The organism is Streptomyces hilarionis, assembly GCF_024539675.1.
In the GTDB taxonomy this organism is placed as follows: Bacteria; Actinomycetota; Actinomycetes; order Streptomycetales; family Streptomycetaceae; genus Streptomyces; species Streptomyces hilarionis.
The window spans coordinates 1-46,409 of the sequence record NZ_JAHHIT010000081.1; the positions used below are offsets into that span (position 1 = coordinate 1).

The 46,409-nt window shown below is 73.0% G+C and carries 42 protein-coding genes, 1 pseudogene and 1 riboswitch; of the genes and pseudogenes, 29 read left to right on the plus strand and 14 right to left on the minus strand.

All coding sequences use genetic code 11. The annotated features are described in order from the left end of the window. Window positions 1-170 precede the first annotated feature (170 nt). The gene (locus tag KMS84_RS20705; protein WP_256917839.1) at window positions 171-1,598 is read left to right on the plus strand and encodes an RsmB/NOP family class I SAM-dependent RNA methyltransferase; all 1,428 of its coding nucleotides are present in this window, start codon (window positions 171-173) and stop codon (window positions 1,596-1,598) included. A 147-nt stretch (window positions 1,599-1,745) separates the two neighbouring features. Here the strand turns inward: KMS84_RS20705 and argG are convergent, their stop codons facing one another. Both argG and KMS84_RS20715 read right to left on the minus strand, forming a co-directional pair. Further along, window positions 1,746-3,200, minus strand: coding sequence for an argininosuccinate synthase (gene argG / locus KMS84_RS20710; RefSeq protein WP_256917840.1), 1,455 nt, complete (start codon window positions 3,198-3,200; stop codon window positions 1,746-1,748). 27 nt (window positions 3,201-3,227) lie between these two features. Further along, the gene (locus KMS84_RS20715) at window positions 3,228-5,387 is read right to left on the minus strand and encodes an MMPL family transporter (protein WP_256917841.1); all 2,160 of its coding nucleotides are present in this window, start codon (window positions 5,385-5,387) and stop codon (window positions 3,228-3,230) included. 161 nt (window positions 5,388-5,548) lie between these two features. Between KMS84_RS20715 and rpe the strand changes: the two genes are divergently transcribed. The 6 genes from rpe to KMS84_RS20745 all read left to right on the plus strand — a co-directional run bounded on the left by rpe (window position 5,549) and on the right by KMS84_RS20745 (window position 11,816). After that, the gene (gene rpe / locus KMS84_RS20720; RefSeq protein ID WP_256917842.1) at window positions 5,549-6,235 is read left to right on the plus strand and encodes a ribulose-phosphate 3-epimerase; all 687 of its coding nucleotides are present in this window, start codon (window positions 5,549-5,551) and stop codon (window positions 6,233-6,235) included. Window positions 6,236-6,325: 90 nt separating this feature from the next. Then, entirely contained in the window at window positions 6,326-7,369 is a 1,044-nt protein-coding gene (locus KMS84_RS20725; protein ID WP_256917843.1) for a sugar-binding transcriptional regulator, read from the plus strand. 139 nt (window positions 7,370-7,508) lie between these two features. Next, a complete protein-coding gene (locus tag KMS84_RS20730; RefSeq protein WP_256917844.1) occupies window positions 7,509-7,814 on the plus strand; it encodes a barstar family protein in 306 nt (101 codons plus the stop codon). A gap of 131 nt (window positions 7,815-7,945) precedes the next feature. Continuing rightward, the gene (locus KMS84_RS20735; RefSeq protein ID WP_256917876.1) at window positions 7,946-9,388 is read left to right on the plus strand and encodes a GuaB1 family IMP dehydrogenase-related protein; all 1,443 of its coding nucleotides are present in this window, start codon (window positions 7,946-7,948) and stop codon (window positions 9,386-9,388) included. Between the two features lie 489 nt (window positions 9,389-9,877). After that, window positions 9,878-11,353 carry an amino acid permease gene (locus KMS84_RS20740; RefSeq protein WP_256917845.1) on the plus strand — a complete coding sequence of 492 codons (1,476 nt, stop codon included), beginning with the start codon at window positions 9,878-9,880 and terminating at the stop codon, window positions 11,351-11,353. Window positions 11,354-11,363: 10 nt separating this feature from the next. Continuing rightward, window positions 11,364-11,816 (plus strand): Lrp/AsnC family transcriptional regulator, encoded by a 453-nt coding sequence (locus KMS84_RS20745; protein ID WP_256917846.1) that lies wholly within the window; start codon window positions 11,364-11,366, stop codon window positions 11,814-11,816. On the opposite strand, the gene KMS84_RS20750 is transcribed toward KMS84_RS20745, so the two are convergent. Next, window positions 11,805-12,272, minus strand: coding sequence for a hypothetical protein (locus tag KMS84_RS20750; protein ID WP_256917847.1), 468 nt, complete (start codon window positions 12,270-12,272; stop codon window positions 11,805-11,807). The two genes, KMS84_RS20745 and KMS84_RS20750, sit on opposite strands and share 12 nt — an antisense overlap. Before the next feature lie 217 nt (window positions 12,273-12,489). On the opposite strand from KMS84_RS20750, the gene KMS84_RS20755 reads away from it, so the two are divergent. The 3 genes from KMS84_RS20755 to KMS84_RS20765 all read left to right on the plus strand — a co-directional run bounded on the left by KMS84_RS20755 (window position 12,490) and on the right by KMS84_RS20765 (window position 16,338). Continuing rightward, window positions 12,490-13,599 carry an MFS transporter gene (locus KMS84_RS20755; protein WP_256917848.1) on the plus strand — a complete coding sequence of 370 codons (1,110 nt, stop codon included), beginning with the start codon at window positions 12,490-12,492 and terminating at the stop codon, window positions 13,597-13,599. A 199-nt stretch (window positions 13,600-13,798) separates the two neighbouring features. Then, window positions 13,799-14,587, plus strand: a complete 789-nt coding sequence (locus KMS84_RS20760; RefSeq protein ID WP_256917849.1) for a carbon-nitrogen hydrolase family protein — start codon at window positions 13,799-13,801, stop codon at window positions 14,585-14,587. A 53-nt stretch (window positions 14,588-14,640) separates the two neighbouring features. Continuing rightward, window positions 14,641-16,338, plus strand: coding sequence for a flavin monoamine oxidase family protein (locus KMS84_RS20765; RefSeq protein ID WP_256917850.1), 1,698 nt, complete (start codon window positions 14,641-14,643; stop codon window positions 16,336-16,338). 17 nt (window positions 16,339-16,355) lie between these two features. Here KMS84_RS20765 and KMS84_RS20770 read toward each other — a convergent pair whose 3' ends face one another. After that, window positions 16,356-17,078, minus strand: coding sequence for a DUF5995 family protein (locus KMS84_RS20770; RefSeq protein ID WP_256917851.1), 723 nt, complete (start codon window positions 17,076-17,078; stop codon window positions 16,356-16,358). Between the two features lie 108 nt (window positions 17,079-17,186). Beyond that, entirely contained in the window at window positions 17,187-18,566 is a 1,380-nt protein-coding gene (locus KMS84_RS20775) for a uracil-xanthine permease family protein (RefSeq protein ID WP_256917852.1), read from the minus strand. A 128-nt stretch (window positions 18,567-18,694) separates the two neighbouring features. Between KMS84_RS20775 and KMS84_RS20780 the strand changes: the two genes are divergently transcribed. Continuing rightward, window positions 18,695-19,153, plus strand: a complete 459-nt coding sequence (locus tag KMS84_RS20780) for an acyl-CoA thioesterase (protein ID WP_256917853.1) — start codon at window positions 18,695-18,697, stop codon at window positions 19,151-19,153. On the opposite strand, the gene KMS84_RS20785 is transcribed toward KMS84_RS20780, so the two are convergent. Beyond that, window positions 19,113-20,333, minus strand: a complete 1,221-nt coding sequence (locus KMS84_RS20785; protein ID WP_256917854.1) for an MFS transporter — start codon at window positions 20,331-20,333, stop codon at window positions 19,113-19,115. The two genes, KMS84_RS20780 and KMS84_RS20785, sit on opposite strands and share 41 nt — an antisense overlap. 133 nt (window positions 20,334-20,466) lie before the next feature. Here KMS84_RS20785 and KMS84_RS20790 point away from each other — a divergent pair, with 133 nt between their 5' ends. From KMS84_RS20790 to KMS84_RS20835, 10 genes are all read left to right on the plus strand, one after another. Further along, complete coding sequence (locus tag KMS84_RS20790) at window positions 20,467-21,729, plus strand: ROK family transcriptional regulator (RefSeq protein WP_256917855.1); 1,263 nt, start codon at window positions 20,467-20,469, stop codon at window positions 21,727-21,729. A gap of 289 nt (window positions 21,730-22,018) precedes the next feature. After that, window positions 22,019-22,149: riboswitch (FMN riboswitch) on the plus strand. Window positions 22,150-22,294: 145 nt separating this feature from the next. Continuing rightward, window positions 22,295-22,918 (plus strand): riboflavin synthase, encoded by a 624-nt coding sequence (locus tag KMS84_RS20795; RefSeq protein ID WP_256917856.1) that lies wholly within the window; start codon window positions 22,295-22,297, stop codon window positions 22,916-22,918. Beyond that, window positions 22,915-23,556 carry a nicotinamide riboside transporter PnuC gene (gene pnuC, locus KMS84_RS20800; RefSeq protein ID WP_256917857.1) on the plus strand — a complete coding sequence of 214 codons (642 nt, stop codon included), beginning with the start codon at window positions 22,915-22,917 and terminating at the stop codon, window positions 23,554-23,556. The genes KMS84_RS20795 and pnuC overlap by 4 nt, the downstream gene beginning before the upstream one ends. Beyond that, a complete protein-coding gene (locus KMS84_RS20805) occupies window positions 23,553-24,842 on the plus strand; it encodes a bifunctional 3,4-dihydroxy-2-butanone-4-phosphate synthase/GTP cyclohydrolase II (protein WP_256917858.1) in 1,290 nt (429 codons plus the stop codon). Before pnuC ends, KMS84_RS20805 begins: the two co-directional genes overlap by 4 nt. Before the next feature lie 62 nt (window positions 24,843-24,904). Continuing rightward, a complete protein-coding gene (ribH, locus tag KMS84_RS20810) occupies window positions 24,905-25,390 on the plus strand; it encodes a 6,7-dimethyl-8-ribityllumazine synthase (protein WP_020138141.1) in 486 nt (161 codons plus the stop codon). Between the two features lie 33 nt (window positions 25,391-25,423). After that, entirely contained in the window at window positions 25,424-25,696 is a 273-nt protein-coding gene (locus KMS84_RS20815) for a phosphoribosyl-ATP diphosphatase (RefSeq protein ID WP_200300558.1), read from the plus strand. A gap of 64 nt (window positions 25,697-25,760) precedes the next feature. Beyond that, window positions 25,761-26,609, plus strand: coding sequence for an ATP phosphoribosyltransferase (gene hisG / locus KMS84_RS20820; protein ID WP_256917859.1), 849 nt, complete (start codon window positions 25,761-25,763; stop codon window positions 26,607-26,609). A gap of 14 nt (window positions 26,610-26,623) precedes the next feature. Beyond that, entirely contained in the window at window positions 26,624-27,106 is a 483-nt protein-coding gene (locus KMS84_RS20825) for a PH domain-containing protein (protein WP_256917860.1), read from the plus strand. 206 nt (window positions 27,107-27,312) lie between these two features. After that, complete coding sequence (locus KMS84_RS20830; RefSeq protein ID WP_256917861.1) at window positions 27,313-28,638, plus strand: hemolysin family protein; 1,326 nt, start codon at window positions 27,313-27,315, stop codon at window positions 28,636-28,638. After that, window positions 28,635-29,720, plus strand: coding sequence for a hemolysin family protein (locus tag KMS84_RS20835; RefSeq protein WP_256917862.1), 1,086 nt, complete (start codon window positions 28,635-28,637; stop codon window positions 29,718-29,720). Before KMS84_RS20830 ends, KMS84_RS20835 begins: the two co-directional genes overlap by 4 nt. Window positions 29,721-29,738: 18 nt before the next feature. Here the strand turns inward: KMS84_RS20835 and KMS84_RS20840 are convergent, their stop codons facing one another. Continuing rightward, complete coding sequence (locus KMS84_RS20840; protein ID WP_256917863.1) at window positions 29,739-31,616, minus strand: AAA family ATPase; 1,878 nt, start codon at window positions 31,614-31,616, stop codon at window positions 29,739-29,741. A gap of 441 nt (window positions 31,617-32,057) precedes the next feature. After that, a complete protein-coding gene (locus tag KMS84_RS20845; RefSeq protein WP_256917877.1) occupies window positions 32,058-32,678 on the minus strand; it encodes a uridine kinase family protein in 621 nt (206 codons plus the stop codon). Between the two features lie 270 nt (window positions 32,679-32,948). Here KMS84_RS20845 and KMS84_RS20850 point away from each other — a divergent pair, with 270 nt between their 5' ends. The 3 genes from KMS84_RS20850 to KMS84_RS20860 all read left to right on the plus strand — a co-directional run bounded on the left by KMS84_RS20850 (window position 32,949) and on the right by KMS84_RS20860 (window position 35,332). After that, window positions 32,949-34,367 (plus strand): C39 family peptidase, encoded by a 1,419-nt coding sequence (locus KMS84_RS20850; RefSeq protein ID WP_256917864.1) that lies wholly within the window; start codon window positions 32,949-32,951, stop codon window positions 34,365-34,367. Window positions 34,368-34,457: 90 nt separating this feature from the next. Continuing rightward, window positions 34,458-34,598: an SCO1431 family membrane protein gene (locus KMS84_RS20855; RefSeq protein WP_256917865.1), complete on the plus strand. Its 141-nt coding sequence runs from the start codon at window positions 34,458-34,460 to the stop codon at window positions 34,596-34,598. 74 nt (window positions 34,599-34,672) lie between these two features. Next, the gene (locus KMS84_RS20860; RefSeq protein ID WP_256917866.1) at window positions 34,673-35,332 is read left to right on the plus strand and encodes a TetR/AcrR family transcriptional regulator; all 660 of its coding nucleotides are present in this window, start codon (window positions 34,673-34,675) and stop codon (window positions 35,330-35,332) included. A gap of 112 nt (window positions 35,333-35,444) precedes the next feature. Here the strand turns inward: KMS84_RS20860 and KMS84_RS20865 are convergent, their stop codons facing one another. Beyond that, window positions 35,445-35,711, minus strand: a complete 267-nt coding sequence (locus KMS84_RS20865) for a hypothetical protein (RefSeq protein ID WP_256917867.1) — start codon at window positions 35,709-35,711, stop codon at window positions 35,445-35,447. 271 nt (window positions 35,712-35,982) lie between these two features. Beyond that, window positions 35,983-36,438 (minus strand): hypothetical protein, encoded by a 456-nt coding sequence (locus KMS84_RS20870; RefSeq protein ID WP_256917868.1) that lies wholly within the window; start codon window positions 36,436-36,438, stop codon window positions 35,983-35,985. Between the two features lie 241 nt (window positions 36,439-36,679). Here KMS84_RS20870 and KMS84_RS20875 point away from each other — a divergent pair, with 241 nt between their 5' ends. The 4 genes and pseudogenes from KMS84_RS20875 (at window position 36,680) to fxsA (ending at window position 41,066) form a co-directional block, all read left to right on the plus strand. Then, on the plus strand, window positions 36,680-37,120 hold the full coding sequence (locus tag KMS84_RS20875; protein WP_256917869.1) for an Lrp/AsnC family transcriptional regulator: 441 nt from the start codon (window positions 36,680-36,682) through the stop codon (window positions 37,118-37,120). Window positions 37,121-37,166: 46 nt separating this feature from the next. Continuing rightward, complete coding sequence (locus KMS84_RS20880; RefSeq protein ID WP_256917870.1) at window positions 37,167-38,783, plus strand: amidohydrolase; 1,617 nt, start codon at window positions 37,167-37,169, stop codon at window positions 38,781-38,783. Window positions 38,784-39,352: 569 nt separating this feature from the next. Beyond that, window positions 39,353-40,156, plus strand: a pseudogene (locus KMS84_RS20885) (polyprenol monophosphomannose synthase); the annotation flags it as partial. 382 nt (window positions 40,157-40,538) lie between these two features. After that, the gene (gene fxsA, locus KMS84_RS20890; RefSeq protein ID WP_256917871.1) at window positions 40,539-41,066 is read left to right on the plus strand and encodes an FxsA family membrane protein; all 528 of its coding nucleotides are present in this window, start codon (window positions 40,539-40,541) and stop codon (window positions 41,064-41,066) included. Between the two features lie 213 nt (window positions 41,067-41,279). Here the strand turns inward: fxsA and KMS84_RS20895 are convergent, their stop codons facing one another. From KMS84_RS20895 to yczE, 4 genes are all read right to left on the minus strand, one after another. Further along, a complete protein-coding gene (locus KMS84_RS20895; protein ID WP_020128921.1) occupies window positions 41,280-41,654 on the minus strand; it encodes an RNA polymerase-binding protein RbpA in 375 nt (124 codons plus the stop codon). Window positions 41,655-41,933: 279 nt separating this feature from the next. Further along, entirely contained in the window at window positions 41,934-43,286 is a 1,353-nt protein-coding gene (locus KMS84_RS20900; protein WP_256917872.1) for an MFS transporter, read from the minus strand. A gap of 48 nt (window positions 43,287-43,334) precedes the next feature. Next, window positions 43,335-44,102 carry a glycerophosphodiester phosphodiesterase family protein gene (locus KMS84_RS20905; protein WP_256917873.1) on the minus strand — a complete coding sequence of 256 codons (768 nt, stop codon included), beginning with the start codon at window positions 44,100-44,102 and terminating at the stop codon, window positions 43,335-43,337. Next, window positions 44,099-44,785, minus strand: a complete 687-nt coding sequence (gene yczE / locus KMS84_RS20910) for a membrane protein YczE (protein ID WP_256917874.1) — start codon at window positions 44,783-44,785, stop codon at window positions 44,099-44,101. The genes KMS84_RS20905 and yczE overlap by 4 nt, the downstream gene beginning before the upstream one ends. 99 nt (window positions 44,786-44,884) lie before the next feature. Here yczE and KMS84_RS20915 point away from each other — a divergent pair, with 99 nt between their 5' ends. Then, window positions 44,885-46,381, plus strand: coding sequence for an SCO1417 family PLP biosynthesis transcription factor (locus KMS84_RS20915; protein ID WP_256917875.1), 1,497 nt, complete (start codon window positions 44,885-44,887; stop codon window positions 46,379-46,381). The last annotated feature ends 28 nt before the right edge of the window (window positions 46,382-46,409 follow it).

Sequence of the window (46,409 nt, forward strand, 5' to 3'; positions counted from 1 at the left end):
CCCGTCGGCACGGACCCGAGCGGCGTGTGCGGCGCGTGCGCACGACGGCGGCGCGGCGCGGTGAGCCGGTCGCGTCGCCCCGTCGGTCACCCCCGCCCCTCGAACCGTCCCACGCGTGCGTCGACGTACGCTGGACGCGTCTTCCCTCCTGCAATCCGGAGCACCTTTTCGTGAGCGAACAGCCCCAGCGTCCCCGCAAGTCGGGCAAGCCCTACCGCCGCCCCCAGAAGGACCCCGTCCGCCTTCTCGCCTTCGAGGCGCTGCGGGCGGTGGACGAGCGGGACGCGTACGCCAACCTCGTGCTGCCGCCGCTGCTGCGCAAGGCGCGGGAGAAGGAGGGCCCCGAGAAGTTCGACGGACGGGACGCGGCCCTCGCCACCGAGCTGGTCTACGGGACGCTGCGCCGGCAGGGGACGTACGACGCCGTCATCTCCGCGTGCGTCGACCGGCCCCTGCGCGAGGTCGACCCGCCGGTCCTCGACGTCCTGAGCCTCGGCGCGCACCAGCTGCTGGGGACCCGCATCCCGACGCACGCCGCTGTGTCCGCCTCCGTGGACCTCGCCCGGGTGGTGCTCGGCGACGGGCGCGCCAAGTTCGTCAACGCCGTGCTGCGCAAGATCGCCCAGCACGATCTGGACGAGTGGATCGAGAAGGTCGCCCCGCCCTACGACGACGACCCCGAGGACCACCTCGCCGTCGTGCACTCGCACCCGCGCTGGGTCGTCTCCGCGCTCTGGGACTCGCTCGGCGGCGGCCGGGCCGGCATCGAGGATCTGCTGGAGGCCGACAACGAGCGGCCCGAGGTGACGCTGGTCGCCCGGCCGGGGCGGGCCACCACCGGGGAACTGCTCCGGGAGGAGGCCGCCGTCGCCGGGCGCTGGTCGCCGTACGCCGTCCGGCTGACGGAGGGCGGCGAGCCCGGCGCCATCGACGCCGTCCGGGACGGCCGGGCGGGCGTGCAGGACGAGGGCAGCCAGCTCGTGGCGCTCGCGCTGGCCGACGCGCCGCTCGACGGGCCGGACACGAAGTGGCTGGACGGGTGCGCGGGGCCCGGCGGCAAGGCCGCGCTGCTCGCCGCCCTCGCCGCCGAGCGCGGAGCGGTCCTGCTGGCCTCGGAGAAGCAGCCGCACCGGGCGGGGCTCGTCGCCAAGGCGCTGGCCGGCAATCCCGGCCCCTACCAGGTCATCGCCGCCGACGGCACGCGGCCGCCGTGGCGTCCGGGCTCCTTCGACCGGGTGCTGATGGACGTGCCGTGCACCGGCCTCGGAGCCCTGCGCCGACGGCCCGAAGCGCGCTGGCGGCGCCGGCCGGAGGACCTCGACGGGTTCGGGCCGTTGCAGCGCGGGCTGCTGCGCACCGCCCTGGACTCCGTGCGGGTCGGGGGCGTCGTCGGATACGCCACCTGCTCACCGCACCTGGCCGAGACGAGGGCCGTCGTGGCCGACGTCCTCAAGCAGTGCCCGCAGACCGAACTGATCGACGCGCGGCCGCTGCTGCCGGGCGTGCCGGCCCTGGGGGACGGCCCCGACGTCCAGCTGTGGCCGCATCTGCACGGGACCGACGCCATGTACCTGGCGTTGATCAGGAAGACCGGCTGACACACCCCCCGGCCGGCCGCCGCACCCCCGGCCGACCGCCCGGGGAGCCTTCCCCGGGCACGAGGCAGGCCGCCGCCCGGAACACGAAGAAGGCCGGTCGCACGCGAACCGCGTGCGACCGGCCTTCTTCCCGGGCTTCAGGGGCCGTCAGTCCGTGCCGAACTCCATGGCGGCGCGGTCCAGCAGCGCGTCGTCCTCGGAGACCTCGCCGCGCGAGGCGATGGCCTCGGCGCCGCCCTCGGGCATCTCCGGCATGGTGCCGATCAGACCGGTCGCGGCCGCCTGGGCGGCGCCGATGGCCGGGCTGCCGGTGCCGATCAGACCGAGCCCCGCGTACTGCTCCAGCTTGGCGCGCGAGTCGGCGATGTCGAGGTTGCGCATGGTGAGCTGGCCGATCCGGTCCACCGGACCGAACGCGGAGTCCTCGGTGCGCTCCATGGACAGCTTGTCCGGGTGGTAGCTGAACGCGGGGCCCGTGGTGTCGAGGATCGAGTAGTCCTCGCCGCGCCGCAGCCGCAGGGTGACCTCGCCGGTGACGGCCGCGCCGACCCAGCGCTGAAGGGACTCCCGGATCATCAGGGCCTGCGGGTCCAGCCAGCGCCCCTCGTACATGAGGCGGCCCAGCCGCCGGCCCTCGTTGTGGTACTGGGCGACGGTGTCCTCGTTGTGGATCGCGTTGACCAGGCGCTCGTAGGCCGCGTGCAGCAGGGCCATGCCGGGCGCCTCGTAGATGCCGCGGCTCTTGGCCTCGATGATGCGGTTCTCGATCTGGTCGGACATGCCGAGGCCGTGCCGGCCGCCGATCGCGTTGGCCTCCATCACCAGGTCGACGGGGGAGGCGAACTCCTTGCCGTTGACCGTGACCGGGCGGCCCTGGTCGAAGCCGATCGTCACGTCCTCGGCGGCGATCGCGACCTCCGGGTCCCAGAACCGCACGCCCATGATGGGCTCGACGGTCTCGACGCCGGTGTCCAGGTGCTCCAGGGTCTTGGCCTCGTGGGTGGCGCCCCAGATGTTGGCGTCGGTGGAGTACGCCTTCTCGGTGCTGTCCCGGTAGGGCAGGTCGTGGGCGACCAGCCACTCCGACATCTCCTTGCGCCCGCCGAGCTCGGTCACGAAGTCCGCGTCCAGCCAGGGCTTGTAGATGCGCAGGTGCGGGTTGGCGAGCAGCCCGTAGCGGTAGAACCGCTCGATGTCGTTGCCCTTGAAGGTCGAGCCGTCGCCCCAGATCTGGACGTCGTCCTCGAGCATCGCCCGGACCAGGAGGGTGCCGGTGACGGCGCGGCCCAGCGGCGTGGTGTTGAAGTAGGCGCGACCGCCCGAGCGGATGTGGAACGCCCCGCAGGTGAGCGCGGCCAGGCCCTCCTCGACCAGCGCGGCGCGGCAGTCGACCAGGCGCGCGATCTCGGCGCCGTACGTCTTGGCGCGACCGGGCACCGAGGCGATGTCGGGCTCGTCGTACTGGCCGATGTCGGCGGTGTAGGTGCACGGGACGGCGCCCTTGTCACGCATCCACGCGACGGCGACCGAGGTGTCGAGCCCGCCGGAGAAGGCGATGCCGACGCGCTCGCCGGCGGGGAGGGAGGTGAGGACCTTGGACATAGGAAGATTATGCATGAACTCGCATGGTCATGCAAAGGGTGGTTCGTTCTCCCCGCTCGCGACGGGCTGCGCGGGCTCCTTCGGGCCGGTCGCCGGGGTCTCCCGGGCGGAGCGGTGCGGCCACCAGATCTTCGGGCCGATGTCCAGGAACAGGGAGGTGACGAGCACCGACCGCACGATGAAGGTGTCGAGCAGGACGCCCAGCGCCACCGCGAAGCCGATCTCGGCGAACGCGACCATGGGCAGCGTGGCCAGGGCGGCGAAGGTGCCGGCCAGGACCAGGCCCGCCGAGGTGATCACCGCCCCCGTCGCGGCCAGGCCGGTCACCACCCCCCGCCGGGTGCCCTGGTGTGCTGCCTCCTCGCGGATGCGGGTGGTCAGGAAGATGTTGTAGTCGATGCCCAGGGCCACCAGGAAGACGAAGACGAACAGGGGGAAGTCCGTCGACTCGCCCGCGTAGTCGAAGAGGTGGCGGAAGGCCAGCGCGCTGAGCCCGAGTGCCGCCGTGAAGGACAGGATCACGGTCCCCACCAGCAGCAGCGGAGCGATCAGCGCGCGCAGCAGGGCGCAGAGGATGAGCAGGACCACGCCCAGGACCAGCGGGATGATCAGCCGGTTGTCGTGCGTGGTGGCCTTGTCCATGTCGAGCAGCGCGGCCGTGCCGCCGCCCACCTGCGCGTCGGCGCCGGGCACCTCGTGCACCGCGTCCCGCACCCGCTCCACGGTCTGCTTCGCGGCCTCGCTGTCGGCCGGGGCGGTCATCGTGGCCTCGAAGAGCACCTTGCCGTCGTGGACGGGTTTCGTGCCCGGCGGCCGCGTCAGGGACGTCGGCACGACGCCCGGCGTCCCCGCGACCGCGAGCTTCGCCCGCCCGGCTCCCGCCACGTCGCTGACGACGACCAGCGGGTCCCCGCTCCCCGCCGGGAAGTACTTCTGCGACACCCGTTGGCCCGTGATCGAGTCGGGCGTGCCGGTGAAGGCGTCCGCGTTGGAGATGCCCTCGGCGCGCAACTGGATCAGGCCGAGCGAACAGACCGCCAGGGCCAGCGCCGTCACCGCCCAGACCAGCCGGGGGCGGCGGGCGATGCCCTTGCCGGTGCGGGCCCAGACACCGCGCTCGGTCGGGTCGGAGGAGCCGTGGTGCGGGATCGCCGGCCAGAAGATCCAGCGGCCGCAGATCACCAGCAGGGCGGGGAAGAGGGTCGTCATCGCCAGCAGCGCCACCGCCACGCCGATGGCGGCGACCGGGCCCAGACCGCGCGTGGAGTTCATCTCGGCGGCCAGCAGCATCAACATGCTCAGGACGACCGTGGCGCCGGACGCCAGCACGGCGGGGCCGGCGCGGTGCAGCGCCAGGGCCATCGCCTCGTGCCGGTCCTCGTGACGGCGCAGCTCCTCCCGGTAGCGGGCCACCAGCAGCAGGGCGTAGTCCGTGCCCGCGCCGAACACGAGCACGGTGAGGATGCCGGCGCTCTGACCGTTCACCGTCAAGCCCGCATGGGTCGCCAGGAAGTAGATCAGGGCCTGCGCGGTGAACAGGGCGGCGACCACGGCCAGCACCGGGACCACGAGCAGGGTGGGACTGCGGTAGGTGATCAGGAGCATGACGACGACCACGCCCATCGCCGCCAGCAGCAGGGTCGAGTCGATGCCCTCGAAGGCCTTGGAGAAGTCCGCGGACGTGCCGCCGGGGCCCGTGATGTGCACGGCGAGGCCGCTGTCGCCGGTGTCGACGACGTCCCGGATCGACGCGACGGCCGGGGCGATGCGCTGCCACCCCTGCTCGTCCATGGTGATCGGGACGTAGATCTCGGCGGCGCGGGGATCGACCGGGCGGTCGTAGACCGGGCCGCGGGTCTCGGCGCCGCGGATGCCGTGGGCGGTGAGCCCCCTGAGTCGGATCGCGTCCTCGGTGATGCGGGCCCGGTCCCCGGCCGTCAGCCCGCTGTCACGGGCGTAGACGACGACCGCGGGGATCTGTTCGGGCCGGAAGTCCTGCGAGAGCTCCAGGACCTGGGTGGACTCCGCCGACCCCGGAAGCCAGGAGGCCGCGTCGTTGTCCTGGGCGTCGGTGAGCTTCGAGGCGAAGGGCGCGGTCAGGAACAGCACCACCACCCACAACGCCAGCACCAGCCACTTGGCCCGCCGCCCGCAGACGAGATGCGCGACGCCGCGTCCTTCGGCCATGACTACCCCCCGGACCGCTCTGTCGCCGCCGCGGGCGCCCACGCCGTGCCAGGAGCGCGGGGGACCGCCCGGCCGGTCGTCGCCGGCGCGCCGGCGACGCACCACGTTCGCCCCGCCGGACCGGTGCCCGCAACCCCCGCGGGGCATGGCAGGCTTGGGTCATGGCCGTGCAGATCAACCCCAGCATCCTGTCCGCCGACTTCGCCCGCCTCGCGGACGAGGCGAAGGCGGTCGAAGGAGCCGACTGGCTCCACGTCGACGTCATGGACAACCATTTCGTCCCGAACCTCACGCTCGGTGTGCCGGTCGTAGAGTCACTGGCCCGTGCGACGGACACTCCGCTGGACTGCCATCTGATGATCGAGGCCCCCGACCGCTGGGCCCCGCAGTACGTCGAGGCGGGTGCCTCGTCCGTCACCTTCCACGTCGAGGCCGCCGCCGCGCCCGTGCGGCTCGCCCGCGAGATCCGGGCGAAGGGCGCGCGCGCCTCGATGGCGCTCAGGCCCGCGACGCCGATCGAGCCCTACGAGGACCTGCTGCCCGAACTGGACATGCTGCTGATCATGACGGTCGAGCCGGGCTTCGGCGGTCAGGCCTTCCTCGACATCATGCTCCCCAAGATCCGCCGCACCCGCGAGTTGATCAGCAAGCACGGGCTCGACCTGTGGCTCCAGATCGACGGCGGGGTCTCGGCCGCCACGATCGAGCGGTGCGCCGAGGCGGGCGCGGACGTGTTCGTGGCGGGGTCGGCGGTGTACGGCGCCGACGACCCGGCCGAGGCGGTCCGTGGCCTGCGCGCTCAGGCGGAGGCGGCGACCGCCGGCGCCACCTGGGGTTGTGACCACTGAACCGACCACTTACCGACAGGAATATGAACGGCTCCCATCAGAGCTGATCAACTGCGCCGGATCTGCGAGGATGAGCGGCGTATCCAGAGTGTGAACAGCAGTGAGGAGAACGCCGTGTCGGGTATGTCGGCGGGCCGGTCAGCCATGCGGATGGGACCCGCTGAGCTGGTGCAGGCGGCGGCCATGGCCCGCCGCTTCTACCTCGAGGGCAAGTCCAAGATCCAGATCGCGGAGGAGTTCGGCGTCAGCCGCTTCAAGGTGGCCCGGGTCCTGGAGACCGCCCTCGAACGGGATCTCGTGCGGATCGAGATCCGCGTGCCGGCCGAACTGGACGCCGAGCGCTCCGACGCGCTCCGCGCCAGGTACGGCCTCAGGCACGCCGTCGTGGTCGAGTCCCCGGCCGAGGCAGAGGAGACCACGGACCCCGAGAACCTGGGGGAAGTGGCCGCCGACCTGCTCGGCGAACTGGTCGACGAGGGGGATGTGCTGGGACTGGCCTGGGGCCGGTCCACGATTCACATGGCGGCGGCGCTGGACCGGCTGCCGCCGTGCACGGTCGTGCAGCTCACGGGCGTGTACGACGCCGGGACCGCCGAGCGCGGCTCCGTCGAGGCGGTGCGCCGGGCCGCCCAGGTCTCCGGCGGCGACGCGCACCCCATCTACGCGCCGATGCTGCTGCCGGACGCGGCCACCGCGATAGCGCTGCGTCACCAGACCGGGATCGCCCGGGCCTTCGACTACTTCGACAAGGTCACGGTCGCCTGCGTCTCCATCGGCTCCTGGGAGCCGGGCATCTCGACGGTGTACGACATGCTCAGCGACGAGGAGCGGGGCCACTACGCCTCGCTCGGCGTCGCCGCCGAGATGTCCGCCCACCTCTTCGACGCCGACGGCCGCAGGGTCGGCCGTGACCTGGGCGAGCGGTGCATCACGGTCAAGGCCGACCAGCTGCGCCGGATCCCGGAGGTCGTCGCGATCGCCGGCGGCCAGCGCAAGGCGGCCGCGATCGACGCGGTGCTGCGGTCCGGGCTCGTCACCAGCCTGGTGACGGACACGTCCGCGGCCGACTACCTGATGACGGCCGGACCGACGCCCAAGCCCGCCCTCAACCGCTCGGACCCCGACGGGATCTGACGGCGGCGGGCGGGATCCCACCGGAACCGGCGGGATCCCACCGGATTCCGGGGCTCCCGGGGATGATCAGAAGGAGAGGGGGGCGGGTCTTCGGACCGCCCCCCTCCGCCGTGAACGACTCGCTCAGGACGGTGCCTGGATGACGGAGCACATGCTCGAACTGGACCTCGACGGCGTCACCGACAAGGCGGTCCTGATGGACCGCTGCGCCCGCCATCTCGAACTGCCCGACGGGTTCGGCCGCAACTGGGACGCCCTCGCCGACAGCCTCGCCGGCCTGCCCGACGGCCCCGAGTCCGGACCGGTGCTCGTCGTCGTGCGCAACTGGCGGCAGTACGCGAAGTCCCGGCCGGAGGAGTGGGAGATCGCCCAGGAGGTGTTCGCCGGCGCGGTGGACCGCACGCCCGCGCTGTCGGTCGTGCTCGCGCTCGGAGGATCCTCCTAATGCCCGCCTGAGCTGCTTGGACGTTCCGTCCGGGCATCGCATCCCGGCCTTCGTGGGAGAATGAAGTACGTGCTTCTCCCCCTGGCTGACCTGTCCGGGGGTCACCTCTGATCGACTGGGATGTGCAGCACGTGCGTTTCCTCAACGACATCCAGCCCGCCTACGACCTCACCTACGACGACGTCTTCATGGTGCCGAGCCGCAGCGCGGTCGGGTCGCGTCAGGCCGTGGACCTCAGCGCCCCGGACGGCACGGGCACCACGATCCCGCTGGTCGTCGCCAACATGACCGCCGTCGCCGGTCGCCGCATGGCCGAGACCATGGCACGCCGCGGCGGACTCGTGGTGATCCCGCAGGACATCCCGATCGACGTCGTCACCGACGTCGTCACCTGGGTCAAGAGCCGCCATCTGGTGCTGGACACGCCGATCGTGCTCGCCCCCCACCAGACCGTGGCCGACGCCCTGGCCCTGCTGCCCAAGCGCGCGCACAACGCCGGCGTCGTCGTCGACGACGACTTCCGCCCGGTCGGCGTCGTCACCGACGCGGACCTCAGCGGCGTCGACCGCTTCACGCAGCTGGAAGTCGTCATGTCCCGCGACCTGCTGCTGCTCGACGCCGGGATCGACCCGCGCGAGGCCTTCAACACCCTCGACGCGGCCAACCGGCGCTACGCCCCCGCCGTCGACGCCGAGGGGCGGCTCGCCGGCATCCTCACCCGCAAGGGCGCCCTGCGCGCCACGCTGTACACCCCGGCCGTCGACGCGCAGGGCAAGCTGCGCATCGCCGCGGCCGTCGGCATCAACGGCGACGTCGCGGGCAAGGCCAAGCAGTTGCTCGACGCGGGCGTGGACACGCTCGTGATCGACACCGCGCACGGCCACCAGGAGTCGATGATCAGCGCGATCCGCACGGTGCGCGCCCTCGACCCCCGGGTGCCGATCGTGGCCGGCAACATCGTCTCCGCCGAGGGCGTCAGGGACCTGATCGAGGCCGGCGCCGACATCGTCAAGGTCGGCGTGGGTCCCGGCGCCATGTGCACCACCCGCATGATGACCGGCGTGGGCCGGCCGCAGTTCTCGGCCGTCCTGGAGTGCGCGGCCGAGGCCCGCAAGCACGGCAAGCACGTGTGGGCCGACGGCGGCGTCCGCCACCCCCGTGACGTCGCGATGGCGCTCGCCGCCGGCGCGTCCAACGTGATGGTCGGCTCCTGGTTCTCGGGCACCTTCGAGTCCCCGGGCGACCTCCAGCACGACGCGAACGGCCGCCCGTACAAGGAGTCGTTCGGCATGGCGTCCGCGCGGGCCGTGCGCAACCGGACCTCCGAGGAGTCCGCCTACGACCGTGCCCGCAAGGCGCTGTTCGAGGAAGGCATCTCCACCTCCCGCATGTTCCTCGACCCGGCCCGCCCCGGCGTCGAGGACCTGGTCGACTCGATCATCGCGGGCGTGCGGTCCTCCTGCACGTACGCGGGCGCGGCCTCCCTGGAGGAGTTCGCCGAGAAGGCCGTCGTGGGCGTCCAGAGCGCGGCCGGCTACGCCGAGGGCAAGCCGCTGCACGCCAGCTGGAGCTAGGGCCTTTCGTTCGGATCAGGTCGGCCGAAAGGGACTGCGCTTCTAGGCCGGGTCGAGCGGGGCCAGATGTGCGTGCCGGACCCCGCGACGCCGACATGATCCGAACGACAGGCCCTGGGCCTCCCACGGCCCGCCCGCGCTCCGGGGACCCGCCTTCGCCTGCCACGGCGGCCGGTCCCCCGGGGGGGGCGCCCGCCCGGCCCCGCACGAGCGCGCCGGGACCCGCCTCCCCCCGGTCGGGAACCCCTCCTGACCAGGGGCTCGTGCAACACCCGTCACCGGCCGCGCAACGAACACCCGTCGCGCCGTGATGAACGCAAGGATCATGCGGCCATGCGCAAGGTTGCTGCATTACAGCGGCAACGTCCGGGCTCGTAGGGTTCTGCGCTGTACACAGCGTGGCGGGGACCCCGCTCGGCGGGTCCCTGAACGCACAGGTGCGCCGCCGGTCCCCGTCGCGCCGACAGGCAGCGACGAAGGAGTCAGCGCGTGCTCGACCAAGGCGCACCCCCGCAACCGAGCAGTCGGACCGCCCCCGCGTCCCCGGGGCCGTTCGCGCGCCTCATGCGGCGCAAGCCCGTGGAACGCCTGGTCGCCGAGGGCGGCCAGGGCGAGGGCGGGTCCCTGCGCCGCTCGCTCGGGCTCTGGCAGCTCACCATGATCAGCATCGGCGCCACGCTCGGCACCGGCATCTTCGTCGTGCTCGGCGAGGCCGTCCCCAAGGCCGGACCCGCCGTCACGCTCTCCTTCGTGATCGCCGGTCTGACGGCGCTCTTCTCGGCCCTCTCCTACGCCGAACTGGCCGGCACCATCCCGGTCGCCGGGTCCTCGTACTCGTACGCGTACGCGACGATGGGCGAACTGATCGCCTGGATCTGCGGCTGGTGTCTGGTCCTGGAGTACGGCGTCTCGGTCGCCGCCGTCGCCGTCGGCTGGGGCGAGTACCTCAACGAACTGCTCGACGGGACCGTCGGGGTCACCATCCCCGACGCGCTGTCGGCGCCGCCCGGGGACGGCGGCATCTTCAACCTGCCGGCCCTCGTCGTCGTCATGCTGGCGATGGCCTTCCTGCTGGGCGGAGCCCGCGAGTCGGCGCGCGCCAACACGATCATGGTCGCCGTGAAGATCGCCGCGCTGGTGCTGTTCTGCGCCATCGGCGTCCAGGGCCTGCGCTCCGGCAACTACGAGAACTTCATGCCGATGGGCATGGCGGGCGTCAGCGCGGCCGGGGCGACCCTGTTCTTCTCGTACATCGGCTTCGACGCCGCCTCCACCGCCGGCGAGGAGGCCAAGAACGCGCAGCGCGACCTGCCGCGCGCCATCATGCTGTCGCTGGTCATCGTCACCGCGCTGTACGTGCTCGTCGCGGCCGTGGCCGTCGGCGCCAAGCCGTGGCAGCGGTTCGGGGACTCCGAGGCCGCCCTCGCCCAGATCATGCGCGAGGTGACCGGACAGTCCTTCTGGGGCACCCTCCTCGCCTTCTGCGCCGTCATCGCCATCGCGAGCGTCGTCCTGACCGTCCTGTACGGCCAGACCCGCATCCTGTTCGCGATGTCCCGGGACGGCCTCGTGCCCAAGGTGTTCTCCCGGGTCCACCCGAAGACCGGCACGCCGCGCGCCAACACGGTGATCGTGTCGCTCTTCTGCGGCGTCCTGGCCGCGGCGATCCCGCTGGGCCAGTTGGCGGACGCCACCAGCATCGGCACGCTCTTCGCGTTCGGCCTGGTCAACATCGCGGTCGTGGTGCTGCGCCGGACCCGGCCGGACATGCCCCGCACCTTCCGCGTGCCGCTGTCGCCGGTCCTGCCGGCCGTGGGCCTCGGCCTGTGCGTGTGGATGATGGGCAGCCTGTCGGCCGTCACCTGGGCGGTCTTCGGAGTCTGGATGGCGGTCGGGCTCGTGTTCTACTTCCTCTACGGCCACCGCCGCTCCCGACTCGCGTCACCCGCACCATCTGAGAAGTGATCGACCCACTGTGCTGAACGATCTCGACGAACGCATCGTGCACGCCCTCGCCGAGGACGCCCGCCGCTCCTACGCGGACATCGGGCTCCTGGTCGGCCTGTCCGCGCCCGCCGTCAAACGGCGCGTGGACCGGCTGCGGGCCACCGGAGCCATCACCGGCTTCACCGTACGGGTCGACCCGGCGGCCCTCGGCTGGGAGACCGAGGGGTTCGTCGAGATCTACTGCCGGCGCAACACCTCCCCGGAGACCATCCAGCGGGGCCTGGAGCGCTACCAGGAGGTCGTGGCGGCGTCCACCGTCACGGGCGAGGCGGACGCCGTCGCCCAGGTCTTCGCCGCCGACATGCGCCACTTCGAGCGCGTCCTGGAACGGATCGCGGGGGAGCCCTTCGTGGAGCGCACGAAGTCGGTGCTGGTGCTCTCCCCGCTCCTGCGCCGTTTCTCCTCGGGCTCACCGACCTGATCGGCGGGTCTCGGCCCGCCGCCGGACCTTCGCCAGCATCCGCCGCACGACGACGCCGTGCCCGCCGCTGCCGATGACCAGCCGCCGGTACAGGCCGCCGGCCCGGCCCGGGAAGACGGCCCGGGTCTCGGCGCTCAGCCGCGTGCCGCCGGGCCCGGCCTCGCCGAGCCGGAAGACCAGCGCGTACGACGAGAACCGGTGGCCCCCCACGAGGACCAGCCGGCGGCCCGCGACCGCCTCGGTCACCCGGAACCCGGCGAGCGTGGAGCCTGCCGTGAGCGGCCCGGCCCCGGACGCCGAACGCTCGGCCGCCCCGACGAGACGGGCGTAACGGGCCCAGCGGGCCTCGGCGAACGAGCGCTCCAGCACCGCGCCGAGCGCGCGCCAGACCTCGGCGGCCTCCGCCGCGACCACCGTCGCGTGCTCGTCGACCCGGGGCAGTGCGACGATCTCCATCAGGACCTCCGTGACGTCGGACCCGTCCCCCACCGGCGACTGTCCCACAGCGCGCACCCGGCCGCCGCGGCGGGGGAGACGCCGGAAAACAGCGTGCGCCGGGAAGCGGGACGCGGCTAGCATCGGTGCCATGACCTGGCGACATTGATCCACGACCGGCTCCGGTGTCCGTCGACTGACCGCCGCGCTCTACGCGTACGCGTTCCTCGACGAGTTCGTGCTGCTCTACCCGGTGTACGTCCTGCTGTTCGCGGACAGCGGGCTGTCCGTCGGGCAGATCTCCTCCCTCTTCGTCCTGTGGTCGTTGACCGGCGTCCTGCTGGAGGTCCCCTCCGGGGCCTGGGCCGACGCCGCCTCCCGGCGGACGCTGCTGTGGCTGGGCCCGCTGCTCGGCGCGGCCGGCTTCGCGCTGTGGGTGCTCGTCCCCTCGTACTGGGCCTTCGCGGCCGGCTTCGTCCTGTGGGGCGCGCGCGGCGCGCTGAGCTCGGGCGCGCTGGAGGCGCTGGTCTACGAGGAGCTGGAACGGGCCGGCGCCGCGGACCGCTACGCGCGGGTGACGGGCCGCGCCCACGCGCTGGGCCAGGCCGCCGTGATGGCGGCGACCGCCCTGGCCGGGCCCGTCCTCTCGGCCGGCGGCTACCGGGCCGTCGGCGCGGCGAGCGTGCTGGCGAGCCTGCTGTGCGCCGCGGCCGCCACCGCCTTCCCCGAGCACCGCGCCCCGGCCGCACCGTCCGAGGACGGCTGGACCGCCACCCTGCGCGCCGGGTTCGCCGACCTCCGAGGGGACCGGCGGGTCCTCGGCGCCCTGCTGCTCGTGCCGGCCGTCACGGCCGTGTGGGGCGCGCTCGACGAGTACACCCCGCTGCTGGTAGGGGAGAGCGGCGTCCCCGACGCCGAGGTCCCCCGCCTCCTCGTGCTGATCTGGGCCGGCGTCACGGCCGGCAGCCTGCTGTCCGGCCCGGCGGAACGCCTCGGCCGCGCCGGGCTCGCCGCGCTGCTCGCGGGCGCCGCGCTCGCCCTGGCGGCCGGCGCGCTCACGGGCGGGCTCGGGGGCGTCGTCCTCGTCGCCCTCGCCTTCGGCGGCTTCCAGCTCGCGACCGTGCTGGCGGACGTCCGGCTCCAGCGCCGCATCGAGGGCGCCGGCCGGGCCACCCTGACCTCGGTCGCGGGCCTGGGCACGGAACTGCTGACCATCGCCGTGTACGGCGCGTACGGGTTCCTCGGGTCGGCCTACGGCCACGGCGCCGCGTTCGCCCTGTTCGCGGCGCCGTACCTGGCGACGGCCCTGACCCTGGCCCTGGCGGCGGCCCGGGGGAGCAGGCGGTGAGCGGGCGCGCAACGAATCGCCGCCACGGCCCCCGCGCACGCAACGTTGTGCTCCCCGATGCGCAACGGCTCCTTCTTGTCCGGCCGGCGCGGCCGACCGTACGGTCTATCTGGCCCCCGCGACCGTCTCGCGGCGGCCTCGCCGGCGGCCCCCGCAACGGCCCGCCCGCCACCCCCCTCGTACCCGGTGAGGATCACGCATGCGCACCGCCCTGCTCCAGAGCTCCGGCCGCCCCGGATCCGTCGTCGAGAACCTCAAGGCGCTCGACGAGGCCGCGGAGCGGGCCGCCGCCGCGGGCGCCGGGCTGCTGATCGCCCCGGAGCTGTTCCTCACCGGCTACGCGATCGGCGACGACATCGCCCGCCTCGCCGAGCCCGCCGACGGCGACTCCGCGGACGCCGTCGCCGAGCTCGCCACCCGCCACGGCCTCGCGATCGCCTACGGCTACCCCGAGCGGGACGGCGAGACGGTCTTCAACTCCGCGCAGCTGATCGGCGCCGAGGGCGTCCGGCTCGCGAACTACCGCAAGACCCACCTCTTCGGCTGCTTCGAGCGCGACCAGTTCCGCCCGGGCGGGCAGCCGGTGGTCCAGGCCGAGCTGAACGGCCTCACCGTCGGCCTGATGATCTGCTACGACGTCGAGTTCCCGGAGAACGTGCGCGCCCACGCCCTGGCCGGCACCGACCTGCTCGTCGTGCCGACCGCGCAGATGCACCCCTTCCAGTTCGTCGCCGAGTCGATGATCCCGGTGCGCGCCTTCGAGAACCAGATGTACGTGGCCTACGTCAACCGGGCCGGCCGGGAAGGGGAGTTCGAGTTCGTCGGGCTGTCCGCGCTGGCCGGGCCCGACGGGGTCGTGCGGGCCCGGGCCGGACGTGAGCAGGAGCTGGTGTTCGCCGACGTCGACCCCGTCGCGCTCGCCGCGTCCCGGGCGGCCAACCCCTACCTGCACGACCGCCGCCCCGGCCTCTACGGGTCCCTGGTCTGACACCCCGTCGCGCCCCGAGTCCGTCCGTCTTCGCCGCAAGGAGTCCGCACCCCATGACGTCCACCGTGCCCAACGCCGTCGAGCACGCAGACGAGCAGCAGCCGCCGATCACCATGTTCGGCCCGGACTTCCCGTACGCGTACGACGACTTCCTCGCCCATCCGGCGGGGCTCGGCCAGATCCCCGCGACCGAGCACGGCGCCGAGGTCGCCGTCATCGGCGGCGGGCTGTCGGGCATCGTGGCCGCCTACGAGCTGATGAAGATGGGCCTCAAGCCGGTCGTCTACGAGGCCGACAAGATCGGCGGACGGCTGCGCACCGTCGGCTTCGAGGGCTGCGACCCCTCCCTGACCGCCGAGATGGGCGCGATGCGCTTCCCGCCGTCCTCCACGGCGTTGCAGCACTACATCGACCTGGTCGACCTGCGGACCGAGCCGTTCCCCAACCCCCTGGCCGAGGCGACGCCCTCCACGGTCGTCGACCTCAAGGGCGAGTCCCACTACGCCGAGACGATCGACGACCTGCCGCAGGTCTACCGCGACGTCGCCGCCGCGTGGAACCGGTGCCTGGAGGAGGGCGCGGACTTCTCCGACATGAACCAGGCCATGCGCGAGCGCGACGTGCCGCGCATCCGCGAGATCTGGGCGAAGCTCGTCGAGAAGCTCGACAACCAGACCTTCTACGGCTTCCTCTGCGACTCCGAGGCGTTCCGGTCCTTCCGCCACCGTGAGATCTTCGGGCAGGTCGGCTTCGGCACCGGCGGCTGGGACACCGACTTCCCCAACTCGATCCTGGAGATCCTGCGGGTCGTCTACACCGAGGCGGACGACCACCACCGCGGGATCGTCGGCGGCAGCCAGCAGCTTCCGCTGCGGCTGTGGGAGCGCGAGCCGCAGAAGATCGTCCACTGGCCCCTCGGCACGTCGCTGGCCGGCCTGCACGAGCGCCGCGAGCCCCGCCCGGCCGTGACCCGGCTGCACCGCACCGCCGGCAACCGGATCACGGTGACGGACGCGGCCGGCGACATCCGCACCTACCGGGCGGCGATCTTCACCGCCCAGTCCTGGATGCTGCTGTCGAAGATCGCCTGTGACGACTCGCTCTTCCCGATCGACCACTGGACCGCCATCGAGCGCACCCACTACATGGAGTCCAGCAAGCTCTTCGTGCCCGTGGACCGGCCGTTCTGGCTGGACAAGGACGAGGAGACCGGGCGCGACGTCATGTCGATGACGCTCACCGACCGCATGACGCGCGGCACGTACCTGCTCGACGACGGCCCCGACCGGCCCGCCGTCATCTGCCTGTCCTACACCTGGTGCGACGACAGCCTGAAGTGGCTGCCGCTGTCGGCGAACGAGCGGATGGAGGTCATGCTGAAGTCGCTCGGCGAGATCTATCCGAACGTCGACATCCGGAAGCACGTCATCGGCAACCCGGTGACGGTCTCCTGGGAGAACGAGCCCTACTTCATGGGCGCGTTCAAGGCCAACCTGCCGGGCCACTACCGCTACCAGCGCCGCCTGTTCACGCACTTCATGCAGGACCGGCTGCCCGAGGACAAGCGGGGCATCTTCCTGGCGGGCGACGACATCTCCTGGACGGCCGGCTGGGCCGAGGGCGCCGTCCAGACCGCGCTGAACGCGGTCTGGGGCGTGATGCACCACTTCGGCGGCACGACCGACGCGACCAACCCCGGTCCGGGCGACGTGTACGACGAGATCGCGCCGGTGGAGCTGCCGGAGGACTGAGGCCCGTCCCGCGGCTCTCACAGCGGGGTGAGCATCATCCGCCCCGCGAAGCCGACGGCCGTGTCGAGCCGCTCGGTGAACTCCTGGGCCACGTCCGGGAGTCGGCGCAGCGCCCACAGCGCCCGGGCCGCCGTCCAGGTGGCGTCCCGGGCCCGCTCCAGGCTCCAGGCGCCGAGCAGGTGGGTGAGGGGGTCGGCGATCTGCAACAGGTCGGGGCCCGGCATCAGCTCCTCGCGGACGCGCTCCTCCAGCGAGACGAGGAGATCGCCCACCCGGTCGAACTCGTCCTCCAGCTCGGCCGGTTCGCAGCCCAGGCTGCGACAGGCGTCCACCACCGCGAGCGCGAGGTCGTGCCCGATGTGCGCGTTGACGCCCGCGAGGGCGAACTGCAACGGCCTGACGCCGGGATGCCGGCGGAACTGGAGCAGCGGGCGCCAGCAGGCCGGCGCGCGCGGGTCGGCGGTCGCCGGGTCGACCGCGTCCAGGTAGCGCTGGGCGAACCGCACGTCCAGGGTGGTCGCGGCCCGCGGATCCGGGAACCGGCCCTTGTCGATGCGCCGGTCCACCTCCTCGGTCACCGCCAGGTAGACGCGGTTGAAGACCGCGACCCCGTCCTGCGCGGGCAGCGTCGCGTCCAGGGCGCGCATCCGGGCGAGCACGTCGTCGACGCCCGCGGCGAGCGGCACGGCCCGGACGGCGCCCGGCCCGACGGGTGGGGAGAACTGTTCCAAGTGCGGCATGGGGGCAGGGTCGCAGTCCCGGACGGGTGCGGGGGGCGCCCGGCCCGACGCTTCGCCGAAACGGGCGAACGGGCCCGACGCGCCGGGCGGGTTCGGGCCGTCGTGCCGTCACGAACCGGCGTCGTCGTACCGGCTGGCGCCCTCGTCGAGCAGGGGGCCCTGCGTCCTGAGGTGGGCGGGGGCGAAGGCGCGCAGCGCGTGGTAGCCGGTGATGACGACGACGGTGCCGAGCGCGATGCCGCTCAGCGAGAACGTGTCGGTGAACGTCATCGTGACGTTGCCGACGCCGATGATGACGCCCGCCGCGGCCGGCACCAGGTTCAGCGGGTTGCGCAGGTCGACGCCGGCGTTGATCCAGATCTGCGCGCCGAGCAGGCCGATCATGCCGTACAGGATGACGGTGATGCCGCCGAGGACGCCGCCCGGGATCGCCGCGACGATCGCGCCGAACTTCGGGCACAGGCCGAACAGCAGGGCGAAGCCCGCGGCGGCCCAGTAGGCGGCCGTCGAGTAGACGCGGGTCGCGGCCATCACGCCGATGTTCTCGGAGTAGGTGGTGTTGGGCGGACCGCCGAGGGCGGTGGACAGCATCGAGCCGACGCCGTCGGCGGAGATGGCCGTGCCGAGCCGGTCGTCGAGGTCGTCGCCGGTCATCTCGCCGACCGCCTTGACGTGCCCGGCGTTCTCCGCGACCAGCGCGATGACGACCGGCAGTGCCACGAGCACCGCCGACCAGTCGAAGGACGGGCCGTGGAAGGAGGGCAGCCCGATCCAGTCGGCGTGGGCGACCCCGGACAGGTCCAGCCGCCAGTGGTCGGTCACCTTGCCGCTCGCGTCGGCGGAGTGGATCCGCCCGAAGATCCGGTCGAACGCCCAGGAGACGGCGTACCCGAAGACCAGGCCGAGGAAGATCGCGACGCGGGACCAGAACCCGCGCAGGCAGACCACGGCCGCGGCGGTGAACGCCATCACCAGCAACGCCGTCCACTGGTCCTGCGGCCAGTAGGTCGTGGCGGTGACCGGCGCGAGGTTGAAGCCGATCAGCATCACCACGGCGCCGGTGACGACCGGGGGCATCGCGGCGTGGATGATGCGCGCCCCGAACCGCTGCACGGCCAGCCCCACGGCGAACAGCGCGACCCCGACGACGAACACGGCTCCGGTGACCGTGGCGCTGCTCCCGCCCTGCGCGCGGATGACCGCCGCCACGCCCACGAAGGACAGGGAGCACCCGAGATAGCTGGGCACCCGGCCGCGGGTCGCGAGCAGGAAGACGACGGTCGCGACGCCGGACATCATGATCGCGAGGTTGGGGTCCAGACCCATGAGGACCGGCGCCACGAAACTCGCCCCGAACATCGCCACCACGTGCTGGGCGCCGAGGCCCACCGTGCGCGGCCAGGACAGCCGCTCGTCGGGGCGGACCACCGCGCCGGGCGCGGGAGTGCGTCCGTCGCCGTGCAGTTTCCAGCGGACGCCGAGATCCATGGTGCGGGTCGCTTTCGTGAGGGTGCGGCTGTCCGGGTCATTCTCACGTGCGAACGGAGGGTGAGCGACCGCTTAGGCGCGGCTTAGGATGGTGGTCGTTGTTCCATACACGCACAGGAGCGCCCGCCGTGACCGCCGAAGCCCCGCCCGCCCCCGCTGTGTCGTACGGCCGGCTCGTCCCCGTCACCGTCCACTTCGACGACCTGGACGCGCTCGGACTGCTGCACAACGCCCGCTACCCGCTGATGGTCGAACGCGCCTGGACCGAGCTGTGGCAGGAGCACGGCGTGCGGTTCGAGGGCGACTGGGCCACCGCCGGCGACGCCTGCAACGCCGTGAAGGAACTGCGCGTCAGCTACGAGGCCCCGGTCACCAGGCCGGGCGCGTACGCCGTGCACCTGTGGCTGGAGCGGCTCGGCACCACCGGGCTGACCTACGGCTTCCGGTTCTGCTCGACGGACGGGACGCTGACCTACGCGCGCGGCGAACGGGTCCTCGTGCGGCTGGACGCCGCGACCATGCGCCCCGCGCCCTGGAGCGAGACCCTCAGGAGCGGGGGTCGGGCACTGCTGCGGCCCGCGGACTGACCTTCGCGCCGGTGCGCTCGCCGCCGCGCAGCACGCCGGCGAAGGTCACCAGCCCGAAGGCGAGCACCGTCACGACGACGAAGGACACCGTCAGGCTGGTCGCCTGCGCCACCCCGCCGATCAGGCTGGGGGCGACGAGTCCTGAGGTGTACGTGATGGTCGCGACGCCCGCGATGGCCTGACTGGGGTTGGGGCCGCTGTGGCCGGCCGCGGCGAAGCACAGCGGCACGACGACCGCGATGCCGAGCCCCATCAGCCCGAACCCGCCGATCGCCACCGCCGGATGGCCCGCGACGACGATCAGCAGCCCGCCCAGCACGGCCAGGCCGCCCCCGGCGCGCACCGTGCGCACCGCCCCGAACCGGTTCACCACCGCGTCCCCCCCGATCCGGGCCACCGCCATGGTGAACATGAAGCCGGTCGTGCAGGCCGCCGCGACCCCCGCCGAGGAGGCGAGCCGGTCGCGCAGGTACACCGCCGACCAGTCCAGGCTCGCGCCCTCCGCGAAGACCGCGCAGAACCCGACGGCGCCGATCAGCAGGGCCGAGCGGGGCGGCAGCGCGAACCGCGGGGGCGGCTCCTCGTCCTCCGCCGGCCTGATGTCCAGCACCCAGCGGCAGGCCACGAGCCCGCCGGCGGTGAGGACGGCCGCCGCCAGGGCGTGGTGCAGGCGCGCGTCCGAGCCGAGGTGCGCGGCGAGCGTCCCGCCGGCCGAGCCGACCAGGGCGCCCGCGCTCCACATGCCGTGCAGGCCCGACATGATCGACCTGCCGAGCCGGCGTTCCACCTCGACGCCGAGGGCGTTCATCGCGACGTCCGCCATGCCCGCGGCGGCGCCGTACGTGAACATCGCCAGACACAGGAGCGGCAGGTTCGGCGCGAGAGCGGGCAGGAGCAGCGACAGCGTCCACAGCGCGAGCAGCGCGCGCAGGGCCGTCCGGCTGCCGAGGCGATGGGTGATCGAGCCGGCCAGCGGCATCGCACAGGCCGCGCCGAACGCGGTGAAGGCCAGGGCGAACCCGAGCTGCCCGGTGGAGACGTCGGCGTGGTCCTGGATCCACGGCACCCGGGTGGCGAACGAACCGGTGACCGCGCCGTGCACGGCGAACACGGCCGCGACGGCGTACCGCGCCCGCCGTACCTGCGTGGGGGTGTGGACCGCGTCGGCCGCTCCGCTCATGCCTCGCCCTTTCCGGGTTCGCGCCGCCTCGTCGCGATGCCGACGTAAACTATCAGGAACCCTGCCTGATAAATAGAGGGGCCGGTCGCGACCCGTCGACCGAGTCCCCCTGCGCCGTGGGAGGATTCCCGCCATGCCCGCATCCCCGAGCACCGCCCGGGTCATCAACGACCGGCTGGCCCTGCGGCTGCTGCAACGCGAAGGCCCGTTGACGGCGGGGCGGTTGAAGGAGCTCACCGGTCTGTCCCGGCCCACCGTCGCCGACCTCGTCGAACGCCTCACGGCCTCCGGGCTGGTCGAGGTCGCGGGGGAGAGCGGGGAGCAGCGCCGCGGACCGAACGCGAAGCTCTACGGCATCGTCGCGGGCCGCGCCCACCTGGCCGCCCTGGACGTGCGCACCGAGGGGGTCACGGTGCTCGTCTCCGATCTCGTCGGCCGGGTGCTCGCCGAAGCGTCCGTGCCCATCGGCGGCGACACCGGCACCGGCACCGCCGTCGAGCGGGCGGTCGCCCTGGTCGAGCGGGCGGTGAAGGGCGCGGAGGCGGACCCGTTGCACACCCTGGTCGTGGGCGCGCCCGGCCTGGTCGACCCGGTGAGCGGCGAACTGCGCGACTCCGGCGGGCTGCCCGAATGGCACCGCCGACTGGTGGCCGCCCTTCAGGAGCGGTTCCCGGACGCCCGCGTGCACGTCGAGAACGAGACCAACCTGGCCGCGCTGGCGGAACAGCGCGAGGGCGGCGCCGGCGACCGCGACACCTTCGTCCTGCTGTGGCTCGGCCACGGCATCGGCGCGGCCGTCGTGCTCGACGGCGACCTGCGCCGGGGCGCTTCCGGCGGCACCGGTGAGATCGGCTTCCTGCCGGTCCCGGGCACCGACGGCCTGCCCTCGGCCACGGGATGCGAGGGCGGCTTCCACTCCCTGGCCGGCTCGGCGGCGATCACCGCCCTGGCCGGGGAGCACGGTCTGACGGCCCCGGCCCGGCGACGGACGGACGAGCCGGTGGCGGCCGAACTGGTGCGCCGGGCGGTCGACGCGGTCCGGTCCGCCCCGGCCGGCCGTCGTGCGCCCGCCGATGCCGCCGGGCCTGCCGAGCGGGTCCCGGACCCGGCCGCCGATCGGTTCCTGGACGCCCTCGCCGACCGCCTGACCCTCGGAGCCGCCTCCGTCGTCGCCGTCCTCGACCCCGGCTGCGTGGTCCTGGGCGGCGAGGTCGGCCGGGCGGGCGGTGACGAGCTGGCGCTGCGGGTGGCGGGGCGGCTGCGCCGGATGGCGCCCCTGCCCACGCGGGTGCGGCCCAGCGCCCTGGGCGGGGGCGCGGTCCTGCGCGGGGCGCTGCTCACGGCCCGCGAGTGCGCGCAGGACGAGCTGTTCGGCAGCGGTGAGCGGGAGGTCTGAGCGCGGACGCGCGTTCCTGGACCGACCGCCGGGCTCGGGAGCCGTGCCGCACGCGCGGGAGGAAGAGGGGACCCGGCGGCGGGCAAGGGCCGTCGTCACCGCCACCGGGCCGTAGAGCTCGACCCTAGAAAGGACTAGACCACTGCGTCAATAGGTATGGACCAATGGGTGGAGTCCGAGGGCAGCGGTGACGGAGGCGCGCTGGGGTCGCGACGCTCTGTGACCCACCCCACATGCGTCACCCGTATGGACCTGCGTCCGGCGTGGCACACTGGCCCTGTACCAGAAGCAGCGCACTCCGGGGTCGGTGAAAGTCCGAACCGGCGGTTACAGTCCGCGACCCGGCCGCTTCCAGCGGCCGGTTGACCAGGTGAAATTCCTGGACCGACGGTTAAAGTCCGGATGGGAGGCAGTGCGCGGCGGGCGGGCATTCGTGCGCGTCGCCGTATACGTACTCGTCCGTGGACGAGTCTGTCCGGCGTCGCCCCGGTGCTCTCGCCCGTACCTGCTGTCGTCATCGACAGGCCCCGGAGTCCGTGCCCGAAGAGGCAGGAGGACCCGGGAAGTGTTCACCGGAATCGTCGAAGAGCTGGGTGAGGTCACCGCCGTCGAGAATCTCGGCGACGCCTCCCGCTTCCGGCTGCGCGGCCCCGTCGTGACCGACGGCGCGAAGCACGGCGACTCCATCGCCGTGAACGGGGTCTGTCTCACCGTCGTCGAGCACGAGGGCGACGAGTTCACCGCCGACGTCATGGCGGAGACCCTGAACCGTTCCAGCCTCGGCGCCCTCGGCGTCGGTTCCCGGGTCAACCTCGAACGTCCCACCGCCGTCGGCGCACGCCTCGGCGGGCACATCGTGCAGGGCCACGTCGACGGCACCGGCGCGGTGCTGGAGCGCAGGCCCTCCGAGAACTGGGAGATCGTCAAGATCTCCCTGCCCGACGGACTCGCCCGGTACGTCGTGGAGAAGGGCTCCATCACGGTCGACGGCATCAGCCTGACCGTCGTCGACGCCGGCGCCGACCACTTCACGGTCAGCCTCATCCCCACCACCCTCGCCCTGACCACGCTCGGCCTCAAGCAGCCCGGCGACCCGGTCAACCTCGAGGTGGACATCGTCGCCAAGTACGTGGAGCGCCTGCTGGCGAGCACGCAGGGCACGGCCGGCACCCCGGGAGCGGCGCTGTGAACTGGCTGAACTCCGAGGCCTTCGTCATGTTCGACCAGCACATCATCTGGTCGGACATGATCGGGAACATCCTCGGCCTGATCACCCTCGCCCTCGGCTGGCGCCGCTCGCTGCTGACCTGGCCGGTGCAGTTCCTCTCCGGCCTCGTCCTCTTCGTCGCCTTCTACGGCCACCTGGCCGGAAGCGCCGGGAAGCAGGTCGTCGTCATGGTCGTCGCCCTGTACGGCTGGTGGCAGTGGAACCGCAGCAGGGGACGCTCCGCGGACGGCCAGATCACCCCCCGCTTCGCCACCTGGACCGAGCGCGCGGCCATGGCCGGCGCCGCCGCCCTCGGCACCGTCGCCGTGGCCCTGCTCTTCAAGGCCCACCCGTCGCTGTCCTGGGACCCCTGGCCCGACGCCTACATCTTCGTCGGCACGATCGTCGCCATGTACGCCCAGGCGCGCGGCATGGTCGAGTTCTGGATCGCCTGGCTCCTCGTCGACGTCGTCGGGGTCCCCCTCAACTTCGCCAACGGCTACGCCTTCTCCGGCTTCGTGTACGTCATCTACGGCGCGCTGGTCCTGTGGGGCATGCGCGACTGGTGGCTGCGCTCCCGCAAGGCTTCGCAACCCGCTCTGGAAGGAGCGCCGGCATGACCACGGCACCGATTCTCCACAGCGCCGAGGACGTCGAGGACTTCTCCCTCGACCCGGTCGAGCAGGCCGTCGCCGACATCGCGGCCGGCCGCCCCGTCGTGGTCGTCGACGACGAGGACCGCGAGAACGAGGGCGACCTCGTCGTCGCCGCGGAAAAGGCCACCCCCGAGATCGTCGCCTTCATGATGAGCGAATGCCGCGGCCTGATCTGCGCCCCCATGGAGGCGGAGGAACTGGAGCGGCTGGAGCTCCCGCAGATGGTCGCGGACAACACCGAGTCGATGAAGACGGCGTTCACGGTCTCCGTCGACGCGAGCGCCGCCCACGGCGTCACCACCGGCATCTCCGCCGCCGACCGCGCCACCACCCTCCAGCTGCTGGCCGGCGGCCGGGCGCAGGCGGCCGACTTCGTCCGGCCCGGGCACGTGTTCCCGCTGCGGGCCAGGTCCGGCGGCGTGCTGACCCGCAACGGCCACACCGAGGCCGCCGTCGACCTCGCCCGCCTGGCGGGCCTGCGACCGGCCGGCGCGATCGTCGAGATCGCGGGCGAGGACGGCCGCATGCTCCGGCTGCCGGAGCTGATCCCCTTCGCCCGCAAGCACGGCCTGACGATCATCTCCATCGAGGACCTGATCGCCTACCGCCGCGACCGTGAGCCCACCGTGCGCCGTGAGGCCGAGACCCGCCTGCCCACCGTCCACGGCACGTTCACCGCCTACGGCTACCGCTCCACCGTCGACGGCGTCGAGCACGTCGCCCTCGTCCACGGCGACATCGGCGAAGGCGAGGACGTCCTGGTCCGCGTCCACTCCGAGTGCCTCACCGGCGACGTCTTCGCCTCCCAGCGCTGCGACTGCGGCCCCCAGCTCGACGCGTCCCTGGAGCGCATCCAGAGCGAGGGCCGGGGCGTGGTCGTCTACCTGCGCGGACACGAGGGCCGCGGCATCGGGCTGCTGTCCAAGCTGCGCGCCTACGAACTCCAGGAGCAGGGCCACGACACCCTGGACGCCAACCTGGAACTGGGCCTGCCCGCCGACGCCCGCGACTACGGGGCCGGCGCGCAGATCCTCGACGACCTCGGCGTGCGCAGCGTGCGTCTGATGACCAACAACCCCGACAAGACCGAGGCGCTCGTCCGGCACGGCATCGCGGTCACCCGGCGCGAGCCCATGCCCGTCCAGGCGGGCGAGCACAACATCCGCTACCTGCGCACCAAGCGGGACCGGATGGGACACGACCTGCCCTGGCTGGACGCGGCCCCCGTGTCCCCCTGCGGCAACCAGTGAACGACGACCACCCCACACGATCGGCCGGCACGGCATCACCGGCACGGCACCAGAGGAGAGACGTGAGCGGCAAGGGCGCACCGGAACTGTCCGTACGCAATGTGGGCGACCTGCGGGTCGCCGTCATCGCGGCGCAGTGGCACGAGAAGGTGATGGACGGTCTGGTCGACGGCGCGCTGCGCGCCCTGCACGACCTCGGCATCGACGAGCCGACCCTGCTGCGGGTCCCCGGCAGCTGGGAGCTCCCGGTCGTCGCCAAGGTGCTGGCCGGTCGCGGGTACGACGCGATCGTCGCCCTCGGCGTCGTCATCCGGGGCGGCACGCCGCACTTCGAGTACGTGTGCCAGGGCGTCGTCCAGGGCCTCACCCAGGTCTCCGTCGAGACCGGGGTGCCCGTGGGCATGGGCGTCCTCACCTGCGACACGGAGGAGCAGGCCCTGGACCGGGCCGGCCTGGAGGGCTCCAACGAGGACAAGGGGCACGAGGCGGTGACGGCGGCGGTGGCCACCGCGGCCACCCTGCGCTCAGTATCCGAACCCTGGCACTGACCGACCCGGTCTGGGAGCTAGGCTGACCTCACCATGTCGAACAAGACTTTCGAGGAGCTCTTCACCGAGCTCCAGCAGAAGGCCGCCAATGGCGACCCCGCCACTTCCCGCACCGCCGAACTGGTCGGGAAGGGCGTCCATGCCATCGGCAAAAAGGTCGTCGAAGAGGCCGCCGAGGTCTGGATGGCCGCCGAGTACGAGGGCAAGGAAGCGGCCGCCGAGGAGATCTCCCAGCTGCTGTACCACGTTCAGGTGATGATGGTCGCCCGCGGAATCTCGCTGGACGACGTCTACGCCCACCTGTAGAAACGCCCTCCGCACCCCCTTCAGCACACACCCGCCCCCGTTCCACGTGAAGGAAGCCGACCTCATGCTGCGCATCGCCGTCCCCAACAAGGGTTCCCTGTCAGGCCCCGCGGGGGAGATGCTGCATGAGGCCGGCTACCGCCAGCGCCGCGAGTCCAAGGAACTGCGGATCGTCGACCCGGTCAACGACGTGGAGTTCTTCTACCTCCGCCCCCGCGACATCGCGATCTACGTCTCCTCCGGGCGCCTCGACATCGGCGTCACCGGACGCGACCTGCTGGTCGACTCCGGCGCCGAGGCCGAGGAGATCCTCCCTCTCGGCTTCGCCCGCTCCACCTTCCGCTTCGCCGCCAAGCCGGGCACCGCGCACTCCCTGGACGACCTCAAGGGCCGCACGATCGCCACCTCCTACGAGGGCATCGTCGGCAAGCACCTGGCCGAGCAGGGCGTCGACGCCTCCGTGGTCCACCTCGACGGCGCCGTCGAGACGGCCATCGAGCTGGGCGTCGCCGAGGTCATCGCCGACGTCGTGGAGACCGGCACCTCGCTGCGCAACGCCGGCCTGGAGGTGTTCGGCGACCCGATCATGCAGTCCGAGGCCGTCGTCATCCGCCGCACCGGCGCGGACGCCGCCGAGCCCAGGGTCCAGCAGTTCCTGCGCCGCCTCCAGGGCGTCCTGGTCGCGCGGACCTACGTGATGATGGACTACGACTGCCGGGTCGAGCAGTTGGAGAAGGCCGTCGCGCTGACGCCGGGCCTGGAGTCGCCGACCGTCTCCCCGCTGCACAACGAGGGCTGGGTCGCCGTCCGCGCCATGGTCCCCGCCAAGGAGGCCCAGCGGATCATGGACGACCTGTACGACATCGGCGCCCGCGCCATCCTCACCACGGCCATCCACGCCTGCCGGCTCTGAACGCATACGGGAACATGTCCGATCTCACGGGCGGCGACCTGCCCACCCTCCCCGTCACCTTCCGCCCCGGCCGCACCCGGGCGGTGCTGCTCACGGCCGGAGCGGCGATCCTCGTCGTCATCTCCGCCGTGGCGATGCTGCTCGAACAGCTCGGCCCGGGGGAGCGGCTCAGCTTCATCCTGACCGGCGCCCTCATCTTCTGGGTGCTGGCCCGGATCGCCCGGGTACGGGTCGTCGCCGACGACGCCGGCGTCACCGTGGTGAACATCGCCGGCCGCCGGCGGCTCGCGTGGGCCGAGATCCTCCGGGTGAACCTCCGTCCGGGCGATCCCTGGGTCTTCCTCGACCTCAGCGACGGCACCAGCCTGCCGGCCCTCGGCATCCAGCCCGGCATCGACAAGCGGCAGGCCATCGCCGACGCGCGCGGCCTGCGGGCGCTCGCGGAAGCCCGGTCGGTGCGGGACCCCGAGACGCCCACGGAACAAGATCAGGGCTGACTCGGGGCCGTCCACCCTGCCGTTCGAGGCCCTGTCTTGATTAATCTGGTGACGGAGGCGCTGTCCTTGCGCCTCCGCCCCTGTTGTGCCCTGCCGGGCTCACGGGGGTTCCTGCTACCCGAGGAGTGACTCCCTCCGGCGATGGACGGTTCGTCCTGTAGTACCTGCGCCGCCCCTGTCCGACCTGGATCACAGGCGGCGGCATCATGACCCATCCCCTGCTGCTCCTGGCAGCCGCGTTCCTGCTCATCCTCGCCAACGGCTTCTTCGTCGCCGCAGAGTTCGGCCTCGTCACGGTCGAGCGCCCGGACGCCGAGAAGGCCGCCGCCGAGGGCGACCGACGGGCCCGTACGGTCGTCGGCTCGCTGAAGGAACTGTCCTTCCAGCTCTCCGGCACCCAGCTCGGCATCACCATCACCTCCCTCGTCGTCGGCATGCTCGCCGAACCGGCGCTCGCGGCGCTGCTGCGCGGCCCGTTCACCGCGATCGGCGTCCCCGCGGGGGCCGTCTCCGGTGTCGCCGTGGTCGTCGGCATGCTGCTGGCCTCCGCGGTGCAGATGGTGGTCGGCGAACTGGTGCCCAAGAACTGGGCGGTGTCCAAGCCCCTTCAGGTCGCGCGGTTCGTCGCGGGCCCGCAGGCCGGCTTCTCCCGCCTCTTCCGGCCGGTGATCGCGGCCCTGAACACCGTGGCCAACCGGCTGGTGCGCGCCCTGGGCGTCGAGCCCACCGCGGAGCTGGCCTCCGCGCGAACCCCCGGCGAGCTCGTGTCGCTGGCCCGCCACTCGGCCCAGGCCGGCGCGCTCGAACAGGACACGGCCGACCTCTTCGTGCGGACGCTGTCGCTGGCCGAGCTGACCGCGCAGCACGTCATGACCCCCCGCGTGAAGGTCAGCGCCCTGCAGTCGTCGGCCACGGCCGAGGACGTCGTCAACCTGACCCGCGCCACGGGCCTGTCCCGGTTCCCGGTCTACCGCGAGAAGATCGACGAAGTCGTCGGCATGGTCCATCTGAAGGACGCCCTGGCGGTCCCGGTCCACGACCGGCTGCGCACCCCCGTCGTCCGGATCGCCCGCCCGGCCCTCCAGGTCCCCGAGACGCTGCCGGTGCAGCCCCTGCTGGCCCGGCTGCGCAGCGAGCAGCCCATCGCCGTCGTCGTCGACGAGTACGGCGGCACGGCCGGGGTGGTCACCCTGGAGGACATCGTCGAGGAGATCGTCGGCGAGGTCCGCGACGAGCACGACGGCCAGGACACCCCGGAGCTGGCCGCGGCCCCGCCCGAGGAGGGCAGGCCCGCCTGGGACGTCGACGGCAGCTGCCGCGTCGACACCCTCCAGCGCATAGGGCTGGAGGTCCCCGAGGGACCGTACGAGACGGTCGCGGGCCTCGTCGCCGACCTCCTCGGCCGCATCCCTGCCGTCGGCGACCGGGCCGAACTGCCCGGCTGGCGGCTCTCGGTGCGCCGGATCGGCCACTACCGGGCCGAACGGGTCCGGCTGGTGCGCACCGGCCAGGTCGTGGAGGTCGCCCGATGAGCGCCCTGCAACTCCTCTTCGCCGCGCTGCTCGTGCTCGCCAACGGGTTCTTCGTCGGCGCCGAGTTCGCCCTCGTCTCCGTGCGCCGCAGCCAGATCGAGCCCCTGGGCACCGCCCGGGCCCGCCAGGTCCTCTACGGCCTGGAGAGTCTGCCGCAGATGATGGCGGCGGCCCAGTTCGGCATCACCGTCTGCTCCCTCACCCTGGGCGCGGTCGCCGAGCCGACGGTCGCCCACCTGCTGGAGCCGCTGTTCGAGTGGATCCGCCTCCCGCACGGGATGATCCACCCGCTGGGCTACGTCATCGCTCTCGCGGCCGTGGTCTTCTTCCACCTCGTCATCGGTGAGATGGTGCCGAAGAACCTCGCCATGGCCGCCCCCGAGAAGGCGGCGCTGTGGCTCGGCCCCGGGCTGGTGGCCTTCGCCCGGGTCTGCCGGCCGATCACCGTGGCCCTCGGCGCCTGCGCCCAGGGCATCCTGCGGCTCTTCCACGTGGAGCCCAGGGACGAGGTCGAGGCCGTCGTCACCAGCGAGCAGCTGAACCGGCTGCTGGAGGACTCCGGTCAGGCCGGGCTGCTCGACCCCGAGGAGCGCGAGCGGCTGGAGGACGCGCTGGAGCTGGGCTCCCGCCCGGTGACCGACGTGCTCCTGCGACGCGAGTCGCTGGTCACGGTCAGCCCGTCGGTCACTCCGGGCGAGATCGTGGAGCTGACCGCCCGCACCGGGTACTCCCGGTTCCCGGTGGCCGCCGACAACGGCGCCTACATGGGCTACCTGCACGTGAAGGACGTCCTGGACCTGGAGAACTCGGAGCGGGCGGTGCCCCAGCAGGTGTGGCGCCCGATGACGAAGCTGCGGTCCGACCTGCCGCTCGACGACGCGCTCACGGTGATGCGTCGGGCGGCGACCCACCTGGCCCAGGTCGCCGACGCCTCCGGCCGGGTCCTCGGCCTGGTCGCCCTGGAGGACGTGCTGGAGCTGCTCGTGGGCGAGGTCACCGACCCCGCCCACCGGGAGGATTCCGGCGTGCTGCTGACGGAGCCGACGGCGCGCGACGAACCGGAGCAGGCGCTGGCCAGCTGAGACGGGCCGCGGGATCCGTCATCGCGCCGACGGGTCCTGCGGCCCCCTGCCCGACAGCACCTCGCCGTAGGCCTGCATGAGGTCGGCGAGCCGCAGTGTCGACAGGTCGTCCCGGGTCAGCGCGCCCGGGTAGGTCGACAGGCGCAGATCCCGGTACGCGCAGCTCTTCTCGTACAGCGTCCGCAGGAACCGCCCGTTGCCGAGCTCGTCGATCCAGCCCTGGTCGACGACGTGCCCGGCGATCGAGCGCAGCTCGTCCAGCGCCTCCTCGTCCCACGCGTCGCCGTTCTCCGCGGCCAGCACCTCGCCGATCGAGGTCAGCTCCAGGGGCCGGTAGGAGGGGAAGTCGACGCGGGACGTGAACCGGGACGACAGCCCCGGGTTCGCGGCGAGCAGCCGGTCCATGCCCTCCGGATAGCCGGCCAGGATCACCACCAGGTGGTCCCGGTTGTCCTCGGCCCGCTTCAGCAGGACCTGCAACGCCTCGTCGCCGTACGCGTCGCCCTTGCCGTATCCGGAGTTGGACAGCGAGTAGGCCTCGTCGACGAAGAGCACACCGCCGAGGGCGGAGTCGATCAGCTCGTTGGCCTTCACCGCCGTCTGGCCCAGGTACTCGCCCACCAGGTCGGCCCGCTGGGCCTCCACGAGATGGTCGCCGCCCAGCAGACCGAGCGCGTAGAAGACCCGGCCGAGGATGCGCGCCACCGTGGTCTTTCCGGTGCCCGAAGGGCCGGAGAAGACGAAGTGCCGCTTGGGCGGCTGGACCGGAAGGCCCTGCCCGGCCCGCAGCCTGGCCATGTTCAGCTGCGCCGACAGCGCCTTCACCTGCCGCTTCACCGGCTCCAGCCCGACCATGCGCTCCAGTTCGGCGAGTGCTGCCTCCAGGAGGTCGGGGTCGGTGGGCCCGGCAGGCAACGGCGGGGAGGGAACGGTGTTCGCTCTGCGCGCGGCGGGCTCGGCCACCGGCGCCAGCGGCACGACGGGCGGCGGATCGGCGGGCTCGGTGAGCCGCAGATCGCGCCCCTCGACGCCGAACAGCGGGTCGAAGCCGTCCGGCCCGTCCACCGCGTCCTGCCCGATCCCGGTGAGCGTGATCGCCGCGAGGTCGGCCGTGTCGTCGTAGCCGTCGCACCCGTCGCCCTCGGCGATCGCGGCGAGCCGGGCGGAGGTGTCCATGAACGCGGCGTCGACGCGGTGGACCGCCCGGTACAGGGGGAGGGCGGCCGCCGACCGCCCGGTGCCCTCGTGGGCCCGGGCCAGCCAGTACCGCAGTTCCTTGCGCTGCGGCTGCTCGCTGCGGCAGCGCATCAGCGCCGCCGACAGGAGCGGCTCGGCCTGTCCGTACATCTCCAGGCGCACCCGGGCCATCCCGCCGAACAGCCCGGCCTCGATGCCCAGCAGGGAGTCGTCCAGCAGCGGGTCGGTGTGCCGGACCAGCTGCTCCCAGTCCTTGACCAGGTAGGCGCGGCAGGCGTGCAGGAAGCGGACCTGGTGGTCGGCGTCGACGGGCGGCAGCCCGGCGAGCGCCCGGTCCAGCTCGGGCACATGGCGGCCGTCCAGCCAGTGCGAGGCGTGCGCGAGGAGCAGGTCGCGCGGGCTTTCCAGCACCGGCTGCACCCACCAGCCCAGCCAGTACCAGGAGTTGAGGGTGCGACGGTGCCGGGTGCGCTGTTCGCCGAAGCGCTCGCGGTGGCGGAACATCCGCAGCAGCGCGGTCGTCGTGTCGACGCGCAGCGCGTGCAGCCCGAGCCAGCCGTCGGCCATCCCGGGATCGATCCGCACCGCCGTGCGGAACTCCTCCTCCGCCTGCGGATAGGCGCCCATCGTGTAGGCGTCCACGCCTCGCAGCCAGGCCAGGTCGGCCGGGGCCTCGGGGCCCTGCGTGCCGAAGTCCATCACGTCCCCCACAAACCGTGCCCCGTCGGTCTGCCGCCGAGCCGTCGCCCGTCGGCTGCCTTGGTCGAACCGCTGTGCCGCGGACCGGAGTTGCAAGGTGCGCGCAGCAGTCGTCCAGGTCGCACCGAGGGCATCGTACCTGCGTGGGCGGTGCCCGCCGTAGGGTGCCGCACAGGCCGTTCGACGAGGTGGGAGCACACGGGGCGCACGACCTTACCGTGACCCAGGGTGAGCGGACGGCGTCGCGCAAGGCCCCGGAAGGGGGGTGGGGGAGCCGTGAAGAGGGCAGAACGAAGCCCCCGATCACGGGGGAACAACCGGGGGCTTCGCGCCTGAGAGCGGCTTCGATGCCGCACATTGAGAACGTAAGACCTGTACGGGCCGCCGGTCAAGCGGAGTTGGGACAGTTGGCGAAGTTCGAGCGCACGAGCCTTCACAAGTTCACCACATCGCGGCCGGTCCCTCACGGTGAGTGACATCCGGGTGCGGATCAAACTCTCCCATCGGCCCCCGCAGCACCTCGTATCCCTCCCGCGACTGCCGCACCAGCAGGTCGGCGTACGGTCGCGACGGATCCTCGGCGAAGTGGCCGCGTTCGGCCGAAACCCAGCCGTCCCAGAAGTCCCGCTGCTCCTCCCCGTCCCGTGACCGCCCGCGCGCCCAGGCCTGCGGTGCCGGCATCTCCATCCACAGCAGACACGCGAGCACGGGCCGCAGGGCACGGCGTCCGGCGCCGACTCCCTCCACCAGGACGACGGGATCCGAGGGCAGTGCCCGCGGATCCCCGAACCGTCGGGTGCGCCAGTCGTAGGGGGCGTAGCGCCCGTTCTCGCCGCGTTCGAAGGGCTCGATCACCTCGGTGAGCAGCCGCCCGGTCCACGCGAACAGCTCCTCGTGCGAGGCGATGTCGTCGAGGTGCAGCACCGGCGCGTCGTCGAGCGCCCGCGCCAGCGCCGCGGCGAAGGTGGACTTCCCCGATCCCGCGTGGCCGTCCACGCCGATCAGGCGGACCGGACCGCAGGACGGCGGCAGGCGGCGGAGCCGGGAGGCGAGCTGGCGGATGACGGGTCCAGGTGGCGAGGAGGCGGGGAGGCGAGGGCGGCCGACGGGGGCCCGGGCTCGGGACCCGTGGACCGGAACGGCGGCGAACGGTGCGGGGGCCGGGACCGGGCACGGTCCGGGCGCGGCCCCGGAATTCTACGTCCGTACGCCACACCGGTGGTTCGGCCCCTCGTCCGTGGGCGTGGCCCGGGCGGCGGTGCTGGAAGGCGCGTCCGCGGCCGTTCATAGTGGGCGCACAGCCGCGCCGAGACCTCGGGGGTCCTTCCGCCCATGAGCCAAGCCGAACAGCCGTCCCGCAGGACAGTCCTCGCCGCCGCCGCGGTCGTCGCCGCCGCCGGACCGGCCCCGGCCGCCGCGGCCGCACCGTCCGGGAAGGCCGCCGACGCGACGGACGGCGGGGACGCGATGGACGCGCCCGACACGACGGACGCCGGTGGCGCCGAAGCGGCCCGGGCTCGGTTCGTGGACCACCGCGCCTGGACCGCCTACGCCGACTGGTCCGCCGGCGCCGCCCGGGGAACCCGCGCCGTGGCAGGGGCCCGCCCGGGCGTCGTCATCGCCGACCCGCTCGGTTCCGTCGACTACACGGACCCGCACACCAAGGCCACCGCCGCCTGGGAGTACGCGACCTGGACCTCCCCGGTCCGGGTGCTCGCGGTCCCGGCCACCGAGGTGATCGCCTCGTGGAACGCGAGCACCCCGGCCGGCACCTGGCTCCAGGTCGAGCTCAGGGGCACCTACTCCGACGGCAGGGACACCCCCTGGTACGTGATGGGCCGCTGGGCCTCGGGCGACCAGGACATCCGGCGCACCTCCGTCGACGGCCAGAGCGACGGCGCGAGCACCGTGTGGACGGACACCCTGGCCGTCGACGACGCCTCCACGGGGCTGCGCGTCGCCGCCGTCAGACTCCGGCTCACCCTGTACCGCCGCCCCGGCTCGGCGGCGACCCCGACCGTGTGGCGGCTGGACGCGATGGGCTCCGACGTCCCCGACCGCTTCACCGTCCCGGCCTCCGTGCCCGCCGCGGCGCGCGAGCTGGTCGTTCCGCGCTACTCGCAGGAGATCCACCGGGGCCGCTACCCCGAGTACGACAGCGGCGGCGAGGCGTGGTGCAGCCCCACCTCCACGCAGATGGTCGTCGAGTACTGGGGCGGCCGGCTCACCCCCGCGCAACTGGCCTGGGTCGACCCCTCCTACAGCGACCCGCAGGTGTGCCACGCGGCCCGGTACACGTACGACTACCAGTACGGCGGCTGCGGCAACTGGCCGTTCAACGCCGCCTACGCGGCCACCTTCGCCGACCTGCGGGGCACGGTGACCCGGCTCGGCTCCCTCACCGACCTGGAGACCCTGATCACCGCCGGGATCCCCGCCATGACGTCCCAGTCCTTCCTCAAGGAGGAGCTCACGGGGGCGGGTTACGGCACCTCCGGGCACCTGATGACGGTCATCGGCTTCACCTCCCGGGGCGACGTGATCGCCAACGACCCGTTCTCGGCGGACGACGCGGCGGTGCGGCGCGTCTACCGGCGGCGGGAGTTCGAGAACATCTGGCTCAGGACCCGGCGTCACAACGCGAGCGGCAAGGTCGCCTCCGGCAGCGGAGGCGTCTGCTACGTCTACTTCCCGGCCCGGCCCACCGCCCGCCAGCGCGAGGCCCTGGCCGCGGTGGGCATCCCCGTGTGAGCAACGTCTCCGCCGCGCGGGCCCCGACAGGTGGCAAGGTGGACGGATCGTGGGGGGATCCACCAGTACGTCCGACCTCAGCGAGACACCATGACCGCACAGACAGCCACCTCCGCCCGAGTCCGCACCGGGGGCCCCGACGCCGACGGTCCGAAGATCCTGGAGCACCTCGCCGGCTGGGTCCTCGTCGCGGTCGTCGCGATGCTGGTCACCCAGCTCGGGCTGCTGTGACGGGCGTGACCTGACGCACGGTTGACCTGACATACTGCGGAAGTCCCGCCGACCGCCCGAGACCAGGGTCGACATTGAATATCAGTGAACAGCGCGACGTCGTCCGCCCCCGGGCGCGCGGCACCGAGCGCTCACTGGCGCGCCGCGCCGAACTCATCTCCATCGGGCGGAAGTTGTTCGCCGACACGTCGTACGACGCCCTCTCGATGGACGACATCGCCCGGCAGGCCCATGTCGCCAAGGGGCTGATCTACTACTACTTCCAGTCCAAGCGCGGCTACTACCTGGCGATCATCCAGGACTCCGTCGCCGACCTGGTCACCTTCGCGGCGAGCGGCATCGACCTGCCCCAGGTGGACCGGGTGCACCGCACCATCGACGGCTACCTGCGCTACGCCGAGCACAACCAGGCCGCGTACCGCACGATCGTCAGCGGCGGCGTCGGCTTCGACACCGAGGTGCACGCCATCCGGGACGGCGTGCGCGCGGCGATCGTGGCCACCCTCGCCGAGGGCGCGTACGGCCGCGCCGACATCCCGCCGCTGCCGCGCATGGCCCTGCTGTCCTGGGTGTGCAGCGTGGAGGGGGCCACGCTGGAGTGGATCGACCGCCCCGAACTCTCCCGCCCGGTCATGGTCGACCTGCTGGTGAAGACGCTGGGCGGCTGTCTGCGCGCCATCGAGGAGCTCGACCCCGCCTTCCCCACGCCCGGACCGGCGCGCCGCGAGGGCTGACGCCGGCGTGCCGGACGTTCCGCCGGACGCCTGAGAGGGCCGCCGGGGAGGCTCCTGGCCCCGGGCGTTGCCCTCGGCCTGGTGCGAGGGCCCTGTCGTCCTCGGCGCCCGCTCAGCGCACGTCGCCCAGCGGGTCCGCGGTGCCGCCGAACTGCCCCGGCCGCACCTGCGGAGCCGCGAGCCGCACCCACTCGGGGTCGTGGCGGCCCGGCAGGGTCCGGCCCCGGTCGGCCCAGGTGCGCAGCAGATCGCGGTAGATGGGCGGGTCCTGAGCGGCCGGTGCGGACGGCGGAACCGATCCTGCCCGCGCGGGTTCCGGGCGCGGTGCCACGAAGAGCTGGCGGTGACGCCCGGGTGCGACCGAAGAGGTGGGGGTCATGCCAGGGCAACGGCGGCGCCGCGGAACAGGTCACCGGCCGCCGCCGTAGAGCGTGAGTTCGGTGGGTGTTCCCGTTCTCTCGCCCGCCCCTCACCCCTCCACACCGCGTCGGGCAGCCTGACACGGCACGGATGCGGGGCCCCTGACCGGCCGACAGGGAGCCCTGGCGGGAAAGGGGTTGGCGGACGACGCGGACCCCGACCGGGTCGGACGGAGGCGCACGACCCGGCCGGCCGCCGTCACCACGGGCGGAGCGGGCGCGAGGTGTCGGTCAGGCCGCGGCGCGGCGCATCACCGGCACGCGCATCGGGCGTGAGCCCGGGCCGCCGACGTGCGAGAAGGGCTGCGTGCGCCAGTCCAGGCCCTGAGGGAGCGTCAGCAGCAGCGCGGTGTCCTGCTCCTGGGGCTCCGCGGACTCGTCGGCGCAGCGGGCCTCGGACGCGGCGCGTCCCGTCCCCGCGCAGACCGTGAGCCCGAACGGGTTCCACGGCGAGGCGCACAGCGCGTGCTCCGGAAGGATCTCCTCGTCCGCCAGCAGCGCGATGGGCTGCGCGCAGTCCGGGCAGATCACGCGGTACATCTCGAAGGTGTCGTACGCGTCGAAGTGCTCGGCGTCGTCGGCGTCGAAAACGTCGGCGTCGAAGGGTTCGACGCCCTCCGGCACGGGTTCGACGACCGACCGGAGCCGCTTGGGCGCGGTGCGACCGGGGCGCTTGGGATTCTGCATGGGATTCTCCCCCTCGGACTGGGCCGTGAAGGCACTGCGGCCTCGACCACAGCAAGCACTTCCCTGCCCGTCCCGGCGGTAACCACGAGGCCATCACGAAGCCTTGACAAGTGCTGTGGCATTCGTCACATGCCGTTTGCAGATGCCGCACGCCGCACGCGCCCCGGCACATCACAAACCGGCTATGACCTGCGCTGCATACGTATACGCGGAGATCGCCCGCACGGTAGGTTCTTGCGTCATGGAGGAGCTGGACCGACAAATCGTGCAGCTGCTCGTCAAGGACGGGCGGATGAGCTACACCGATCTGGGCAAGGCCACGGGCCTGTCCACGTCCGCCGTGCACCAGAGAGTGCGCCGGCTGGAACAGCGCGGCGTCATCCGCGGCTACGCGGCCGTCGTCGATCCGGAAGCGGTCGGGCTGCCGCTGACCGCCTTCATCTCGGTGAAGCCGTTCGACCCCAGCGCCCCCGACGACATCGCCGAGCGACTCGCGGGCCTGCCCGAGATCGAGGCCTGTCACAGCGTCGCCGGAGACGAGAACTACATCCTCAAGGTGCGCGTGGCCACCCCGCACGAACTGGAGGAGCTCCTCGGGCGGCTCCGGACGCTCGCCGGGGTGTCGACGCGCACGACGGTCGCCCTGTCCACCCCGTACGAGGCCCGGCCGCCGCGGATCTGAGGGACCCCGTGCCGGGCGGCCGGCGCGAGGCGCGAGACTGTTCCCCATGAGTGAGCGCGCCCCCCAGCCGAAGACCGTCCTGCTCCGCCGTGGAGAGGTCCACAGTCCCGCCGACCCGTTCGCGACCGCGATGGTGGTCGAGCGGGGCCAGGTCGCCTGGGTCGGCTCCGAGGGCGCCGCCGACGCCTTCGCGGACGGCGTCGACGAGATCGTCGACCTGGACGGCGCCCTCGTCACCCCGGCGTTCACCGATGCCCACGTGCACACCACGTCCACCGGTCTCGCGCTGACCGGGCTCGACCTGTCCGGCGCGCCCTCCCTGGCCGCCGCCCTCGCCCGCGTGCGCGAGTTCGCGGCCGCCCGCCCGCTGGACAAGGTGCTGCTCGGGCACGGGTGGGACGCCTCCGGGTGGCCGGAGGGGCGCCCTCCCCGGCGGGAGGAACTGGACGAGGCCACCGGCGGACGGCCCCTCTACCTCAGCCGCATCGACGTCCACTCGGCCGTCGCCAGCACCGCCCTGCTCGACCGGGCGCCCGGCGTGCGCGCGGCGGCCGGTCACACGGACGGGGAGCCGTTGACCCGCGACGCGCACCACGTCGTGCGCGACGCGGCGTTCGCAGCCGTGACGCCCGGGCAGCGCGCCGAGGCCCAGCGGGCCGCCCTCGCGCACGCCGCCTCCCTCGGCATCGGCTCCGTCCACGAGTGCGGCGGCCCGCAGATCTCCTCCGAGGACGACTTCACGGACCTGCTGCGGCTCGCGGCCGCGGAGAGCGGCCCGCGCGTGGTCGGCTACTGGGCGGAGCAGGACGTCGACAAGGCCCGGGAACTGGGCGCGCTCGGCGCCGCCGGGGACCTGTTCGTCGACGGCGCCCTCGGCTCCCACACCGCCTGTCTGCACGGCCCGTACGCCGACGCGGACCACACGGGCGCCGCCTACCTGGGCGCCGCCGAGGTGGCCGCGCACGTGACGGCCTGCACCGAGGCCGGCCTCCAGGCCGGGTTCCACGCCATCGGCGACGCCGCCGTGGGCGCCGTCGTCGACGGGATGCGCGCCGCGGCCGACAAGGTGGGCCTCGCCCGGATCCGAGCCGCCCGCCACCGGGTGGAGCACGCCGAGATGCTCACGCCCCGGACGATCGCCGCCTTCGCGGAACTGGGCCTCACCGCCTCCGTACAGCCCGCCTTCGACGCGCTGTGGGGCGGTGAGGAGGGCATGTACGCCCAGCGCCTGGGCGTCGAGCGGGCCCGCACCCTGAACCCCTTCGCCGCCCTGCTGCGGACCGGCGTCCCGCTCGCCTTCGGCTCCGACAGCCCGGTCACCCCTCTCGACCCCTGGGGCACGGTCCGCGCCGCCGCCTTCCACCGCACCCCCGGGCACCGGGTCTCCGTACGGGCCGCGTTCACGGCCCACACGCGGGGCGGATGGCGCGCGATCGGCCGCGACGACGCGGGTGTCCTGGTCCCGGGCGCGCCCGCCGACTACGCCGTCTGGCGCACGGACGAGCTGGTCGTCCAGGCCCCCGACGACCGGGTCGCCCGCTGGTCGACCGACCCCCGCTCCGGCACTCCCGGGCTGCCCGATCTGACCCCCGGGGCCGCTCTGCCGGTGTGCCTGCGCACGGTGGTCGGCGGCCGGACCGTGTTCGTGCGCCCGAGCGAGTGATCTCCCGGACCGGCGCGGCGAAGATCACCCGTCCGCCCGGCGTCGTGCCGCCCGCCGCTCCTCGCCTCTGACCAGGGCATTGACGAAAGACCCGCAGGTCGAACCGCTGTTGACAGCCGATGGCGGATGGCCGGTAGGTTCGGCCGAGTCCACCACCGGACGCCCCGCCGGAGAACGTCCACGCACTCGCCGCGGCGCCGCTGGGTCAGGGACGGTGTGCCGAGCCGGCGCACCGCCACTGGCAGCCAGGCTCAGCGCCCGCGCCGCGGTGAGGGAACGTTGTGACCGGTCGGGGAGGTGTGACCCGGGTGGGGCCCGGGCGCTCAGTAGACAACGGCTTTCGGTCGACCCGCAGCCAGCGGATCCCGGGCCGGCCCGAAGAGCGCCGGGCCCCCATCCGCAGCGGGCTTGCGCCGGGCCCGTCCGGGGTACGGGCGTACATACGAGCCCAAAAGCGCGTTCTTACCCCGCTTTTGCGGGCACGACACCACCATTCGAACGTCCTGTCACGTCATCGCAGGCCGCGGCCACTATGGTGGACCCCTGCGTACGGACTTGAAGGGGCAGCAGTGAACGACGGCGACGGGACCCGCGCGGCACAGGACCGGGGACGGCAGTTCGGTCCGCTCGGCACGGCCTTGGTGATCATTCCGACCTACAACGAGGCGGAGAACGTCAAGAGCATCGTCGGCCGGGTGCGCAAGGCTGTCCCGGAGGCCCACGTCCTCGTGGCCGACGACAACAGCCCCGACGGCACCGGCAAGCTCGCCGACGAACTGGCGGCCGAGGACGACCAGGTGCAGGTGCTCCACCGCAAGGGCAAGGAGGGCCTCGGCGCGGCCTACCTCGCAGGCTTCCAGTGGGGTCTGGACAACGGCTACGGCGTGCTCATCGAGATGGACGCCGACGGCTCCCACCAGCCCGAGGAACTGCCCCGGCTGCTCACCGCGCTCAAGGGCGCCGACCTGGTCCTTGGCTCCCGCTGGGTGCCGGGCGGCCGGGTCGTGAACTGGCCCAGGTCCCGCGAGGTCATCTCGCGCGGCGGCAGCCTCTACTCCCGCATCGCCCTCGACCTCCCGCTGCGCGACATCACCGGCGGCTACCGCGCCTTCCGCCGCGAGACGCTGGAGGGCCTCGGCCTCGAAGAGGTGGCCTCCCAGGGGTACTGCTTCCAGGTCGACCTGGCCCGCCGCGCGGTCAAGGCCGGGTTCCACGTGGTGGAGGTGCCCATCACCTTCGTCGAGCGTGAACTCGGCGACTCCAAGATGAGCCGCGACATCCTCGTCGAGGCGCTGTGGCGGGTCACGGCGTGGGGCGTGGGGGAGCGGGTCGGCAAGATCACCGGCCGCGGGGCCGGCCGGCCGGAACGCCCGCAGCCGTCCGCCCCGGCCCGCGGCGACGCCGCACACGCCGGCGCCGGGACCACTGCCGACGCCCCGCAGTCCGCGAGCACCGCCGGCGAGGCCGCCGGGGGCGGCGAAGCCACGGCCGGCGCCGCCAAGGACGGTGCAGCCAAGGACGGCGCGGCCAAGGACGGCGCGGTCGACAACGGTGAGTCGGTGAAGGCCCCCGGAGACGGAGACGCCGTGGAGTCCGGCGACGGAGCGGTCAAGGCCGCGGCGTCCGGCCCGGAGGCGGCCCGTGACGCCGCCGGGGCGCGGACCGAGGACGCCTCCGGGGACGACGGCAGGCCGCACGGCGACGGCTGACCGTCCCCTTACGCCGCTCTGAGCCGCGTCCGGGCACACTGGAGGCATGACGACTGGCTCTCCGATCCGCGCATACCCCACCGACGCCCAGCCTCGCCGTCCCCAGCCCCGGCGCTCCCGCCTGCGGACGTTCCTGCCGCTGGGCCTCGCCGCGTGGCTGGTGCTGGAGATCTGGCTGCTGACCGTCGTCGCGGGCGCGACGAGCGGACCGGCCGTCCTGCTGATCCTCGTCGCCGGGTTCGTCCTCGGAGCCGTCGTGATCAAGCGGGCGGGGCGGCGGGCCTTCCAGAACCTGAACGAGGCCCTTCAGCGCGGCTCGGCCCCGCGCAGGGGCGGCAACGGTCTCATGATGCTCGGCGGTCTCCTGCTGATGATCCCGGGCCTGGCCTCCGACGCGATCGGCCTGCTCCTGCTGCTCCCGCCCGTCCAGAAGGCGGTCAGCGGCTTCGGGGAGCGCAAGCTGCGGGAGGCCGCGAGCACGCCGGGCACCCTCGGCGACGCGTTCCAGCAGGCCCGCATCCACCGCCCGGACGGCAAGGTGGTCCAGGGCGAGGTCATCAGGGACGAGCAGTGACCTCACCGGGCTGATCCCCACGGGGCTGAGTCCCGCGGCCCTGGGTCCCGACGTCGGGGCCCAGGGCCTGCGCGTTCCCGGGTCCGGGGGGCCGGACCGACTGCCCGCTGGGGTGAAGCGGGCAGCACGACGACCGCGGGCGCCGTACGTGTTTCCCGTACGGCGCCCGCGGTCGTTGTCGTGCGCTGTGAAGTCGGTCGCAGCTCCTAGGAGCTACGCGCTTTTACGGCTGTCGCGGGGATGAACCGCGAGGTTCATCGCCCCGGACCGCAGAACGGCCAGGCGCTCCTCGAGGACCTCTTCCAGTTCCTCGCGGGTCCGCCGCTCCATCAGCATGTCCCAGTGCGTACGCGCGGGCTTGGCCTTCTTTTCCTCAGGGCCGTCGCCGTCGACCAGGAGTGCAGGGGCTCCGCAGACCTTGCACTCCCACTCCGGCGGAATCTCCGCCTCGACCGAGAAGGGCATCTCGAACCGATGCCCCTTCTCGCATGCGTACTCCACGGCCTGGCGCGGGGCCAGGTCGATACCGCGGTCCGTCTCGTAGCTGGTCACCACGAGGCGCGTGCCGCGAAGAGCTCGCTCACTCATGAATCGTGCCTCCCGGGCTTGTCGCCCACAGGACAGGTGTGTCGCTGTCGTCGTCATCCGGTCAACGTCCGGGCGGCGGTAAAGATTCCCGATCCGAGTCCGTTCCGGGTCGTGCGTCGCCGTCGTAGCCGCAGCCTTGTCAACCAGTGCAGTACCCACCGGCGCCCGGTTTGTCACATCTGAAAGGAGATGTCACCCAGCGTTTCGGCATCTTTGACGCGCAGTAACGGTACGCCTGGCAGGCCAAACGCGTACACTACCGCCCTTTGGCCTTGAGCGCTAAATCCTCTCGGGCAACGGGTTCCCCGCGTCGCGGATCGCGCGTCGTACGGGTACCCGGGCGAGCAGCAGGAATCCGAGCACGAAGAAGGCCACCAGCGACACGATCGCGTCCCGGTAGCTGCCGGTGAGCTGGTAGGTGACCCCGAACAGCAGCGGGCCGAGCCAGCTCATGCCCCGGTCGCTCATCTCGTACGCCGAGAAGTACTCGGCCTCCTTGCCCGGCGGGACGAGGTGCGAGAACAGGGAGCGGGAGAGGGCCTGGCTGCCGCCCAGAACCAGCCCGATGGCGGCCGCGAGCAGGAAGAACCCCACCGGCGCGCCGGCCGGCAGGAAGTATCCCGCGCCCAGGGTGAGCGTCCAGGCGGCCAGCGAGCCGAGGATCGTCCGCTTCGCCCCGTAGGTCCGGGCCAGCCGCCCCATGCCCAGCGCGCCCGCCACGGCGAGCACCTGCACCAGCAGCACCGCGCCGATCAGCGTGGACTGTCCGAGGCCGAGCTCCTCGGAGCCGTAGACCGAGGCCTGCGAGATCACCGTCTGGATGCCGTCGTTGTAGACGAGGTAGGCGAGAAGGAAGGAGAGGGTCAGCGGATGGCGGCGCATGTCGCGCACCGTCGCGGCGAGCTGCCGCAGCCCCGGAGCCGTCGCCTCCTCCCGCAGGGCGGCCGGCCGGTCGCGCAGGCGCAGCAGCGGGATCAGCGTGAAACCGCCCCACCACAGTCCCGCCGAGGCCAGGCAGATGCGCACCGCCGTCGACTCGGAGACGCCGAAGGAGTCGTGGGCGAGATAGAGGACCAGGTTCACGACGAGGACCAGGGAGCCCGCCGCGTAGCCGAAGGCCCAGCCCCGGGAGGAGACGGCGTCGCGTTCCTCGGGCGGGGCGATCTGCGGCAGGTAGGAGTTGTAGAGCATCATCGCCACCGACTGGGCCGCGTTGGCCACGATCAGCAGCACGCCGCCCAGCAGATAGCGGTCGCCGCCCAGGAGGAACATGGCGGTCGTGGCCGCGGCGCCCACGTAGGCGGCCGCGCCCAGCAGCGGCTTCTTGCGGCCGGTGCGGTCGGCGGCCGCGCCCACCAGCGGCATCACCACCACGGCCACGATCACCGACAGGGAGACCGAGTACGCGAAGAAGGAGCCCGCCCGGACGGGGACGCCCAGGGGATGCACGTACCCGTCGGAGTCCGCCGCCGCCTTGGCGACCGAGGTCAGGTACGGGCCGAGGAACACGGTGAGCACGCTCGTCGAGTAGACGGAGCACGCCCAGTCGTAGAAGTACCAGCCGCGCTGCTCGCGCCGCCGCCCGGCGGCCTCGTCGTCGGACGCCGTCGTCCGCACGGTCTCGATGCCCACGCGCCCTCGCTCTCCGGTGCCGGAACCGCGTGCGGGCGGGGGCCGGGGTCAGACCCAGACGCCCCGGTCCTCCATGACCTTGCGCAACGCGTCGATGTGATCGGTCATGATGCCATCGACGCCCAGGTCCAGGAGCCGGTGCATCCGATCCGGATCGTTGACCGTCCACACGTGGACCTGCACCCCGCGCGCGTGCGCCGTGCGCAGGAAGCGGCGGTCGACGACCTGGATGCCCGACTGGGTCTCGGGCACCTGCGCGGCGATCGCCGAGCGGCGCGGCCTCGCGGGCAGCCCCCAGGACCGCAGCCGCAGGTCCAGCACGCCCCTGGTGCCGTACGAGGTCGCCAGGCGCGGCCCGGCCAGCCGCTGGGCGCGGGCGACGCGCGCCTCCGAGAACGAGCCGACGCAGACGCGGTCCCACGCGCGCGTGCGCGCGATCAGGTTGAGCAGAGGGTGCAGCGCGGGCTCCGCCTTGAGGTCGACGTTCCACCGCACCTCGGGGAACGTCTCCAGCAGTTCCTCGAACAGCGGCACGGGTTCCGTGCCCGCCACGCGCGCGTGACGCACCTGCGACCACGACAGGTCGGCTATGCGGCCCGCGCCGTCGGTGACCCGGTCCAGCGTCGGGTCGTGGAACGCCACGAGCTTGCCGTCCCGCGTGGCGTGCACGTCCGTCTCGACGTAGCGGTACCCCGCGTCCACCGCGCGCCGGAACTGCGCCACGGTGTTCTCCAGCCCGGCCGCGGCCCCACCGCGGTGCGCGAAGGGGAGGGGCCCCGGATGGTCGAGGTAGGGGTGGCGTACGAGGCTGGTCACGGACGCAGTATCGCTCCCCGCGGTGTCCCGGTGGCAACGACCGCGCTGCCGCCGGATGCCGCGGGGAGGGCGAACACCCGCAGGAAGAACTGGGCGAGCGGTCCGATCGTCACCGCGTACAGCAGGGTGCCGACGCCGATCGTGCCGCCCAGCGCGAACCCGGTGGCCACCACGGCCACCTCCACCGACGTCCGCATCAGGCGGACCGAACGACCGGTGCGCCGGTGCAGGCCGGTCATCAGGCCGTCCCGCGGGCCCGGGCCGAAGCCGGCCGCGATGTACAGGCCGGTGGCCACGCCGTTGAGGACGAGCCCGGCCACCAGCAGGGACGCCTGCGCGGTCAGCGTGCGAGCCTCCGGGACGCCCGCGAGGGTGCCGTCCATGGCGAGCCCGACCACGAACACGTTGGAGACCGTGCCGAGGCCCGGACGCTGGCGCAGCGGGATCCACAGCAGCAGCACCGCCGCGCCCACGCCGATCGACACGACGCCGATCGACAGCCCGGTCAGCTCGGCGAGGCCCTGGTGCAGCACGTTCCACGGCTCCAGGCCCAGGCCCGCCCGCACGAGCAGGGCGGAGCTGGCCCCGTAGAGGGCGAGCCCGGCGTAGAGCTGGAGCAGCCTGCGGACGACGCGGCCGTTCGGCCCCCGCGAGGGCGGTTCCTGTGGTGACGGCTCGGACAAGGGGTCCCCCCGGTGGTGGCAGTGGCCTGACTCGTGACACTCTGTGGCTCGGAAGCACCGGTCATCCATGGCCAATTCGGGGAAGGTGGACTGGTAATCATGGCGCAGTGGACCTCTGCGGTGGGGGCCGCGCAGCTCGCCCGGCTCCTCAAGTCCCAGCAGGACCGCCCGGCGGGCGCCGGTGCCCGCCGTCCGCCCGCCTACCGCGCGCTCGCCGACGGCGTCCGGCTGCTGGTGCTCGAGGGGCGCGTCCCCGTCGCGGCCCGTCTGCCCGCCGAACGGGAACTGGCTCTCTCCCTCTCCGTGAGCCGGACGACCGTCGCCGCCGCCTACGAGGCGCTGCGCGCGGAGGGCTTCCTGGAGTCCCGGCGCGGCGCGGGCAGCTGGACGGCGGTGCCGGCGGGCAACCCCGTCCCGGCGCGCGGTCTGGAGCCGCTGCCTCCCGAGACCCTGGGTTCCATGATCGACCTGGGCTGCGCGGCCCTGCCCGCGCCCGAGCCCTGGCTCACCCGGGCCGTGCAGGGCGCCCTGGAGGAGCTGCCCCCGTACGCCCACACCCACGGCGACTACCCGGCCGGCCTGCCGGCGCTGCGCGCGATGATCGCCGAGCGCTACAGCGCGCGCGGGATCCCGACGATGCCCGAGCAGATCATGGTCACGACCGGGGCGATGGGGGCCATCGACGCCATCTGTCACCTCTTCGGCGGACGTGGTGAGCGCATCGCCGTCGAGTCGCCGTCCTACGCCAACATCCTTCAGCTCATGCGCGAGGCGGGCGCCCGGCTGGTGCCGGTCGCGATGGCCGACGGGCTGGCCGGCTGGGACATGGACCGCTGGCGTCAGGTTCTGCGCGACGCCGCGCCGCGCATCGCCTACGTCGTCGCGGACTTCCACAACCCGACCGGCGCGCTCGCCGACGACGACCAGCGCCGCAGTCTGGTGGAGGCGGCCCGCTCGGCCGGCACGGTGCTGGTCGCCGACGAGACCATGAGCGAACTGTGGCTCGACGACGTGCGGATGCCCCGGCCGGTGTGCGGCTTCGACCCCGGCGGGTCGACCGTGATCACGGTCGGTTCGGCCAGCAAGGCCTTCTGGGCCGGGATGCGCATCGGCTGGGTGCGGGCCGCCCCGGACGTGGTCCGGAGCCTGGTGGCGGCCCGTGCCTACGCCGACCTGGGCACCCCGGTGCTGGAGCAGCTGGCGGTGAACTGGCTGTTCAGCACCGGGGGCTGGGAGCAGGCGGTGGAGCTGCGACGTCGCCAGGCCCGCGGCAACCGGGACGACCTGGTCGCCGCCGTGCGGCGGGAGCTGCCGGAGTGGGAGTTCGCCGTTCCCGAGGGCGGACTGACCCTGTGGGTGCGGGCCGGCGGACTGTCCGGCTCCCGGCTCGCCGAGGCCGGGGAACGGGTCGGACTGAGGGTGCCCTCCGGCCCCCGCTTCGGAGTCGACGGCGCCTTCGAGGGGTATGTGCGCCTGCCGTTCACGGTGGGCGGCGCCCTGGCGGACGAGGCGGCCATGCGCCTGGCCGCCGCCGCCCGGATCGTGGAGAGCGGCGGCACCGCGGGCGGCGAAGGACCTCGCACGTTCGTGGCGTAGGGCGTGGGGCGGTGAGGCGGGGGGCGTG

Bases quoted from the DNA above. Each gene is read 5' to 3' on its own strand.
- argG (WP_256917840.1), bottom strand. From the start codon at position 3,200: ATGTCCAAGGTCCTCACCTCCCTCCCCGCCGGCGAGCGCGTCGGCATC.
- KMS84_RS20715 (WP_256917841.1), bottom strand. From the start codon at position 5,387: ATGGCCGAAGGACGCGGCGTCGCGCATCTCGTCTGCGGGCGGCGGGCC.
- rpe (WP_256917842.1), top strand. From the start codon at position 5,549: ATGGCCGTGCAGATCAACCCCAGCATCCTGTCCGCCGACTTCGCCCGC.
- KMS84_RS20730 (WP_256917844.1), top strand. From the start codon at position 7,509: ATGACGGAGCACATGCTCGAACTGGACCTCGACGGCGTCACCGACAAG.
- KMS84_RS20750 (WP_256917847.1), bottom strand. From the start codon at position 12,272: ATGGAGATCGTCGCACTGCCCCGGGTCGACGAGCACGCGACGGTGGTC.
- KMS84_RS20760 (WP_256917849.1), top strand. From the start codon at position 13,799: ATGCGCACCGCCCTGCTCCAGAGCTCCGGCCGCCCCGGATCCGTCGTC.
- KMS84_RS20765 (WP_256917850.1), top strand. From the start codon at position 14,641: ATGACGTCCACCGTGCCCAACGCCGTCGAGCACGCAGACGAGCAGCAG.
- KMS84_RS20770 (WP_256917851.1), bottom strand. From the start codon at position 17,078: ATGCCGCACTTGGAACAGTTCTCCCCACCCGTCGGGCCGGGCGCCGTC.
- KMS84_RS20775 (WP_256917852.1), bottom strand. From the start codon at position 18,566: ATGGATCTCGGCGTCCGCTGGAAACTGCACGGCGACGGACGCACTCCC.
- KMS84_RS20785 (WP_256917854.1), bottom strand. From the start codon at position 20,333: ATGAGCGGAGCGGCCGACGCGGTCCACACCCCCACGCAGGTACGGCGG.
- KMS84_RS20790 (WP_256917855.1), top strand. From the start codon at position 20,467: ATGCCCGCATCCCCGAGCACCGCCCGGGTCATCAACGACCGGCTGGCC.
- KMS84_RS20805 (WP_256917858.1), top strand. From the start codon at position 23,553: ATGACCACGGCACCGATTCTCCACAGCGCCGAGGACGTCGAGGACTTC.
- KMS84_RS20815 (WP_200300558.1), top strand. From the start codon at position 25,424: ATGTCGAACAAGACTTTCGAGGAGCTCTTCACCGAGCTCCAGCAGAAG.
- hisG (WP_256917859.1), top strand. From the start codon at position 25,761: ATGCTGCGCATCGCCGTCCCCAACAAGGGTTCCCTGTCAGGCCCCGCG.
- KMS84_RS20825 (WP_256917860.1), top strand. From the start codon at position 26,624: ATGTCCGATCTCACGGGCGGCGACCTGCCCACCCTCCCCGTCACCTTC.
- KMS84_RS20830 (WP_256917861.1), top strand. From the start codon at position 27,313: ATGACCCATCCCCTGCTGCTCCTGGCAGCCGCGTTCCTGCTCATCCTC.
- KMS84_RS20835 (WP_256917862.1), top strand. From the start codon at position 28,635: ATGAGCGCCCTGCAACTCCTCTTCGCCGCGCTGCTCGTGCTCGCCAAC.
- KMS84_RS20840 (WP_256917863.1), bottom strand. From the start codon at position 31,616: ATGGACTTCGGCACGCAGGGCCCCGAGGCCCCGGCCGACCTGGCCTGG.
- KMS84_RS20850 (WP_256917864.1), top strand. From the start codon at position 32,949: ATGAGCCAAGCCGAACAGCCGTCCCGCAGGACAGTCCTCGCCGCCGCC.
- KMS84_RS20855 (WP_256917865.1), top strand. From the start codon at position 34,458: ATGACCGCACAGACAGCCACCTCCGCCCGAGTCCGCACCGGGGGCCCC.
- KMS84_RS20865 (WP_256917867.1), bottom strand. From the start codon at position 35,711: ATGACCCCCACCTCTTCGGTCGCACCCGGGCGTCACCGCCAGCTCTTC.
- KMS84_RS20870 (WP_256917868.1), bottom strand. From the start codon at position 36,438: ATGCAGAATCCCAAGCGCCCCGGTCGCACCGCGCCCAAGCGGCTCCGG.
- KMS84_RS20875 (WP_256917869.1), top strand. From the start codon at position 36,680: ATGGAGGAGCTGGACCGACAAATCGTGCAGCTGCTCGTCAAGGACGGG.
- KMS84_RS20880 (WP_256917870.1), top strand. From the start codon at position 37,167: ATGAGTGAGCGCGCCCCCCAGCCGAAGACCGTCCTGCTCCGCCGTGGA.
- fxsA (WP_256917871.1), top strand. From the start codon at position 40,539: ATGACGACTGGCTCTCCGATCCGCGCATACCCCACCGACGCCCAGCCT.
- KMS84_RS20895 (WP_020128921.1), bottom strand. From the start codon at position 41,654: ATGAGTGAGCGAGCTCTTCGCGGCACGCGCCTCGTGGTGACCAGCTAC.
- KMS84_RS20915 (WP_256917875.1), top strand. From the start codon at position 44,885: ATGGCGCAGTGGACCTCTGCGGTGGGGGCCGCGCAGCTCGCCCGGCTC.